Genomic DNA, 57106 nt, shown 5'->3' on the forward strand with positions numbered 1-57106 from the left:
AACCCTCAGCGCCGCCGCTGCGCCAGTTGCGCGTATTGGCGCCTTGCGCGCTTGTGGCCGTACCAGGAGGCCTCGCGAGCACCGACATCGACATGCACGAGTCCGCCCGGATAGGAGCCGACTCCGCCGGTGCTCTCCAGCGCCTTGGCGGCCGCGACTGCGGCCCGCGTCGAGGTTGCGAGCGGCCTGAAATCCACGGCCTTGCCGCTGTAGTGCTGGGAGTGGCGGGCATGACGACCGCCACAGGTCGAGGTGATCTGGATCGGGCCGATCTTGGCCACGAGTTCGCTGAGCATCGCCAGCGTTTCGGGCTTCAGACAGCCGAGCCCCTTGACCTGCGGCTGGAAGGAAATTTTCTCGACGGGAAGGTTGGCCCAGGCGGCCACAGGCATGCAAGCTGTGAGAGACACAGCCAAGATCAAACGACGCATAATCTACCAGGTACGATTGGGGATGATGGGAAGGCTCAAGCCACCAAATCCTGGTCTGGCAGAGCATGTGATTGCGGACCTATTCTATCGATAAGGCCAAATCATGGCTGAGCCGCCAAGGCTCTTCTTTGCAGATCGCTCGGGCGGATTTCCGACGCTCCGCAGATGGCCTTGCAATAGCCATGATGCCGCTAGGGTCAGCGGGATTTCGACTTCACCATCCGGGCGGCGGGACTACGGCAGGAGCTGGCATCCGGCTCGCGCACTCACCATGCCGCCACCTCCGCCCCCTCATGCCGCAAACGGCTTGGACGGGGCAGGCGAGCCGCGCTAGCTTGCGCGCCTGGGCCACCCGTTTCCTGCGAAGCGCCCCGCAACCCTTTCGAGGATATGATGCCGAAATCCGAACTCATCGCCGCGCTCACCCCCGAGATCAGTGCGATCCGTCGCGATTTCCACCGGCATCCCGAACTGCAATACGACGTCCACCGCACCGCCGGCATCGTCGCCGAAAAGCTCAAGGCCTGGGGCGCCGACGAGGTCGTGACCGGCGTCGGCCAGACCGGCGTCGTCGGCGTGATCAAGGGCAAGGGCCAGGGCTCCGGCAAGGTCATCGCGATGCGCGCCGACATGGACGCGCTGCCGATCCATGAGGAGACCAATCTCGAGCACCGCTCGACCGTGCCCGGCAAGATGCACGCCTGCGGCCATGACGGGCACACCGCCATGCTGCTCGGCGCCGCGAAATACCTCGCCGCCACCCGCGATTTCGACGGCACCGCCGTGCTGATCTTCCAGCCTGCCGAAGAGGGCGGCGCCGGCGCCAAGGCGATGATCGACGATGGCATGATGGACCGCTTCGGCATCCAGGAAGTCTACGGCATGCACAACAAGCCGGGGCTGGCGATCGGGCAGTTCGAGATCCGCAAGGGGCCGACCATGGCCGCGGCCGACCGCATCCACATCAAGATCGAGGGCAAGGGCGGACACGCTGCTGCGCCGCACCGCGTCAACGATCCGATCGTCGCCGCCTGCCAGTTGGTGACGGCGCTGCAGACGATCTCCTCGCGCAACGCCGACCCGCTCGACTCCGTCGTCGTCTCGGTGACGGCGGTGAATGCCGGCGAGGCCTTCAACGTCATCCCGCAGACAGTCGAGATCAAGGGGTCGATCCGGACACTGACGCGCGAGATGCGCGAACTGGCGCAGAAGCGCGTCACCGAGATCACCGATGGGCTGATGAAGGCCTTCGGCATGAAATACGACCTCGAATACCATCTCGGCTATCCCGTCACCGTCAACCATGCCGGCCAGACCGATTTCGTCACCAGCGTGACCAAGAACGTCTTCGGCAAGGATGCGATCGACACCGAAGTGCCGCCGACGATGGGGTCTGAGGATTTCTCCTACATGCTGGAGGAACGCCCGGGCGCCTTCATCAATATCGGCAACGGCGATTCCGCCGGCCTGCACCACCCCGCCTATGAGTTCAACGACACGGCGATCCCGGTCGGCGTCACCTATTGGGCGAGCCTGATCGAAATCTCGATGCCGCAGCGGGCCACCTGAGTCTGCGATGAGCGACATCGATTGCCTGGTGATCGGGGCCGGCGTCGTCGGCCTCGCCACCGCGCGGGCGCTTGCGCTCGCCGGCCGCGAGGTCGTGATCGCGGAGGCGACTGAGGGCATCGGCACCCAGACCTCGGCACGCAACAGCGAGGTCATCCATGCCGGGATCTATTATCCGCCGGGTTCGCTGAAGGCCAAGGTCTGCGTCGAGGGCCGCAAGCGCCTGTATGCCTATCTCGCGGAGCGCGGCCTGCCGCACAAGGCCTGCGGCAAGCTGATCGTCGCGACCTCGGCCAGCCAGCGCCCGGCGCTGGAGACGATCCTGGCGCGAGCCAAGGCCTCGGGCGTCGAGACCGTGCGCTGGGTCGATGCGAGCGAGGCCAGGGCGCTGGAGCCGGAGGTCGCCTGCGAGATCGCCCTGCTCTCACCCGAGACCGGCGTCGTCGACAGCCATGCCCTGATGCTGTCCTTGCTCGGAGAATGCGAGGCCGCCGGCGGCTCGCTGGCGCTCAACACGCCGATCCTGGGCTGGCGACGCGAGGCGGAAGGCTTCAGCGTCGATTTCGGCGGCGACGATCCCGCCACCTATACGGCCCGCACCATCGTCAATTCGGCCGGGCACGGCGCGCCGCGCCTGCTTGGCAAGCTCGAAGGCTTTCCCGCCGAGCATGTGCCGGTCCAGCACTTCGCCAAGGGCAATTATTTCTCGCTGCTGGGAAAGCAGCCCTTCTCGCATCTGGTCTATCCGGTGCCGGAGGCGGCGGGCCTCGGCATCCACGCCACGATCGACATGGCCGGACGGGTCAAGTTCGGGCCCGATGTCGAATGGGTCGCGGATGATCAGGATCTGGTGGTCGACCCAGTGCGTGCCGAAAAATTCTATGCCGCGATCCGGACCTATTGGCCGGGCCTGGCGGACGGCGCGCTCGTCGCCGACTATGCCGGCATCCGGCCCAAGCTGCACTCGGCGAGCGAACCGATGCCGGATTTCCGCATCGACGGGCCGCAGATCCATGGCGTCAACAATCTGGTCAACCTGCTTGGCATCGAGAGCCCGGGGCTGACGAGTTCGCTGGCGATCGCGGAGATGGTGGTGGAGACGCTGGTGTGAGGTGTCATCCCGCACGCGCCGCGGCACGCAGTGCTGCTGCGCAGATGCGGGACCGTCCTCAGCAAGGGGACGCCTATTTCCGGAGCGCTCGCAGATAGGCGCCTTCTCGTCATGCGGTCCCGTGTCTGCGCAGCGTCACTTCGTGCCGCAGCGCGCACGGGATGACACGCTTTATCCCCGCAGCGCCTTGACGCGCTCGCGCGCCTCTTTCGCGAGCTGCGTCACCCGCGCCCAGTCGCGATTGGCGATCGCGTCCGCCGGCACGAGCCAGGAGCCGCCAACGCAGATGACCTGCTTCAGCGCCAGATAATCGGCGAGGTTGTTGAGGCCGACACCGCCGGTCGGGCAGAATTTCATCTGCGGGAACGGCCCCGACAGCGCCTTGAGCACCGAGGTGCCGCCGGCCTGCTCGGCCGGAAAGAACTTGCAGGTCAACCGCCCGGCTGCAACCGCGCGCATGCAGTCAGACGCGGTTGCGACACCAGGCAGCCAGGGCAGGCCGGCGGCGCGCATGGCGTCGTCCACCGCTTCGCTGAAGCCGGGGCTGACCACGGCCTGGGCGCCGGCCTCCTTGACGTCGGTGACCTGGGCGGGCGTCACCACCGTGCCGGCGACGCTCAGGATTTCGGGCACCTCGCGCGCGATCGTCTCCAGCGCAGCCAGAGCGGCGGGGCGGCGCAAGGTGACCTCGATCACGTCGATGCCGCCCGCCAGCAGCGCGCGCGCCAATGGCACGGCGAGATGCACGTCCTCGATCACCACGACCGGCACGACGCCGCAGGCGGCGAGCCGCGCGATTTCGGGTTCATTCGACATGGGTGACACTCCGTGAAGCTCCGGCTCGCTTAGGGGGCTCTAAGCCTTCGCCCAGTAGACGTCGAGCCCCTGCGGCCGGCCAAGCAGCAATCCGACCGGATAAGCGCCGGGCAAAGCCTGCGCCGTGGTCAGGACCTCTGCCTTCTCCGCACCGGAGACGAGAAGCGACGCCCAGGCGGCGCCAGTGAGTCGCGCCGGCGAGAGCGAGATACGCGCCGGCAGGCCGGCGGGATGGGCCGGGACCGCATGGAGACCGCGCCCGGTCATCGCGGCCGCCGGCTCGCCTGGAAAGAGCGAGGCAACATGGCCGTCCGCCCCCATGCCGCTGACCAGGATATCGAGCGCCGGCAGGCCTGCAAGCTCGGCTGAGACCGCGCCCGCAGCGGCGTCGAGATCGGCGGCGGCGCGATGAAAGGAAAGGAAGCGCGCCCTGCCCTCACCCAGCGGCGCGAAGGCCTGGCGGATCATGCGCTCGTTCGAGGCGGGATCGTCGGCTGAAACGAAGCGCTCATCGGTCGGCAGCAGCGTGACCTTGTCCCAGGCGAGATCATGTGCGCCGAGCGCGGCCAGGAAACGCGCCGGCGTGGTGCCGCCCGGCACGGCCAGGAGTGCGGAACCTCGTGTGACAAGGACGGCGCGCAGCCTCACCGCGACCGCCTCGGCCAGCGCCTCGGAGGCGTCGGCCAGCGTCTCGAAACGATGCCAGATCAATGGCCCGGAGGTGACCATCAGATCAGGTCCGGATCGGCCCAGGAGCGGCCTTCGCGCTCGATCAGGCCGATCGCCTGCGAGGGGCCCCAGGAGCCGGCGGTATAGCGATGCGGGTGCAGGCTGTAGTCCTGCCAGCCGGCGATGATCGGATCGACCCAGGCCCAGGCCTGCTCGACCTCGTCGCGATGCATGAACAGGGTCTGGTCGCCGCGGATGACATCGGTCAGCAGGCGCTCATAGGCATCGGGCGTGCGCTCGTCGAAGGCGGTGGAATAGCGCAGGTCGAGCTGGCGCGGCACGACCTTGAGGCGGCCCGAGCCCGGCACCTTCATCATCAGCTGAAGCTGCACGCCGTCATTGGGCTGAAGCCTGATGACGAGCCGGTTGGCATCGAGCCGGTCGCAGCTGCCGCCGCCGAAGATGGAATGCGGCACGGGCTTGAAGGTGACGGCAATCTCGGAATAGCGCTGCGCCATGCGCTTGCCCGTGCGCAGATAGATCGGCACGCCGGCCCAGCGCCAATTGTCGATCTCGCAGCGGATCGCCACGAAGGTCTCGGTGTTGCTGGCGTAGCCGAGTTCATCGGTATAGCCGCGCACGCGCTGGCCATCCATCTGGCCCGGGCCGTACTGGCCGCGCACGGTGTAGCGCTGGACATCGGGGCCGACGATCGGGCGTAGCGCCTTCAGCACCTTGATCTTCTCGTCGCGGACCGCACCGGCCTCCAGCATGTTGGGCGGCTCGATGGCGAAGAGGGTGAGCAGCTGCATGAGATGGTTCTGGACCATGTCGCGCATATGCCCGGCCTTGTCGTAATAGCCGGCACGGCTTTCGAGCCCGACGGTCTCGGCCACCGTGATCTGGACGTTGTCGATGTCGCGGCTCGACCAGGAGCGCTCGAACAGCGTGTTGGCGAAGCGCAGCACCAGGAGGTTCTGCACCGTCTCCTTGCCGAGGTAATGGTCGATCCGGTAGGTCCGGCTTTCCGGCAGGATCGCCGCCACGGCGTCGTTGATCTCGCGGGCCGAGGCGAGATTGTGCCCCAGCGGCTTCTCCAGGATGACGCGCGAGGTCGGGGTGAGGATATCGGCCTTGGCGAGGTTCTGGCAGATCGGGATGAAGAGTTCCGGCGGCGTCGAGAGATAGAAGGAGCGCACGCGATCGGTATCGCCGAGCGCCGTCTTCAGCGCGCCGAAGGTCTCGGGCTTGAGCGCATCGGCCTGGACCACCGTCAGACGGCGCAGGAAGGCCGCGACCTGCTCGGCTGCGAGGCCTTCCTCATTGAGGCGATTGGCGACCTGCTTGGGCAGCCCCTCGAGGTCCTCCGGCTTGCGGACGATGGCGAGGATACGGCTCTCTTCCGGCAGCACGCCCTCCCGATTGCGCTGCGCCAGCGCGGGAAAGAGCTTGCGCAAAGCGAGATCGCCGCCGGCTCCGAAGATCACCAGATCGAAGGGCGGCACCGGGGTGCGCTCGGGCGCGGCTTCGGGCCGCAGCGCGCGATCGGCAATGGCATCCATAGGGGTCGACTCCGTCTTGGCCTGTGATCCGGCTCCGCTGATAGCTTAGAGCATGATGGTTGCGACAAGAATGCGGCGTCGGCGTCGCTTTGCCAAACGCGATCAGCGCGCAGCCGCCCCGCCCGAACCGCTGGAGTCCTCAGGCCGGCAGGGCCGCGGCCTGGCGCTTGAAGCCTTCGCTGGCGGTGAGGAGCTGCTGGGCATAGGCGGTCTGGGGCGCGCGCGCGGCGAGCGTCCCAGCCGTCATCTCCTCGACGCCCCGGCCGAACTGCATGACGAGCAGGCGCTCGCACATATGGGCGACGACGGCGAGGTCGTGGCTGACCAGGATATAGGTGAGCTTGCGCTCCTGCCGCAGCGCCTGGAGCAGGTTCAAAACCTCGGCCTGGATCGAGACGTCGAGCGCCGAGGTCGGCTCGTCGAGCAGCAGGATCGTCGGCTCCAGCACGAGCGCGCGCGCGATCGCGACACGCTGGCGCTGCCCGCCGGAAAGCTGGTGCGGATAGCGGAAGCGGAAGGAGGGCGGCAGGCCGACATCGGCCATGGCGCGGCCGATCCTGGCCTCGGCGTCACGGATGCCGTGAATGGTCAGCGGCTCGGCCAGCGCATCGTCGACCGTCTTCTTGGGGTGCAGCGAGCCGTAAGGATCCTGGAAGACCATCTGGACCTGGCGGTGGAAGGCCTTGTCGCGGATCTTCGGCTGCGCCTTGCCGAGGATGGCGATCTCGCCGCTCCAATCGCGGTTCAGGCCGGCGAGAACGCGCAGCACGGTCGATTTGCCGGAGCCGGATTCGCCGACGATGCCGTAGCTCTCACCGGGCTGGACGGTGAAGCTGAGGTCCTTCACGACATGGGCGTCGCCGAAGGAGACGTTGAGCTTGTCGAGGACAATGGCGGGTTGTGTGGTCATGCCAGCCATGCCGGGTCGCGGGTGAGGGTTGCGAGCTTTGCCTTGGGATGGTCGAGGTCCGGCAGGCAGCCGAGCAGGCCGAGCGTATAGGGATGGCGCTGCGACCTTGCGGCTTCGTCGGCGAGTTCGGCGGCCGGCAGCGTCTCCATCGCCTTGCCACCATACATCACGATGACGCGGTCGCAGAAGGACTGCACCAGATGCAGATCATGGCTGATGAAGATCAGCCCCATGCCGCGCTCGGTCACGAGATCGTCGAGGATCTTGAGGATCTGGAGCTGGACGGTGACGTCGAGCGCCGAGGTCGGTTCGTCGGCGATCAGGATGTCGGGCTCGGCGATCAGCATCATCGCAATCATCACGCGCTGGCCCATGCCGCCCGAGACCTCGTGCGGATAGAGCTCATAGACCCGTCCCGGCTCGCGGATCTGCACGGCCTCCAGCATGGCAAGGCTGCGCTCCCTGGCCTCACGCGCGCTCGCCTTGTGGTGGACGCGATAGGCCTCGGCGATCTGCTCGCCGACGGTCTGGACCGGATTGAGCGAGAATTTCGGATCCTGCATCACCATCGAGATATGACGGCCGCGCAGCTTGCGCCGCGTGCGCTTGTCCATGGTGAGCAGGTCCTGGCCGCGATAGACCAAGCGGTCGGCCAGGACCTCGCCGGGATAGGGGATGAGGTCGAGAATGGCGCGCCCGGTCATCGACTTGCCGGAGCCGGATTCGCCGACGATGCCGAGCCGCTCGCGGCCGAGCGTGAAGGAGAGCCCACGCACGGCGCGCACGATCCCGGTCGGCGTGTGGAAATTGACCCGGAGATTGTCGAGTTCGAGCAGCGGCTGTTCGGTGGGCGTGGTCAAGGCGCGCATCATCTCACCTCTGATCCATGACGTCGCGCAGGCCGTCGCCGAGCAGGTTGAAGCCGAGCGCGACGACGCAGATGGCAAGGCCCGGGAAGGTCGCGACCCACCATTGGTCGAAGATCTGCTCGCGGCCAGCCGAGATCATGGCGCCCCATTCCGGGATCGGCGGCTGCGCGCCCAATCCGAGGAAGCCGAGGCCCGCCGCGGTCAGGATGATACCGGCCATGTCGAGCGTGGTGCGCACGATCAGCGAGGGCAGGCAGAGCGGCACGACATGCTTCCAGACGATGCGCCATTGCGAGGCACCCTGCAGGCGCACGGCGGCGATATAATCCTGCTGGCGAATGATCAGCGTCTCGGCGCGGGCGACGCGGGCATAGGGCGGCCAGGCCGTGATCGCGATAGCGATGACGGCGTTCTCCAGTCCCGGCCCGAGCGCGGCGACGAAGGCGAGCGCCAGCACGAGGCGCGGAAACGCCAGGAAGACGTCAGTGATGCGCATCAGCAGGCGGTCGACCCAGCCGCCGAGATAGCCCGAGGTCGCGCCGATCAAGAGGCCGACCGGCCCGACCGTGATGACGACCAGAAGCACGATCACCAGCGTGACGCGCGCGCCGTAGACGATGCGGCTGAAGATGTCGCGGCCGAGCGAATCCGTACCGAAAAAATTGACGGCCGAGGGCGGCAGCAGGCGCTTGTCGAGATTTTGCGCGAGCGGGTTATGCGGCGCGATCAGCGGCGCGAAGGCGGCGATCAGCAGCAGGGCCACGACGATGACCAGGCCGGCCACCGCGAGCGGGTTGCGCTTGAAGGCGAGCCATTGCCGGTAGAGCTGGCCGAGCCTGGCCTGGCGGCGGGAGGTCGGGGAATCGGTGGTGAGATAGTCGGTCCAGGTCGTCATGGCTCGCCCTCACCGCGTCCTGGGATCGACCAGCCGGCCGAGGATGTCGGACAGCAGGTTGACGCCGATGAAGACCGCACCGACCACCAATGTGCCGCCGAGCACGGCGTTCATGTCGGCGTTCAGCAGGGAATTGGTGATGTAGCGGCCGAGCCCCGGCCAGGCGAAGATGGTCTCGGTCAGCACCGAGCCTTCGAGCAGATGCGCATAGGAGAGCGCGATCACGGTGATCAGCGGCACGAAGGCGTTGCGCAGTGCATGGCGCCAGATCACCCGGAATTCCGACATGCCCTTCACCCGGGCGGCGATGACATATTGCTGCTGCAGCTCGGTGATCATGAAGCTGCGCGCCATGCGGCTGATATAGGCCAGGCTGAACAGGCCAAGCACCGCCGAAGGCAGGATGAGATGCGACCAGGCATCCCAGAACGCCTCCCATTCGCCCTGGATCGCCGCGTCGATCATCAGCACACCCGTCATCGGCGTGACGAAATCCTGATAGGCGACGCCGATGCGGCCGGGTCCGCCGACCCAGCCGAGCTTGGCGTAGAACAGCAGGAGCCCCATCAGGCCGATCCAGAAGACCGGGATGGAATAGCCGAACAGCCCGACGACGCGCGCGATCTGATCGGGCCAGCGGCCCTGATAGACTGCCGCGAGCACACCCAGCGGAATGCCGAGCGCCACGCCGATCAGCGTGCCCAGCGTGGCGAGTTCGAGCGTGGCGGGGAAGACGCGCTTGATGTCGTCGACGACGAGATTCGAGGTCAGCACCGACTTGCCGAGATCGCCGCTGAAGACCTTGCCGACATAGACGGCGAATTGCTGCCAGAGCGGCTTGTCGAGGCCGAGCGCGGCGCGCGCGGCGTCGTAGACATCAGCCTTTGCATTGTCGCCGACGACAGCCAGCACCGGGTCGATCGGGATCACGCGGGCGATGACGAAGGTCACCAGCAGCAGGCCGAAGATCGTGATCGCCACGGTCGACAACTCGCGCCAGGCGACCTTGCCCCAGCGGATGGATCGCCCTGTCATGCTTGCCGCCATATCGACCGACCGCTTCTTGTTGCTCGCGTGTATGTCACCCTGCTTGGCCTAGACCCAAGGCTTGTAACCTCAAGGCTTGGCCTAAACCCAAGCAAGAACCCCGCCGCGGCCTTTTGAGCCGCGGCGGTTCGATCGGAGGTCCGATCTCAGTTCTTGCTGAGCGTCGAGTAGAGGTTGCTGGCCGAGCCCGGCCCCAGGATCAGCCCATCGACATTCTTGCGGTGGGCGGCGACCTCGACCTGCTGGAACATGATGACGAAGGGCGAGACCTTCTGGTGCTCGCGCTCCATCCCCTCATAGCCGGTCTTGCGCTTGTCGCTGTCGGTCTCGAAGACCAGCGCGCCGGTCTTCTTGCTCATCTCCGGGATGTCCCAGGCGTTGCGCCAGGCGAGCGTCTTGGAGCGGGCATCCTCGGCATTGTTCTCGTTGATGGCGAAGGTCTCGGCGTTGGTGTGCGGGTCCTGATAGTCCGGCCCCCACTGGCCGATATAGATGTCGTGCGTGCGTGCACGATATTTGGTCAGCGTCTGCTTGCCGTCGCCGGGGATCAGTTCGAGCTTGATGCCGGCCTGGCCCCAGTTCGCCTGGATCGCCTGGGCGATGTCGGTGATCGGGTTGACCGAGCGGGTGTCCATGGTGACGGAGAAGCCGTTCGGCAGGCCGGCCTTGGCGAGCAGCTCCTTGGCCTTGGCCGGGTCGAACTTGTAGGGCCGGTCGTCGATGGCGCCGAGGAAGCCCTTGGGCAGGAAGGCCTGGTGCGGCTTGTAGGTGCCGGCCACGATGTTGCGCTCGATCGAGTCGTAGTCGACCAGGTATTTCAGCGCCTCACGCACCTCGGGCTTGGCGAGGTTGGGGTTCTTCTGGTTGAGGCCGAGATAGAGGATGTAGCCCTTGTCGCCGACCTGCTGGACGATGTCGGCGTTGCTCTTGATCGAATCGAGCTGGTCCTTCGACAGGTTACGGGCGTAGTCCACGTCGCCCTTCTCCAGCAGCAGCCGCTGCGAGGCGGGCTCGGCGACATGGCGTACGACGACGCGCTTCACCTTCGGCGCGCCCATGAACCAGTCGGGATTGGCCTCGAGCGTGTATTGCTCGTTGGCGCGCCAGGCGCGCAGCTTGTAGGCGCCCGAGCCGGCCGAATTCTGCTTGAGCCATTCATAGCCGAAATCGCCGGCCTTCTCGTTCGCCTTGACCAGCTTGGAATCGACGATCACCGCGACGTTGGCGGTCAGGCAGTTCAGGAAGAAGCTCGGCGCATAGGGCTTGTCGACCGTGATGGTGACGGTCTTGTCGTCGACCGCCTTCACCATCTCGGTGACGTTGTCCTTGGTCAGGCCGAATTGGGTCAGGATGAAGCCCGGCGACTTGTTGAGCACGACAGCACGCTGGAAGGAGTAGACCACGTCGGCGGCCGTCAGCGGGTTGCCCGAGTGGAACTTGACGTTGGGCTTGAGCTTGAAGGTGTAGGTCTTGCTGTCGGGGCTGATGGTCCAGCCCTCGGCGAGGTCGCCATAGAGCTTGGAGGGATCGGCCAGATCGAACCGAACCAGCTTGTCGTAGACATTGCCGACGACCTCGCCGCCGGAAAATTCGAACACTTCGGCCGGATCGAGCGAGATGATATCGTCGATCTGCTTGGCCATCACGACCGTGTCCTTCGGCGTCTGGGCCATGGCGGTGGTCGCCATCAACGCAGTAAAGGCCGACACCGTCAGCAATTTCGCAACATGACGCATGGAAATCCCCATCGTTTGATTTCGCCGGCCTTTCGGTGGCCGTTCAGTCCAATGTGGAACCAGTTGCCCGGTGATGTCCAGCGGCGCCGCTAAGAGCCCAGAGGCAAGCGTTGTGGAGAACTGCCTAATTCTTGCGCAGTCGCCGCGATTGCCGGCGTGCCCTTGCGCAAGTTGCGCCTTTGCGGGTTTTGCCGGCATCGCTAACGTGTCATGGCCCGGCGCCCCGCCGGACGACGACAAGCAGGTGCCAAGCCTTGGCCATCATCGCCGCGCTGAACCACGTCACCCATTACAGCTATGACCGGCCGGTCACGCTGGGGCCGCAGATCATCCGCCTGAGGCCGGCACCGCACTGCCGGGCAGCGATCAACAGCTATTCGCTGAAGGTCACGCCGGCCGAGCATTTCGTGAACTGGCAGCAGGATCCCAGCGGCAACTGGCTGGCCCGCTTCGTCTTTCCCGAGCCGGTGAAGGAATTCCGCATCGAGGTCGACCTCGTCACCGAGCTCTCGATCATCAATCCGTTCGACTTCTTCGTCGAGACCGACGCCGAGATCTTCCCCTTCGCCTACCCGGAAGAATTGCGCGCGGAGCTTGCGCCCTATCTCGTCACCGAGCCGGCAGGCCCGCTGCTGGCGGCCTATCTCGCGACGATCCCGCGCGAGCCGACCAACACCGTCAACTTCATCGTCGATCTCAACGCCCGCCTGGCGCAGGGCATCGCCTATGGCATCCGCATGGAGCCCGGCGTCCAGGAGCCCGAGCACACGCTCGACATCAAATCCGGCTCCTGCCGCGATACGAGCTGGCTGCTCGTCCAGATCATGCGCCATCTCGGCTTCGCGGCGCGCTTCGTCTCCGGCTACCTGATCCAGATGAAGGCGGATATCGACCCGCTGGAAGGCCCGCGCGGCACCGACAAGGATTTTACCGACCTCCACGCCTGGGCGGAGATCTACATCCCCGGCGCCGGCTGGATCGGGCTCGACCCGACCTCGGGCCTGCTCACCGGCGAAGGGCATCTGCCGCTGGCGGCGACGCCGCATTACCGCTCGGCCGCGCCGGTCTCGGGTGTCGCGAGCTTCGCCGAGACGACCTTCGATTTCTCGATGAGCGTAGCGCGCGTGCATGAGGTACCGCGCATCACCCTGCCCTTCTCGGACACATCCTGGGGCGAGCTCGACGCACTCGGCGAAAAGGTCGAGGCCGATCTCAAGGCCGGCGACGTCCGCCTGACCATGGGCGGCGAGCCGACCTTCGTCTCGATCGACGACCAGACCGGCGAGGAATGGAATATCGCCGCCGTCGGCCCGACCAAGCGCCAGCGCGCCGATGTGATGATCCGCCGCCTGCGCGAGCGCTTCGCGCCGGGCGGCATGCTGCATTACGGCCAGGGCAAATGGTATCCGGGCGAGAGCCTGCCGCGCTGGGCCTTCGCGCTCTATTGGCGCACTGACGGCGAGCCGATCTGGCGCGACGCCGCGCTGATCGCACGCGAGCCTGGCGCGCCGACCGGCGGCGACCGCGAATTGGAGGCCGCCGCCTCGATCCGCGACGCCGAGGCGCTGGCGGCCGGCCTCTCGGAGAAACTCGGGCTGGGCGCCGATTATGTGCTGCCGGCCTATGAGGACACCGGCCACTGGCTGCTGAAGGAGGCGCAGCTTCCCGACAATGTCGACCCGCTCGACCCGCGCCTTGCCGACCCGGAAGAGCGCGCACGCATGGCGCAGGTCTTCCAGCTCGGACTGGGCAAACCGCGCGGCTACGTCATTCCGGTGCAGCGCTGGCAGTCCCAGGCCGGCGACCGGCGCTGGCGCTCGGAGAAATGGAAGCTCCGGCGCGGCAAGCTGTTCCTGGTGCCCGGCGACTCGCCCGTGGGCTACCGCCTGCCGCTGGGCTCACTGCCGGTCGTGCCGAAGGACGAGTTTCCCCATATCCATCCGCAGGATCCGATGGAGCCGCGCGGAACCCTGCCGCCGGCCGCCAGCCTGGGCGGCGGTGGGACGGCGCCTGCAACTGTGAACGGCGCGCAAGCCGCGCCTCCGGTCGCCGCACCGCCGGCGCATCACCAGATGTCGCGCTCGGTCGAGACACAGGGCGAAGGCAGCGCGCAGGATCGCACCGAGCAGGAGATCGGCGGCGAGCATGTCCGCACGGCGCTGAGCCTCGAGGTCCGCGACAACATCCTGTGCGTCTTCCTGCCGCCGGTCGAGAAGCTGGAGGATTATCTGGAGCTGATCGCCAGCGTCGAGGCGGTGGCGCGGGAGCTGAACCTGCCCGTCCATATCGAGGGCTATTCGCCGCCCAACGATCCGCGCCTCAACGTCATCAAGGTCACGCCCGACCCCGGCGTGATCGAGGTCAACATCCACCCGGCCAAGAGCTGGCGCGAGGCGGTGGACATCACGCGCGGCGTCTATGAGGAGGCGCGGCAGTCGCGGCTCTGCGCCGAGAAGTTCATGGTCGATGGCCGCCATACCGGCACCGGCGGCGGCAATCATGTCGTGCTCGGCGGCTCGACGCCGCCCGATAGCCCGTTCCTGCGCCGGCCGGATCTGCTCAAGAGCATCATCCTGTACTGGAACAGGCACCCGTCCCTGTCCTTCCTGTTCTCGGGGCTCTTCATCGGCCCAACGAGCCAGGCGCCGCGCATCGACGAGGCGCGTTTCGACCAGCTCTACGAGCTGGAGATCGCACTGGCGCAAGTGCCGGGACCGGGCGCGCCGAGCATTCCGCTCTGGCTGGTCGACCGGCTGTTCCGCAACCTCCTGGTCGACGTCTCCGGCAACACCCACCGCACCGAGATCTGCATCGACAAGCTCTATTCGCCGGACGGGCCGACCGGCCGTCTCGGGCTGATCGAGTTCCGTTCCTTCGAGATGCCGCCCGATGCGCGCATGTCTCTGGCGCAGCAACTGCTGATCCGGGCGCTGGTCGCCTGGTTCTGGCGCGAGCCGCAGAGCGGCAGCCTGGTGCGCTGGGGCACGACGCTGCATGACCGCTTCATGCTGCCCGAACTGGTCTGGCAGGATTTCAAGGACGTGCTCGCCGATCTTGGCCGCGCCGGCTACGCCTTCGATCCGGTCTGGTTCGAGGCGCAGGCCGAGTTCCGCTTCCCGTTCTACGGCAAGGTCGAGCATGGCGGGGTCGAGCTCGAACTGCGCCAGGCGCTCGAACCCTGGCATGTCATGGGCGAGGAGGGCGCGATCGGCGGCACGGTGCGCTATGTCGACAGCTCGGTGGAGCGGCTGCAGGTCAAGGTCAAGGGGCTCGTGCCCGGCCGCCATCTCATCACCTGCAATGGCCGCCGCATGCCGATGACGCCGAGCGGGAGCGCCGGTGAGGCGATTGCCGCCGTGCGCTTCAAGGCCTGGCAGCCGAGCTCGGGCCTGCATCCGACGATTCCGGTGCATGCCCCGCTGACCTTCGACATCGTCGACACCTGGGTCGGGCGCTCGCTCGGAGGTTGCGTCTACCATGTCGCCCATCCCGGAGGGCGCAATTATGAAACTCCTCCCGTGAATTCCTACGAAGCGGAGGCGCGCCGGCTCGCGCGTTTCGAAGCGATCGGGCATAGTCCTGGCGCGCTGGCGATTCCGCCGGAAGAGCGCAGCGTCGAATTCCCGCTCACCCTGGATTTGCGACGCTCTGGAGCATGATGCCGAAAAGTGGAAACCGGTTTTCGGACCACATCATGCTCCGTCTCTAGAGGAGTGTAGACGCAAACGATGGCGTTGCAGGGCCGATCACCGTCGACGCGCGTGAAAGCGGAGCGGCGCAACGCTCTGCTGGCCGGTTATCGCCCGCTGGCGGGCGCCTATGACGAGTTCATGGCGCAGGATGGCAGCATCCGCCCGCATTGGGAGCCGTTCCTGACGGAATGGAGCGCGCTCTCGCAGGACGAGCTCAACCAGCGCTTCGGCCTCGCCGACCGCCATGTCCACGACACCGGCGTCTCCTACCGCGTCCATGGCGATATCGACGAGCGCGATCCGCAGGCCGGCGAGCGCGCGTGGCCGTTGAGCCATGTGCCGCTGGTGATGACGGGCGCGGAATGGCAGACCATCGCGGCCGGCGTCGCGCAGCGCGCGCAATTGCTGGCCTCATTGCTCGACGACATCTACGGCCCCGGCGAGATGGTCGCGAAGGGGCTGCTGCCTGCGGCGGTCGTCACGGGGAGCCCGGACTATCTGCGCCCGCTCCATGGCGCACCGGATGGTGGCTCCCTGCAGCTCTACGCCGCCGATCTCGGCCGCGGGCCGGATGGGCGCTGGTGGGTGCTGGGCGACCGTGCCCAGGCGCCCTCGGGCGCCGGCTACGCGCTGGAGAACCGGCTGGCGCTGGCGCGCGCCTTTCCCGATCTGTTCCGGACGATGAACATCGAGCGGCTCGCCACCTTCTTCCAGGGCTTCCGCGCCGGGCTCGTCGCCAAGTCCAGGCGCGTCGAGCCGCGCATCTGCCTGCTGACGCCCGGGCCGCTGAACGAGAGTTATTTCGAGCAGGCCTATCTCGCGCGCTATCTCGGTTTCCTGCTCGTCGAGGGTGGCGACCTGATGATGCGCGACGGCCGCATCCATGTCCGCACCATCGCCGGCCCCAAGCGCGCCGATGTGATCTGGCGGCGCATCGACGGCGATTTCTCCGACCCGCTCGAACTGAATGCACGCTCGGCGCTGGGCGTGGCCGGGCTCGTGCAGGCGGTACGCCAGGGCCATGTCCATGTCGCCAACGGGCTCGGTTCCGGCGTCGTCGAGGCGCGCGCGCTGATGGGCTTCCTGCCCAAATTGGGCAAGCAGCTTCTCGGCGAGGAGATGATTCTGCCCAATGTCGCGACCTGGTGGTGCGGCCAGCCGCGCGAGCGCGCCGCCGTGCTCGACCGGCTGGACGAGATGAGCATCGCGCCGGCCTTCCGCTCCGCCGGGAGCGGTCTCGACAGCGATCCGATCCTGGCGGGAGAACTGCCGGCGGCCGAGCGCGCCGCCTTGCGGGCGCGGATCGAGGCGCGCGGGATGGATTATGTCGGCCAGGAGGTGGTGCGGCTCTCGACCATGCCTGTCTTCCAGAACGGCCGTTTGCAGCCGCACCCTGTCACCTTGCGCGTCTTCGCCGCCGCCACGCCCGATGGCTGGAAGGTCATGCCCGGCGGCTTCTGCCGCATCTCCGACGAGCCCGATGCCCGCGCCGTCAGCATGCGCAGCGGCGTGCGCTCCAGCGATGTCTGGGTCACCTCGGATACGCCGGTCGAGCAGGTCAGCCTGTTGCCCACCGGCGACCGCATTGCGATCCGCCGCGTCGTCGGAACCTTGCCGAGCCGCGCCGCCGACAATCTGTTCTGGCTCGGGCGCTATCTCGAGCGGACGGAGGCGACGCTCCGGCTCGTGCGCGCCTTGCTCGGCCGCCTGATCGACGCCGACACGACTAATCCCGCCCGGCCCGACACGGTGCGCCGCCTCGCCAATCTCCTGGTCGCCTGGGGCGCGGCGCCTGCGGCCAAAGCCGCCACGGCAAAGGGCTCGGCAGCCCGCAATCTCGCTGCTGCCAAGGGCTCGCCGGTTCTGGCACAGGCAACCTCCGCGCTCTACGACGCAGCCGAATACGGCTCGGCCCGCGCCAATGTCGGCGAGGCGCGGCGCACCGCCTCAGTCATCCGCGAGCGGCTTTCGATCGACGCCTGGCGGTTGTTCGGCGATTTGCAGCGTCAATTGACGCTTGAGCCCGGACGGCAGCCCAGCGAGGGCGAAGTCTACGAGGTTGCCGATCGCGCCTTGAAGACGCTCGCCGCCTTCTCCGGCCTGAGCCAGGAGAACATGGTGCGCGGCGCGGGCTGGCGCTTTCTCGACATCGGCCGGCGCCTGGAGCGCGGCATCGCAACCTGCCGCTTCGCCCGCCATTTCGCCGAGACGACGGCCCAGAGCGACGGCCTCGACGCCCTGCTCGACCTGACCGATTCGCAGATCACCTACCGCTCGCGCTACATGCTCGGCGCGAGCCTGCAGCCGGTGCTCGATCTGGTCATGCTCGACCCCTATAATCCCCGCTCCGTCGCCTTCCAGGTCGATCGTCTCGACATCGAGATCGCGCATCTTCCGTCGCTGATGGAGGACGGCATGCTGGAAGCGCCGCGCCGACTCGTGCTGAAGCTCGCGGCCGAATGCCGGACATCGGAGGCTAGCCGGCTCGACCGCACCAGCATCCTGCTGTTCGAGCAATTGCTGATGGGGCTGTCGAGTGCGATCGCCGACCGCTACTTCCTCCAGAACAGCGGGCCGGAAGGCTCGAGGCTGACAGGCATCGCGTGATCTACGACGTTCGTCACCTGACCACCTACGGCTATAGCCGTCCGGTGCCTTTCGCTCGCTGCATCCTGCGTTTGCTGCCGCGCGACGATGGCGGCCAGACGGTGAGGAAGAGCGAGCTCGTCGTGACGCCGCGCCCGGCCGAGCGCATCGACGGGATCTGCTTCTTCGGCAACCACATGACGACGCTGACGATCTCCAAGGCGCATCGCGAATTGAAGGTCGAGATGCGCGCCCGCGTCGAGGTCAACCGGCCCGCACCGCCCTTTCCGGGCCTGACCCGGCATTGGGAGGAGGTCGGCGCGCTGGCCCTGGCCTCGACGAGTCTGGAGCCCGATTCCCCGACGCATCACCTCTATCCGAGCCGGCTGGTGCCTGCGGTCAGCGAGGTCGTCGACTATGCCCGCAGGAGCTTTTCGCCGCTGCGGCCGGTGCTGGAGGCGGCTTGCGAGCTGATGGCGCGCATCCGTGCCGACTTCACCTACGACCCTGATGCAACCGAGGTTACGACGCCGCTGGCCGAGGCCTTCAGCCAGCGCCACGGCGTCTGCCAGGATTTTGCGCATATCATGATCGCCGGCCTGCGCGGGCTCGGCCTGCCCGCCGCCTATGTCAGCGGCTATATCCGCACGATCCCGCCGCCGGGCCAGAAGCGTCTCGAGGGCTCGGATGCGAGCCATGCCTGGGTCATGCTCTGGTGCGGGCCGGAGACCGGCTGGATCGGGCTCGACCCGACCAATGACCTGATCGTCGCCGACGACCATATCGTCACCGCTTTCGGCCGTGACTATGCCGATGTCTCGCCGCTCGACGGCGTGCTGATCGGCCCCGGCTCGCAAAAGGTCGGCGTCGCTGTCGACGTCATCCCGATCGGCTGACCCAGCCCGCCGCTATACACGGCCTGGAGGGGGCTCTTCCCAGAAGTTAGTTGCTATGGCAACTTATATGTCGCCGCGCCGCCGGCCATTCGCAATGCGCCTCGCTCCAGAGGGCGCTCGCGCCGGGCGGCGCCATGGGGAGACGCTGGCTTGCACACACAGGTCGCCATCATCGGTTCGGGCCCGGCCGGGCTGCTGCTCGGCCAATTGCTGCATCTGGCCGGCATCGACAGCGTTATCCTCGAGCGCAGGGACCGCGCCTATGTGCTCGCCCGCATCCGCGCCGGGGTGCTGGAGCAAGGCACGGTCGGGCTGATCAACATGGTCGGCGCAGGCGCGCGCCTCCAGGCGGAAGGGCTGAAGCATGACGGCTTCGACCTGCTCTTCGGCGGCCAGCGCCACCGCATCGCGCTCGACCGCGCGACGGGGGGCGGGCATGTCACCGTCTACGGCCAGACCGAGGTGACGCGCGATCTGATGGACCAGCGCGCCGCCCAGAACGGGCTGACCGTCTTCGAGGCCGAGAACGTCGCGCTGCATGATTTCGACCGCGACAGGCCCTTCGTCAGCTATGTCGAGAACGGCGTCGCCAAGCGCCTCGATTGCGATGTCATCGCCGGGTGCGACGGCTATCACGGCGTCTCGCGCGCCAGCGTGCCGGAGAGCGCGATCACGAGCTTCGAGCGCATTTATCCGTTCGGCTGGCTCGGCATCCTCGCCGATGTGCCGCCGGTTTCGCATGAACTGATCTATGCCGGCGGAGAGCGCGGCTTCGCGCTCTGCTCGATGCGCTCGGCCACACGCAGCCGCTATTACGTGCAATGCGCGCTCGATCAGCGGGTCGAGGACTGGTCGGACGAGCGCTTCTGGGACGAGTTGCGCCGACGGCTCGACCCGGCCTCGGCGGAGGCGCTGGTGACGGGCCCTTCGATCGAGAAATCGATCGCGCCATTGCGCTCCTTCGTGGCGGAGCCGATGCGGTTCGGACGCTTGTTCCTGGCCGGCGACGCGGCCCATATCGTACCACCGACCGGGGCCAAGGGGCTGAACCTCGCCGCCAGCGACGTGCATTACCTGTCGCAGGCGCTGATCGAGTTCTTCGTCGAGCGCTCCAGCGCCGGCATCGACGCCTATTCGGCCAAGGCGCTGGCGCGCATCTGGAAGGCCGAGCGCTTCTCCTGGTGGCTGACCTCGCTGATGCACAATTTCCCGGAGAACGGCGCCTTCGCCCAGCGCATGCAGCGCGCCGAACTCGACTATCTCGTCTCCTCCGACCACGCCATGGCGGCGCTGGCGGAGAACTATGTCGGTCTCCCCTATTGAGCCTCAGGCCGCCTGCTGAGCCTCAGGCCGCAGCCTCCGCATCATCCGACGGCATCACATGCTCCTCGCCCCAGGCCCTGAGCGCCATGATGACCGGCTCCAGCGTCCGGCCCTTGGCCGACAGGCTGTATTCGACGCGCGGCGGCACCTCGGCGAAGACGACGCGGATGATGAGACCATCCGCCTCCAGCTCGCGCAGCTGGGCGGTCAGCATGCGCTGCGTCACGCCGGGAATGTAGCGGCGGATGACGTTGAAGCGCAGCGTGCCGCCGAGCAGATGGTAGAGCACGATTCCCTTCCACTTGCCGCCGATCAGGCCCAGGGCGGCCTCCACAGGGCAGGCCGGTGAGTTGAACGGCTTCTGGAAACGAGGCGGCATGACAGTATCCTTTTCGATACTATATGCGAAAATTGTGCGTTCTTGCACAGCCTGTTTGTAAGGCGCATCTCGCCTGCATCGTAACGCAGGAGACAAAAGTTATGCGCGCTATCGGCTTTCGTGAACCGCAGCCCATCAGCTCGGAAACCAGCCTGATCGATCTCGACCTGCCCGTGCCCGTCGCGGCCGGGTGCGACCTGCTGGTCGAAGTGAAGGCCGTGTCGGTCAACCCGGTCGACACCAAGGTCCGCAGGAATGCGCGCCCGGCCGAGGGCGAGGTGCGCGTGCTGGGCTGGGACGCCGCCGGCGTCGTCAAGGCGGTAGGCCCCGATGTGAAGGCGTTCAAGCCGGGCGACACCGTGTTCTATGCTGGCGCGATCGACCGTCCGGGCTCCAATGCGGAATTCCAGCTGGTGGACGAGCGCATCGTCGGCAGCAAGCCCGCCAGCCTGAGCTTTGCGGAAGCCGCCGCCTTGCCGCTGACCGCGATCACGGCCTGGGAGGCCCTGTTCGACCGGATCAAGATCCGGGATGCGGTTCCAGGCGCGGCGAAGGCCCTGCTGATCGTCGGCGGGGCCGGTGGCGTCGGCTCGATCGCGATCCAGCTGGCGCGGCAATTGACGGACCTCGCCGTGATCGCCACCGCCTCGCGGCCGGAGACGCAGGCCTGGGCTCGCGAGCTCGGCGCCCACCACGTCATCGACCATGGCCAGCCGCTTGCCGCCGAAGTCGAGGCGCTACGGATCGGCGCGCCCGGCCTCGTCTTCGTCACCACCCATACGCTGGACCACCTGCCGGAGATCATCAAGCTGATCGCGCCGCAGGGCCGGATCGCAGTGATCGACGATGCTCCGGCGCTGGATGTCATGTCGCTGAAGGGCAAGAGCCTGTCACTGCACTGGGAGATGATGTTCGCCCGCTCGCTGCACCAAACCGCCGACATGCAGGCGCAGGGCGATCTCCTCAACGAGGTCTCCCGGCTCGTCGATGCGGGCAAGATCCGCACCACGCTGACCGAAACCTTCGGGGCGATCAACGCGAGCAATCTCAAGCGAGCCCATGCGCTGATCGAGACCAACCGCGCCAAGGGCAAGATCGTGCTGGAGGGGTTCTGACGCCTAAAAGCTGGAGCATTGCTCCTGCGCCGCTCAGACGCCGGTGAGGTCGCGGCTCTGCCGGTCGAGCTCGGCGTTGTAGCGGCGCAGGGCGAATTGTTCGGTGAGCAGGCCGAGGACCCGCAGGGATTCGCGGCCGTCGACGACGACGAGCTCTTCGGTCTGCGAGGTCGCAAACAGGCTGGCGGCCTCGCGGATGTTCATATGGGGCAGCAGCACGTCCTTGCGATTGCGGGCGAGCTCCGCAATCGCCTCGACCGCGACATCGGCGCCAAAAGCTTGGGCGCCGTGAGCGTCGGCGACGAGGACGATGCCGGCATAGCGACCGAGTTCATCGACGAGCACGGCGCGCTGATTGGCGCCGAGCGGGAAATCGCGCCGGAACTGCTCCAGGGTCAGGGTCGCGGGCACGGTGCGCACATCCCGGCGCATCATCCGGCCGACGCTCAATTCCCGCATCCAGCCGATATCGGCGGCGCTGCGGATGGTCTCGCCGCGCAGATGAAAGCGCCAGGTGGCGAAGGAGTAGCCGAAGGTCCGGCGCACCGTCATCGAGGACAGGACGGACGCCGCCAGCACCGCGACCGTGAGCGGCAGGCTGCCCGTCGTCTCCAGCGCCAGGAACGACATCGTCAATGGCCCCCCGACGACCGCGGTGGCCATCGCGCTCATGCCGATGACGGCGATGACCACAGACGGCGTCTGCAGGCCGAAGCCGGTGATCCAGATTACGGCGACGAGCTTGCCGAACATCGCGCCGATGAACAGCGAGGCGAAGAAGAGACCACCGCGAAAGCCGGAGCCGATCGAGATCGCCGATGCCAGCGATTTCAGCACGATCAGCAGGACGAGAAAGCCCGCCGGATAATAGGCATCGAAGCCGACATGCAGCGCCGAATGGCCCGAGGAGAGAACCGCCGGCGTCACCAGCGCCATCAGGCCGACAAGCAGGCCGCCGACCGCAGGCCGCAGCGCCAGAGGAATCCGGCTGCGGCGGAACAGGCTCTCGGCGAGCGCGACGCCGCGCATCAGCACGATGCCGAGACCGGCGCAGAGGATGCCCATGATCATCACCAGCACGTAGTCGGAGCTTGAGAGCGGGCCGGAAAAGCCGAATTGCAAGGTCACAGGGGTGAGGAACAGTCGCGTGACGCCGACCGCGCAGATCGAGGCGACGACGACAGGCGCCAATGAGCCGACCGTATAGGTCACGATGATCAGCTCGAAAGCATAGAAGGCCCCGGTCAAGGGCGCGTCGAAGGCGGCTGCGATGGCGCCCGCCGTTCCGCAACCGACCAGCATGCGCAGATCAGCCCGCCGGACACGGAGAAGCCGCCCGAGGCCCGACGCGAATGCCGCGCCGCCCTGGGTGTAGCCCGCCTCCATGCCGACAGAGGCGCCAAAGCCGTTCGAGACCATGGTCTGGACCACCAGGATCAAGCTGTCCTTCAGCGACAGGCGCCCGCCATGGAGCGCATTCGCCTCGACCGGATCGACCACCGTGCCGCGGCCGCGGCGGGCCAGGAGGATGCCGATTGCCCCCATCACCAGACCGCCCAGAACCGGCATGCCGACGGCCCGCAGCGGATCGACAAAGACCGCCCCGCTGACCTCGCCATGGCGTGTCGCAAAGAAGGCGGCATGCAGCACCTTCGAGACACCGACCATCGCCGTGACGAGCACCCCTGCCCCGACTCCGATCAGCGCAGCCAGGAGCACGAGCGAGATGTCGTCACTGCGCAGCAGGCGCGGTAGATTGCGCCGGAATCGAAGATAGGCGGCGCGGCCATTGCGGCGGAGACGCTGCGACCGGGTCCGGCTGGCCGTCCTGGCGCTCGAGATATCAGCAACGCTCGTCATGAAAGCACGGCCCGCAGTCGAAGGGCGAGACTTCACGGACGGACAGACCGGCGATCCTCAGCCTCGCCGCGCTGTAGGTTTGGCGTCAGGCCAAGTCAACCCAGCTGAGACAACCCAGCCAACACGATCAAGCCGACAGCAAAAAGGCCGCGCCCGGAAGGCGCGGCCCCATCGCAATGATATGCCTCCGAAGGCTCAGGCCAGCGTGTAGGCCGTCTTGACCGTCGTATACATTTCCTTGGCGTAGGCGCCCTGCTCGCGCGGGCCGTAGCTCGAACCCTTCCGGCCGCCGAAGGGCACGTGGTAGTCGACGCCGGCCGTCGCCAGATTGACCATCACCATGCCGGCCTCGCTGTTGCGCTTGAAATGCGTCGCAGCTTTAAGCGAGGTGGTGCAGATGCCGGCGGAGAGACCGAATTCGGTGTCATTGGCCAGCGTCAGCGCCTCCTCGTAATCCTTGACGCGGATGACGTTGGCGACGGGGCCGAAGACCTCCTCGCGCGAGATGCGCATGGCGTTGGTCGTTTCGGTGAAGAGGGCCGGCTGGAGATAGAAGCCGGGCGTCTCGCGCTTGAGCACTTCGCCGCCCCAGGCGAGCTTGCCGCCCTCATCCTTGGCGATCTGGATGTATTTCAGATCCTGGTCTAGCTGGCTCTGGTCGACGACCGGGCCGATATGGGTGCCGCTTTTAAGCGCATCGTCGACCACGACGCCCTTCAGGCGCTCGATGCAGGCTTCGACGAAGCGGTCATGAATGCCGGCCTGGACGATCAGGCGCGAAGAGGCCGTGCAGCGTTGGCCGGTGGAGAAATAGGCGCCGGTGACGGCGGCCTCGACCGCGATCTTGAGGTCGGCATCGTCCAGCACCACGAGCGGGTTCTTGCCGCCCATTTCGAGCTGGACCTTCTTCATCGGCGAGGAGGAGATGCAGGCCTCGGCGACCTTGCGGCCGGTCGAAACCGAGCCGGTGAAGGAGATCGCATGCACGTCCTTGTGCTGCAGCAGCGCCTGGCCGACGACCGAACCGCGCCCCATGACGAGGTTGAGCACGCCCTTGGGCAGGCCGGCACGCTGGATGATGTCGACCAAGGCCCAGGCCGAGCCCGGCACGAGATCGGCCGGCTTGATGACGACGCAATTGCCATAGGCCAGCGCCGGCGCGATCTTCCAGGCCGGGATCGCGATCGGGAAATTCCAGGGCGTGATCATGCCGATGATGCCGACCGGCTCGCGGGTGATCTCGACGCCGACGCCAGGGCGCACGGAGGGGATCGCCTCACCCGACAAGCGCAGGCACTCGCCGGCGAAGAAGGCGAAGATCTGGCCGGCACGGCCGGCCTCGCCGATCCCCTCGGCGAGCGTCTTGCCCTCCTCGCGCGAGAGCAGGCGGCCGAGCTCTTCCTTGCGGGCGAGGATCTCGTCGGAGGCCTTCTTCAGGATCTCGTAGCGTTCCTGCGGACCCGAGCGGCTCCAGGCCGGGAAAGCGGCCTTGGCGGCCGCGACCGCATCGTTCATCTGCTCGACGGAGCCCTGCGCATACTCGCCGACGACATCATTGGTGTTGGACGGATTGATGTTGCGCGAGGCGTTGCCGGCACTGGCCCATTCGCCAGCGATCAGGTTCTTGAACATCTCGGTCATCTCAGGCCTCCCACGGCGATTATGGATTTCGTGGGTGGTGGTAACGCCTTTGAGCCGCGAAGGCCAATGCAGCAGTCGCTATCGCTTCAGTCCTTTTGCGCATCATGGACGATTCCGCTCAGAACTCGGCGTCGAGTTCCTCCAGTTCCTCCGGCTCGGATTTCGCCGCCTCGATCCAGTTTTTCAGCGCCGGCCATTGCGCGATCGTCTGGCAATAGGCCCGGCTGACGGAATCGAGCGGCACGTCATAGGTCAGGAAGCGCAGGCAGACGGGGGCGTACATCGCATCCGCCATGGTCAGCCTGTCCCCGAAGAGATAGGGACCGCCATAGGTCTCCAGGCAATCGCGCCAGATCTCGGTGACGCGGTCGATATCGGCCTGCGCCCCGGCCCAGACCTTGAAGCCGGGATAATGCGCCTTCAGGTTCATCGGCAGGGCCGAGCGCAGATTGGCGAAGCCCGAATGCATCTCGCCGCAGATGGCGCGGCAATGCGCGCGCGCCTTGGCATCCCCGGGCAGCAGGCCGGCCTGCGGGCTGATCTCGTCGAGATAGGCGGCGATTGCGAGCGTGTCCCAGACCTTGATCTCGTCATGCGTCAGGCACGGCACCAGGAAGGATGGCGACAACAGCAGCAGTTCAGCCCGGGCGGAGGGATCATCGACCGAGAGCATGCGCTCCTCGACCGCTAGCCCGGCCATCTGGCAGAGCAGCCAGCCGCGAAGCGACCATGACGAGTAGTTCTTGCTGCTGATGGTCAGGGTCGCGGCGGTCATGGCAGGCATCCTCTTCGGAAGAGGTGATGATCGTAGCAAGAGATGTTCCAAAGTGTGATTGCTTTAGAACAATCTTGCGAAAGATCGCTTTTGCAGTGCAACATAGGGGCGCAGGGACAGGCTGTGGACGGCATCTCCGCCAGCCGCAGCCCGGGTTCCGCTCTTTTCGAGGTCGCACGCTGATGCTCTATGCCGCCTACCAGGCCCAGTCCGACCTCATCAATCCCGCCCGCATGATGGCCCAGGCCGCCCTGACTGCCATCGGCGCCAAGGCGATGATGGGCCAGCCGGTCGACATCCGCGCCGCGGCGGCGGCCTATGAGATGATCGCGCGGGCCGGGCTGACGCATGAGCGGCCGTCCTATGAGATCGACAGCGTGCGCACCGGCAATCACGATGCGGCCGTGACCGAGGAGATCGTGCTGTCGCTACCCTTCGGCAGCCTGCTGCGCTTCCGCAAGGACACCAACGCCGTTCAGGCCAAGGTCCTGGTCGTCGCGCCGATGTCGGGGCATTTCGCCACCCTGCTGCGCAACACGGTGGCGACGCTGCTGCGCGACCACGACGTCTATATCACCGACTGGCACAATGCCCGCGACGTCAGTCTCGAGGCCGGCGCCTTCGGCTATGACGACTATGTCGACACGCTGATCAGCTTCATCGAAAAGCTGGGACCCGACACCCATGTCGTCGCGGTGTGCCAACCTTGCGTGCAGGTGCTCACCGCGGCTGCCGTGATGGCGCAGGCAGGCAGCCCCGTCCAGCCACGCAGCATGACGCTGATGGCCGGGCCAGTCGACACCCGCATCAACCCGACTGCGGTCAACAAGCTCGCAAACGACAAGCCGATCGAGTGGTTCCGCAAGAACCTGATTGCGACCGTCCCGTCTCGCTATCCTGGCGCGGGACGGAAGGTCTATCCGGGCTTCATCCAGCTCGGCGCATTCCTGGCGATGAACATGCAGCGCCACGTCAACGCCCATATCGACCTCTTCACCCATCTCGCCACGGGCGAGACCGAAAGCGCCGCGACGATCAAGAAATTCTACGACGAGTATTTCGCCGTGCTCGACCTGCCGGCCGAGTTCTATCTGGAGACCGTGCAATGGATCTTCCAGGAGGCGCGGCTGGCGGCGGGAACGCTGACCTATCGCGGCGAGAAGGTCGATTGCAGCGCCATCCGCAAGACCGCGCTCCTGACCGTCGAGGGCGAGCGCGACGACATCTGCGCGCTCGGCCAGACCTCGGCAGCCCATGATCTCTGCAGCGGCCTGAAGCCCTTCCGCAAGCGCCATCACATGCAGGCCGGCGTCGGCCATTACGGGGTTTTCTCGGGCCGGAAATGGGACGGGCAGATCTACCCGATCGTCCGCAACATGATCCTCGCCAATAGCTGAGCGAGCCGGCCGCATGCAACGGCCTTCGCTACCAGTCGGGCCCTGACTGCGGCTGCGCGACCAGGGCGCCATGCGCGGCGTGGAAGCCCAGGGCGCGGTAGCACTCGAATTGTTCCTCGGAAAACATCTGGTCGCCGGTGGTTTCGTGCGGAAAATCAGGATAGCGCGACTTGTAGTCGAGGATGTAGTCGTTCTCGTCGCCCGTGAGCGATGATTTGATGTAGATGATCTCGCCGTGGTCCTCCGGCCCGTATTCGATCGTGCCCCTCGCCACATGGGTGCGCTGCCCGATCTTTGCCGGATCGGGCCCTTGGCCCTTTGCGTATTCCTGGTTGACCGCGAGCGAACTGGCCTGAATGTCGCGCCAGGGCAAGGTGATGCGGATACCGAGATCGATCCGGGCGTAGCGCTCCGCCTCGACGAGCGAGCGGAACGAGAGTTGCGGATCGGCCTCGGCATCGAGGACGATGATCCGCGCGCAGCGCCGGCGTAGCAATTCGTAGAGACCGAGATTTTCGATGTGGCCACCATCGGTTAAATAGACTTGGGAGCTCTTCTCGGAGAGCAGGCTCAGCATCTCCTGGAGGAGGTAGGGTTTGAACCAGTCGTTCGCATCGCTGCCGGCGCCGGCCTGCAGCACGAAAGCCGGGTTTGTCATCCAGTAGCCCAAACGGATGTTGAGCAAGGCGAGCGTCGGGGAGAAGCCGCGCATCGTGTTCGCCCCCATATTGGAGGACGCCGCCGCGCCCGAAATCGCCATCGCAGTCGCGAGGTCGATCCCGGCGCAGTGGTCGACGAGCTTGTCGGTGCGGATGTAGCCGGTGCTGGCGCTGCCGCAATACACCGGCGAGAACTGAAAGAAATCGGCGTTGCGGCCGCGCTGATTGACGTATTTCGAGCTTTGAATGTTCAAGGCCGCATTGACCAGATGCAATGGTCCATAGGCCGGGTGCAGCCCGGTGAAACCGGCATTGTCGAGCCAGGGCGGATCGGTCGAAACGTTCCGGCCGGACTTCAGCTTGCGTATCCTGCGAGGGTCGAACAGGAATGCCTTGCTCAGGCGATCGCGGTAGAGCCGATGCAGCGAGTTTCCGTTGGGCGTCAGGAACAGCCAGGTGCCGGCTGTCAGGATGAGGCCGGTCGCCGTGTAGAGCCAGGGGAAGAAATAGGTCGCGGCACAGGCATCCCTCGTATCCCCGCCCGACAGCGTACCGACATCTGGCTTGCCGCAAAGCTCGCCGACGAGCCATTGCATCCAGGCCGGGCGGTACGAGAAGCCAATATCCCCGGCGATGGTGGTGTAGAGATAGGCCACCCATAGCGTCATCGGCAGCGCCAGCGCGATCAGGAACAGGATGATCTTCGACATCAGCCGGCTGAGCAGCGGCCTAAGGCCGCTCTCTCCCTCCTTCGTCTTCAGAATGCTCCCGAAGACATTGCTCGCGAAGGCCGAGACGGCAGCGACAGGCGCGAGATAAGGCGTGACGATCGCCACGATCTGCGAAATCCAGCCGAGCCAACTGTCGGGCCCCTCCTGAACGTAGAGCAGGAACAGGCCGCGCAGGGCGAAGGGCTGCAGCTCGAACAGCGCCGCCAGCGCCGTCAACGCCATCAGCGCCTGTGAGATGCGCGCCGCCGCGCCGACGAATTCGGGCGCCGAATCGCCGCGTCCGCTCCGTAGCAGCGCCCAGCCGACATGGAAGCAGACAGCCAACAGCAGAAACCATTTGGTGAAGAAGAAATCGGCCGGTTCGGCTTTCTTGCGAAGATTGGCAAAATCCTTCGTTTTCGATTGCAGCTGCGTGTGGAGGTCGGCTTTCCGCTCCAACTCCGTCAGCGTCGCATTCTTCGGGTTGAGCTCCTCGAACGGCGCGAGCTGGGATTTCAGGGTTGCGATCTCCTGCCCATTCCTCGCCAGGCTCGCCTTTTCGGGCTCCGTCAGCGCAACGGGATGGCCGGGAAATTGCTCCCAGCCGAGGAAGTCCGGACGGGTCAGCGCGTCCTGGTTGGGATTGAGCGCCAGCGTGAGACCGGCGCAGACCAGCAGGACACCAGCAACGATGGCGAGGTTGGCGCCCAGCCCCCGCAGGATCACGGAGCAGGACGCCAGGATATCGCGCCAGCCGCCGGGAATGAGGTAGTTGGAATAATTGCGCAGATGCGCGACGGCGAGATTGTCGCTTTTATCCCCGTCATCGGTCGTGAACGGGAATTCGCCCTCGCCGGTATCGAGACCCAATGTCAGGGATGTCCCGATATAGCCGCCGCCGGAAACGGTCGAGAGATAGTCGATTTCGGCCAGAACGCCATTCTGGTGCAGAGCCTGCAGGGCGCCCAGACTGAACGCGGCGCTTCTGATGCCGCCGCCAGAGATTGCCAAGCCGCTGCAATCCCGGCTGATCCGCGTCCCGCCGGGCAATTTCAGTCTGGAGCGCTTCTGGTGCCGCCGCCTGATATTGATGCATCGCGTTTCGAGCGCGATGACATCGTCGATCGATGTCGCGAGCTCCTTGGCGTCGGGAGCAACGATGACGTCGCGATAGGTCTTTCTCGTCTCCGATGGCGTTGCGGACGCTGGCTTTGCCATCTCACGTCAATCCCGGAACCGGTCTTTCCAGTCGAATGCGAGATGACGTTACGATAACTCAACGAAAAGCTGCAAGTCTGGAATGGCACCAGCGGGAGATGCAGCCCCCCGGCCGGCGCTGTCACTTCTCCTTGATGGAGAGGCCGTCCTTGCCGATGGAAATCTGCACGCCATCGGGCTGCTTCTTCTCCTGATAGAGCGCGTATCCCGTGACGGCGAGGCCCGCGAGGAGCAGCACGACGAGGGCGACCAGAAGATTGCGCGAAGCGAGCATGATGGATCCAAAATGAGCGTCGCGGATAGCGGCGACGACCAGACAACCCTGTTTTCCTCGCAAAGTTCCTCGCAGCGCCTTGCCGTGCTGCGTCAGCGCGCCAGTCGCGCCCCGCCGGCGGCCGGCGCATCGACGGCCATGCCGCGCCCGAGCAGGGCGACGGCCACGCTCGACCAGGCAACGCCGAGGCACCAGCCGGCGAGGACGTCGGTCGGCCAATGCACGCCGAGATAGACCCGGCTGAAGCCGATCAGGATGATCATCGTCCAGGCGAGGCCGAGACAGACCCGCGTGATGTCGTCGCGTCGCGCCGCCAGGCCGACGAAGCCCGCAATGCTGAGCAGCGTCACCGCCGAGAGGAAGGCGTGGCCGCTCGGAAAGCTCGCGGTGAAGGTCAGGGCCGTATGCGCGACGATATCGGGCCGCTCCCGCCCGATCAGGATCTTCAGGCCGGTGCTGACGAGCGTCGCCAGGACCACGCTGACGGCCAGCGCCACCGCCAGGCGACGATAGCCGCACAGCCAGAGCGTCAGGCTCGCCGTGATCGTCATGAAGCCGAGGCCGACGAAGCTGCCGAGCCCGCTCATGTCACGCATCGCCTCACCCAGCCAAGGCGGGCCGAGCGGTGTCGAGGGATCGCCGGCCTGGCGCAGCAGCAGCACGAGGCGGCTGTCGAAGGCGAAGCTGTGGCCGGAGACGATGAGCAGCGCCAGGCCGATGAAGGCGAAGCCCGCTGCGAGCGGAACCAGGAAGCGGGGATGAAGGAAGGACATCGGGCTCCGGCTGTTGACGGCTTGCCCTGATGTAGGGTCGCCCCCGCCGTTCAGACAAGGCCTGGGCGCGCACCGATGAGCCGGATCGCCTTGGGCAGCAGCCGATAGACCAAGGCGCCAGCTTTGCGCTCGACCTCGCCGTCGAAGGTGATATGCCCGCGCTTCTTGTCGCGCCGCGTCAGCGTGACCTCCTCGGCGGTGAAGGAGGTCAGGTTGTGCGAGCGGCGCCAGCCGCCGGTCACGACAGACAGCGCGGCCTTGCAGCGCGAGTAGAGCCCGCCGGCGTTGAGGATGTGGACCTCGAAGACGCCGCCATCGAGCCTGGCGCGCCGCCATTCGGCTCCGTCGAAGCGATTGATGGTCACCAGCACCGCGTCGGCCTCGACATGGCGGTGGCCGTCGGCAGTGAGGATCTCGACCGAGATCGAGCGCGTGAACAGGATCGAGCGCGTCGCCGCGACGGCGAAGGCGACATGGCGGCTGAAGGGAAAGCGCCTTCGCGCATATTCGCGCTCGCGCGCCATCAGGCTGAAGAAGCCCATGCCGGAAATGGAATGGAACAGTCTGTCGTTGACCTGGCCGATGTCGAGCGCGACCGGTTCGCCCTTGCAGAGCGCCTCGATCTGATGCTCGAGCGTGCCGTAGAGGCCGAGATCGCGACCGAGCACGTTGACGGTGCCCAGCGGCAGCACGCCGACCGGCCGGCCAGCCTCGAGCAGGACCGGCAGCACGCCATTAATCGTGCCGTCTCCGCCGGCGACGACGGGAATGCAGCTCTCGTCCCTGATCGCCAGGGCAAGCGCGTCGCCGAGATCGCGCGGATGCACGAGCTTGACCGCGACCGAACAGTCATGGGCGGCGAAGGCCGAACGGAGCCGCTGTGCGAAGGCGTCCGGACCTGCAGCCAGAACTGTGCCTGCCTTGGCGTTGACCACGACGGTATGGTGCATCGACGGTCCCCCCGGGAGCCGTTGCGGTTCGGTCGGGGACAGCGGATCCGCCAGGTTCATGACAAGGCGGGCTGGTGCCAATGACGATTGCCGAATCGTGGCGGCGCCTGTTCCGGTCGAATCTCCTCGACCTCTTCGGTCACAACCTCAAAGCGCTGCAGGATGTGCGGGCCGAAGGAGTTGAGCATCGCGACATCGGTCGCGTCCCGGCCGCGCGCGATCACGATGCGTCCGATCCGGGGCATGTTGTGACGGGCATCAAACGTGTACCAGCGACCGCTGAGGAACACCTCGAACCAGGCGTTGAAATCCATCGGGGCCGGGTCCTTCGGCACGCCGATATCGCCGAGATAGCCATTGCAGTAGCGCGCCGGGATGTTGAGGCAACGGCACAGGGCGATCGCCAGATGCGCGAAGTCGCGGCAGACGCCGATGCGCTCCTCGAAAGCCTCTGAGGCAGTGCGGGTGTTGCGGGCGAAATGGTAGCCGAAGGTGAGATGGTTGTGGACGAAATCGACCACCGCCTGAACGCGCTGCCAGCCGGGCTCGACCTGGCCGAACAGGCTCCAGGCCTGGGCTGCGAGCTTGTCGGTTTCGCAATAGCGGCTGCCCATCAAAAAGACGAGCGCCTCGTCGGGAAGCCTGGAGGGCGCAACTTCGCGAGCCGCGAGGTTGACTGGATCAGGCTCGCCGGAATCATGCGCGACGCCTTCGGAGCGAAGCAGGACGCCGCCGGCCGGGGCGACGATGCGGCGGCAGATATTGCCGAACTGATCGAGATATTGCGAAACCGGCACCGGCCGGTGCGGATCGCTGAGCGCAGTCACCATCATCTCGTCGGGCCGCATCAGGTCATGGCGACGCGAGGGATGAATGTCGAGCAGGGTGATCAACGGCAAATCCTGCTGGCAGACGAGTTCGATACGATAGCCGTAGCGAATCTGCATGGCGCGCTCCTGGGTTCACAGTGAGGGCAATCGTCGCTCGATCATGAGGCGTTCGCATGTGTCGCATTCAGGACGCGCCACGCCCTGATGCGCTCCCAAAAAATGGGCGGGATGCGGGCCAAAAGACCCGCATCCCGCCGCCACGGCGATTCGGCTGGGGGGATAGCAACCGCCGCGACCTGCTTCAGGCCGGCCCTACATCATCCAGTAGGGCATCGTACCGTAATAATCGTGGACGCGCTTGCCATAGGCTTTGTCGTCCCAATCGGGCTCGCCCTCGCTGTCATACATGGGCGCCGCCTCGAGCTTGTCCTTGGTGAGCGGAACGACGTAGCCACCGCGATTGGTGTCGTAGTCGAGCACGCTCCAGGGGATCGGGTGATATTTCTCGCCGAGTCCGAGGAACCCGCCGAAGGACATGATGGCGTAGGCGACCTTGCCGGTCTGCTTGTCCAGCATGACGTCGTAGATCTCGCCGAGATGGTCCCCGGTCGCATTGTAGACATCAGTACCGGCGACGCGTGCTCCCGCGATCAGCGGATTCTTCGATGAGACGGCCATGGTTTGAGCTGTCATCAGCTGCTCCTCCGGTTCGAGCGGCTTGTCTCGCCGCAGGCTGACTGGAGAACGTCGCTTCCCGGGAAAAGGTTCCGGCCAAAATTCATCTGCCGTTCAAATCGAAGGAGCCAATGATGCTGCCTGCGCACCGCGTGGGCACTCATGTGGGGGAACTTTCCCCGCCAGCCCTCGTTATGGGCGCAAGGCATCGGCCGATGCCCGGACGCCAAGGAGAAATCTGATGAAGAAGCTCGTAATCCTCGCCGCATTGGCCGCCTCCCTCGGAGCCTGCACGCAGCGCGAGCAGAATACCGGGGCTGGCGCCCTGATCGGCGCAGGCACAGGCGCTGTCATCGGTGGGCTCGCGACAGGACGCGCCGGCGGCGCGCTGGCGGGCGCCGCGATCGGCGGCGCAGGCGGCGCGATCATCGGCAACGCATCGACGCCTGACACCTGCTATGGCCGCGACGAATACGGCCGGCGCTACCGCTACGCCTGCTGATCGACCTCGGCTTTTAGAGCGTTTTCAAGCGAAGTGGACACCGGTTCGCGTGAAGAAAACGCGACAAAACAAAGAGCTAGAGCGATACCCGATCCGATCGGATCGGGTATCGCTCTAGCGACAGGGCCCGCCTTCCCAAGGGGGAAGGTGGGCCTTTTTTGTTTCGCATCGCCGACGGTTTGCTCAGGCCGCCCATTTGCTCAAACTTACCCGTTCAGACTTACCCGTTCAGACTTGCCCGATCAGACTTGCCCATAAGGTCCGAAGCGGCCGACGAAGCGGTGGCGCGTGCCGGGATAGAGCAATCGTACCGCCGTGACCGGGGCGCCCTGGTTCCAGGTCCGGCGCTCGACCAGCAGGCAGGCCGTGCCGGCCTCGATAGCGAGCAGGCGGGCCTCCTCCGCCTCGGCGGCGATGGCGCTGATCGCGTGCTCGGCCTGCGACCACAGGCTGTGCTGCAAGAGCCAGTCGCCCGGTGGCGTCTCCTTGAAATCCTCCTCAGCGGCGGCGGGCACCGTGGCGAGATGGATCACGCGCTCTTCCAGCACATGGGGCTGGCCGCTGCTGAAATGCAGCGTGACGAGATGCGCCACCCTCTCGCTGCGCTTCAGTCCGAAATGTGAGGCGAGTTCGGCCGAGGGGCGGCCATCGCGCCGCGACAGGATCTCATAGGCATAAGTCTGGCCGAGCCCCCTGACCTCATCGGGAATCGAGAGAATGTCGAGCATGGCATGGCTTGCCGGCGGGCTCGCGACGATCGTCCCCGACCGCCGCCGCCGCGTGATCAGGCCCTCGCGCGCGAGCTGGACGAGGGCACGGTGCACGGTCATGCGCGAGGCGCCGAGCTGCTCCATCAGCGCGTGTTCGGGCGGGACCGAAGTGCCCGGCGACCAGACGCCATTCAGGATCAGATCGCGGATCGCCCGCCTGATCTGGTCGTAGACCGGGCCGGCTCCATCGAGCTTCACCGCCTCCAGCCTGGTTTCCGCCATCGTCATGATCGTCACGCCGCCTTCAGCCGAGCAGTTTGCGCATCGTCGCGGCGAAGCGCGCCTTGACCGGCTCGCGCCCGAGATGGCGCCCCTCCGCGACGACCCTGCGCCCGCCGACGAAGACATCGCGCAACGGCAGCGCGTTGGCGGCGAAGATCGCGCTGTCGAGCGCGATCTCTCCGGCCTTGCCGAGCAGCGCCGGATGGTCCGCAGCAAGCGTCACGAGATCGGCGCGGCAGCCCGGCGCGAGCCGCCCGATGGCACGACCGCAGGCTTGCGCGCCGCCCACGCAAGCCGCCTGCCAGAGCGCGACCCCGGTCGAGGCGCCGGCATCCGCCATCAAGGCGCGGCCGCGGTCGCGCAGGCGCTGGGAGTATTCGAGCTGGCGCAGCTCCGCCCCGGCATCGATCTGGATGTTGGAGTCGCTGCCGATGCCGAAGGCTCCGCCGGCTGCGCGATAGCGCACGCCGTCGAAGATGCCGTCGCCCAGACTAGACTCGGTGATGGGGCAGAGGCCGGCGATCGCACCGCTGCGGGCGATACCATCGCGCTCGGCCTCGGTCAGATGCGTCGCGTGGATCAGACACCAGCGCCGATCGAGCGTCGTATTCTCCATCAGCAATTCGACCGGGCGGCGGCCAGTGATCCTAAGGCTGTCCTCGACCTCGCGCATCTGCTCGGCGACATGGATATGCAGCGGCCCGTCCGGCCGCAAATCCGCCAGCCAGTCGAGATCGTCGAGCGCGACCGCGCGCAGCGAATGCGGGGCGAGGCCGAGCCGTGCATCGGGCAGCGGGCGGATCGCCGCCGCGCTCGCCTCGATCAGGCGCAGATAGGCGTCGCGCTCATTGACGAAGCGGCGCTGGCCATGGACGGAGGGCGCGCCGCCGAAATTGCCGAAACGGTAGAGCACCGGCAGCAAGGTCAGCCCGAGCCCCGTCTCCTCAGCCGCCGCAGCGATCGCACCCGCCATGGCGGCGATATCGGCATAGGCGCGCCCGTCCTTGTCGTGATGCAGATAGTGGAATTCGGCGAGCGCCGTGAAGCCGCCCTCCAGCATCTCGACGAAGGCCTGGGCGGCGACGGCCTGGACGTCATCGGGATCGAGCCTGTCGAGGAAACGGTACATCACCTCGCGCCAGGTCCAGAAGGAATCATCGCTCGCGCCACGCCGCTCCGACAGACCGGCCATGCCACGCTGGAAGGCATGGCTGTGCAGGTTCGGCATGCCGGGCAAGGCGAGGCCGGGCAAACGCTCCGCATCCGCTGCGGGCGCAACGCCGGCTTCGACGCGCGTGATGACGCCATCCGCGATCGTCAGCGTCACGTCATCGGCAAATCCGTCCGGCAGGAGAGCCTGCGCGAGATGCAGGGTCTGGTTCACGCGATCGCTCCAGCAGTCATTTGCGGCCCGCTTGCCAATTGCATATGCAATTAGCTAGCATAGCCTTGGGATGAGGATTGTCGAGAGGAAACGCGGGTGGCGCAACGGCCGGATGAGTTTCTGATCTGCGACCGGGTTTGGACGAATGCCCGGCTCGCCACGATGGCGGCAGGCTCCGGCACGCCCTATGGCGCGATCGCAGATGGCGTCATCGCCGCACGCGACGGGCGCATCGTCTTCGCCGGGGCGAAAGGCGACGCGCCTGCCTTCGATGCGGTGGAAACGATCGACTGCGGCGGCCGCTGGATCACGCCCGGCCTGATCGATTGCCACACCCATCTCGTTTATGGCGGCGACCGCGCCCATGAATTCGAGCTGCGCCTGCAAGGCGCGAGCTATGAGGAGATCGCGCGCGCAGGCGGCGGCATCCTCTCCACCGTGAAGGCGACGCGGGCCGCAAGCGAGGCCGAACTCTTCGCCAGCGCCGACAGGCGGCTCGCCGCATTGATCGCGGAAGGCGTCACCACCATCGAGATCAAATCCGGCTATGGGCTGGAGACGGAAACCGAGCTGAAGCAGCTTTCGGTCGCGCGCCGGCTCGGGCGCGAGCGGCCGGTCGGCGTGCGCACCACTTTTCTGGGCGCGCATGCGGTGCCGCCCGAATATAAGGGCCGCGCCAGTGACTATGCCGAGTTCGTCATTGGGCCGATGCTGGACGCCGTCGCGGCACGGGGACTGGCGGATGCGGTCGATGTCTTCTGCGAGGGCATAGCCTTCTCGCCCGAGGAAACGGCGCGCATCTTCACTGCGGCCAAGGCCAAGGGCCTCGCGATCAAGATCCACGCCGAGCAACTCTCCAATCTCGGCGGAGCCGCATTGGCCGCCGAACATGGCGCGCTCTCGGCCGACCATCTCGAATATCTCGACGAGGCCGGTGTCATCGCCATGGCGAAGGCCGGCACGGTTGCGGTGATCCTGCCGGGCGCCTTCTATTTCCTGCGCGAGACACAGAAGCCGCCGATCGCGCTGCTGCGCCAGCACGGCGTGCCGATCGCGCTCGCGACCGACGCCAATCCCGGTTCCTCGCCACTGACCTCGCCGCTCCTGGTGCTGAACATGGCCTGCACGCTGTTCCGATTGACGCCGGAGGAGGCGCTGGCCGGCCTGACCCGCAACGCCGCTCAGGCACTCGGCTTAGGCCGCGAGATCGGCACGCTCGAGGCCGGCAAGCGCTGCGACCTCGCGATCTGGGAGATCGAGCGCCCGGCCGAGCTCGCCTATCGCATCGGCTTCAACCCGCTTCACGCCCGCATCTGGAACGGACAATGACCCTGCCTGTCTCGCTCACGCCCGGCCACGCCCCCCTGACGCATTGGCGCGACGTGCTCGCCGGCGCGTCGCTCACGCTCGATGCGGCAAGCGCGGGCGCCATCGCCGCGGCCCAGGCGATCGTCGACGACATCGTCGCGGCCGGCACCGTGACCTATGGCGTCAATACCGGCTTCGGCAAGCTCGCCAGCGTGCGTATCGCCGATGCGGACCTCGCGACGCTGCAACGCAACCTCATCCTGTCGCATGCGGTCGGAACCGGCCCGGCCCTGCCCGACAGCGTGGTGCGCCTGATCCTCGCGATGAAGGCTGCAAGCCTGGCGCGCGGCGCTTCGGGCGTGCGCCCCGTGGTGGTCGAAGCACTGCTCGGCGCGCTCGCGGCCGATGCCTTACCGGTGGTTCCGGCGAAGGGCTCGGTCGGCGCGTCGGGCGACCTTGCCCCGCTGGCGCATCTGACAGCCGCCCTGATGGGGGTCGGTGAAATCAGGCTGAAAGGCATGGCCCTGCCGGCGGCGGAAGCGCTGTCGCGCATCGGCCAGGCCCCGCTCGCGCTCGGCGCCAAGGAAGGGCTCGCGCTGATCAACGGCACGCAGGTCTCGACCGCGATCGCGATCACGGCGCTTTCCGAGATCGCGCGCGTCTTCGACGCCGCGCTCGTTGCCGGTGCGCTCTCCGTCGATGCGCTGAAGGGCTCGGATACGCCGTTCGATCCCCGCATCCAGGCGCTGCGCGGCCAGCCCGGCCAGATCAACGTCGCCGCCACCTTGCTGACGCTGATCGCGGGCAGCGAGATCCGCGACAGCCACCGCTTCGGCGATACCAAGGTGCAGGACCCTTATTCGCTGCGCTGCCAGCCGCAGGTGATGGGCGCAGTGCGCGACCTCCTCGGCAACGCCGCCGCGACGCTCGGCATCGAGGCCAATGCCGTCACCGACAACCCCTTGGTGCTGGGGCCGGGCGAGATCGTCTCGGGCGGCAATTTCCACGCCGAGCCGGTCGCTTTCGCGGCCGACATCCTCGCCATGGGGCTGTGCGAGATCGGCAATCTCTCGGAGCGGCGCATGGCGCTGCTGGTCGACCCGGTGATGAGCGGGCTGCCGCCCTTCCTGGCGCGCGACGCCGGGCTCAACTCCGGTTTCATGATCGCACAGGTGACGGCCGCCGCGCTCGCTTCTGAGAACAAGCAGAAGGCCTATCCGGCCTCCGTCGACACCATCCCGACCTCCGCCAACCAGGAGGACCATGTCTCGATGGCGACGCATGGCGCCTATCGCCTGCTCGACATGGCCAAGAACGCCGCCAGCATCATCGGCATCGAATTGATGGCGGCGGCGGAGGCGATCGAGCATCACCGGCCGATGAAGACGAGCCCGCGACTGGAACCGGTGCTCGCCCTGCTGCGCGGTCGCATCGCGCCGCTGACGGCCGACCGCTATCTCGCCCCGGATCTCGCGGCTGCAACGGATCTCGTGCTCAGCGGCGCGGTCGGTCAGGCGGCGGGGTTGGACAGTTTTGCGGAGTTTGCGGCGTGACATGTGAGAACCACAACGCGCCCCCTCTCCCCTTGCGGGAGAGGGTTGGGGTGAGGGGTCGCGCGACCGTCCTCATTGGCTTGCAGCCGCCGTCCGCTGCCGATTCCGACCTGAGCGTCCCCTCATCCGGCGCTGCGCGCCACCTTCTCCCGCGAGGGGAGAAGGGAATGCGCTCCCGGCGACACAGCTAGGATGACAACCATGACCGACATCGTCACCGTCACCCCGGGCCCCTCGCCTTTCATCCTCTCGATGCCACATCCCGGCACCGGGCTGCCGCACGAGGTCCGCGCCGCTCTCAACGAGACCGGCCGCAGCGTGCCCGACACCGACTGGCACATGCGCCAGCTCTACGGCTTCACCGAGCGCTTCCAGCCGACGATCGTCGAGGCGGGGCTGTCGCGCTATGTCATCGACGTCAATCGCGACCCCTCCGGCGTCTCGCTCTATCCCGGCCAGGCGACGACCGAACTCGTCCCGACCACGAGTTTCGACGGCGAGCCGATCTGGGCGACAGCGCCAGATGCGGCCGAGATCGAGCGGCGACGCCAAGCCTATTTCCAGCCCTATCATGAGGCGCTGGCCGCCGAGGTCGCACGCGTGAAGGCGCTTCACGGTTGGTGCCTGCTCTGGGACTGCCACTCGATCAAATCGGTGATCCCGCGGCTGTTTCCCGGCACGCTGCCAAGCTTGAACCTCGGCACGAATTCGGGCGCGAGCTGCGCGGCGCCCATTGAGGCGGCGACTATCGCCGCGATGGCGGGCCAGCCCTTCAGCCAGATCGTCAATGGCCGCTTCAAGGGTGGCTGGATCACGCGCCATTACGGCAAGCCGGCCGAGCATGTGCATGCGATCCAGATGGAGATCGCGCTTAGCGCCTATCTCACCGACGAGACGCCGCCCTGGACCTTCGACGAGGCCAAGGCCGCCAAGCTCCAAGCCGCCCTCTCCAGCATCATCGCCGCCGCGCTGGACGCGGCCGCCAGCTTCGAAAAGGCTCAAGCATGACCCGTATCGACAACAGCCGCGTCATCCGCAGCCCGCGCGGCAGCGAGCTCTCGGCCAAGAGCTGGCTGACCGAGGCGCCTTTGCGCATGCTGATGAACAATCTCGACCCCGATGTCGCGGAGAAGCCGGGCGAGCTCGTGGTCTATGGCGGCATCGGCCGCGCCGCCCGCACCTGGGAGGATTTCGACCGCATTTGCGCCTCGCTGCGCTCGCTCGAGGCCGACGAGACCTTGCTTGTGCAATCGGGCAAGCCGGTCGGCATCTTCAGGACGCATGCGGACGCGCCGCGCGTGCTGATCGCCAATTCGAACCTCGTCCCGGCCTATGCCAACTGGGAGCATTTCCACGAGCTCGATAAGCTCGGGTTGATGATGTACGGTCAGATGACGGCCGGTTCCTGGATCTATATCGGCACGCAAGGCATCGTCCAGGGCACCTACGAGACCTTCGTCGAGGTCGGTCGCCAGCATTATGGTGGCTCGCTCAAGGGCAAGTGGATCCTGACCGGAGGCCTGGGTGGCATGGGCGGGGCGCAGCCGCTCGCCGCCACCATGGCCGGCGCCTCGATGATCGCCATCGAATGCAAGCCCTCCTCGATCGATTTCCGCCTGCGCACCCGCTATCTCGACGAGAAGGCTGCCAGCATCGACGAGGCGCTGGAGATCGTCGAGCGCGCCCATAAGCAGGGCAAGGCCGTCTCGGTCGGCGTGCTCGGCAACGCGGCCGATGTGTTTCCCGACATGGTCCGCCGCGGCATCCGCCCCGATGTCGTCACCGACCAGACCTCGGCACATGACCCGCTCAACGGCTATCTGCCGGCCGGCTGGACGCTGCAGGAATGGGAGGAACGTCGGGAGCGCGACCCCGCCGGGACGATTCTGGCAGCCAAGGAATCGATGGCGACGCATGTGCGCGCCATGCTCGATTTTCAGAAGATGGGCGTGCCGACGCTCGATTACGGCAACAATATCCGCCAGATGGCGAAGGATATGGGCGTTGCCGACGCCTTCGATTTCCCCGGCTTCGTGCCGGCCTATATCCGGCCGCTGTTCTGCCGCGGCATCGGGCCGTTCCGCTGGGCCGCGCTCTCGGGCGACCCCGAGGACATCTACCGCACCGACCAGCGCGTGAAGGAATTGCTGCCGGACGACACCCATCTGCACAACTGGCTCGACATGGCGCGCGAGCGCATCCAGTTCCAGGGCCTGCCCGCCCGCATCTGCTGGGTCGGGCTGGGCGACCGGCACCGGCTCGGCCTCGCCTTCAACGAGATGGTGGCGAAGGGCGAACTCAAGGCCCCGGTCGTGATCGGCCGCGACCATCTCGATTCAGGCTCGGTCGCCTCGCCCAACCGCGAGACGGAAGCGATGAAGGACGGTTCAGATGCGGTCTCCGACTGGCCGCTGCTGAATGCGCTGCTCAACACGGCGGGCGGCGCGACCTGGGTCTCACTGCATCATGGCGGCGGCGTCGGCATGGGCTATTCGCAGCATTCGGGCGTGGTCATCGTTGCCGACGGCACACCGGAAGCCGCGAAAAGGCTGGAGCGCGTACTCTGGAACGACCCGGCGACCGGCGTGATGCGCCATGCCGATGCGGGCTATGAGATCGCGATTGACTGCGCCAAGGAGAAGGGGCTGAAACTGCCGGGCATTCTCGGTTGAACAGGCAATCTCGGCTGACCATGCGCCTGATCCGAGCCCGCGAGTGCCGCGCCATGCCGTGGAAGAATGGCGGCGGCACCACGACCGAAATCGCCGTGCATCCGCAGGGAGCCTCGCTCGATGCCTTCGACTGGCGCATCTCCATGGCGCATGTCGGCAGCGACGGGCCGTTCTCCAGCTTCCCCGGCATCGACCGGACCCTTGCGGTGCTGCGCGGTAACGGCATCCGCCTCGCCTTCAGCGATGGCGAGACGATCACGCTCGACCGGCAGACGGAGCCCTTCGCCTTCGCGGCCGACCGCGCTGTCGCGGGGCAGCTCGTCGCCGGGCCGATCGACGACCTCAACGTGATGAGCCGGCGTGGCCGCTGGGCTCATGCGATGCAGCGGCTGACGGGGCCGGAGCCGCATGTGCTTGAAGCCGATGCGGGGCTGCTTGTCCTCGTGGCGCGCACGGGCGGCTGGACGGCAAGGGTCGGGGCCGCCATCGAAACACTCGTGCCCGGCGACAGCGCCGTTCTGGACGACCCTGCGAGGGTTGAACTCAGCGCCAACGATCCCGAAAGCGAGATGTTCGCGATCACGCTGCGGCCGATGAGCTGACACGCGAGGCTCATGCGCGCATCGGGCGGCATCTCGAAGGAGCGGAACTCGATCAGCCCGAGCCGTCCGTCGGCGGCGCCGCGACTATGGCAGCAGTGCTGCTGGTGCGGCGGGGATAGGGCCGCAACGCAGAACCCTCTCCTTACAGGAGAGGGGTTCCCCGCGCCTTTTCGCCACTGCCGCGCGCCCTCTTCCCTTCTCCCCATCAAAGTCGACTGTTGCCGACTTTGACACTTAGGGTTGCCCATCTCGGGCAAGCCCGAGATGGCTGGGAGAAGGGTTTCCAGCACCCTTCCACTAGCCGCAGCCGCTATTGCGGCTGCTCCATGTAGCCGCGCGTCATCGGCAGCGTATCGAGGCGCTTGGTGAGCTGGAACTGGAAGACGACGAGGTCGTCATGCCGGAAGCTCGCCTCCGAGGCTGCGAGATAGAACTCCCACATCCGGGCGAAGCGCTCGTCATACATCGCGACCGCCTCGGCGCGGCGCGCGAGGAAACGCTCGCGCCAGGCCTTCAGCGTCTCGGCATAATGCAGCCGGAGCACCTCGACATCGGAGATGATCAGGCCCTCATGCTCGACCGCCGCCGTCACCTCCGACATCGCCGGGATGTAGCCGCCCGGGAAGATGTATTTGGCGATGAAGGGGTTGGTCGCGCCAGGCGGCGAGCTGCGGCCGATCGTGTGGATCAGCGCGACGCCGTCATCCTTCAAGAGTTCCGCGACCTTGCGGAAGAAGGTGCGGTAATAGCCGACGCCGACATGCTCGAACATGCCGACCGAGACGATCCGGTCGAAGCGCTCCGGGACGTCGCGATAGTCCTGCAGGCGGAAATCGACCGGCAGGCCTGCGGCCGTCGCGCGCTCCCTGGCGACGGCGAGCTGCTCCTGCGAGAGCGTGACGCCAGTCACGTTCGCGCCCGTCTCGCCTGCGATCGTCAGGCCGAGCCCACCCCAGCCCGAGCCGATATCGAGCACATCATGGCCCGGCCCGATCGCGAGCTTGGCCAGGATGTGCCGCTTCTTGGCGATCTGGGCCTCGGCGAGCGAGGTCTGCGGCGTCAGAAAATAGGCGCAGGAATACTGCATGTCCTCATCGAGGAAGAGCCGGAAAAACTCCGCTTTGAGATCATAGTGATGGGCGACATTGCGCCGCGCCCAGCCAAGCGTGTTGTGCTGGTGGAAGCGCCTGACGCTGGTCCTGAGCTTCGCCAGCGCCCTGGCCCAGGCCGTCGGAGGGTTGCGGTGAACACCTGCGACCAGCACGTCCAGCAGATCATAGAGGCTGCCGCGCTCGACCACGACGCGCCCTTCCATCACCGCCTCGCCCAGGGCCAGCTCCGGGTCCAGCGCGAGCTGGAGCTCGGTCGGCCGGTCGGCGATGCGCATCCTGAATGCGGGCGTACTCCCCTTTCCGACGGATTGCAGTGATCCATCGGCGAACACAACATCGATCCGCGGCTCCTTCACCAGCCGGGACAACATCCTTGCGATAAGCGCGTGCATCGGCCCCACCTCATGGCAGCACCCCTTTGGAGATAAGATGGCAAGCGACTATTGCAACAAAATAGCCCTTTTTCTGCAATTCCGACCATCACTTGCCGCATATCGGGCGAGCTGCGGGGTGATGGTTGCGCGGGCAGGTTCTAGTGGACCTCCGCCGCCAGAACGGCCTCGACGCGGATCTCCTCGACCAGCCGCTCCTTCAGCGCCACGAACTCCGGGCTCGTCTTGATGGTGTAGGGTCGCGGATGGGGCAGATCGACCGCGATATCGGCCTTGATCCGGCCGGGCCGGGCGCTCATCACCACGACGCGCGAACCGACGAAGATCGCCTCCTCGATATCGTGGGTGACGAAGAGCACGGTCTTCTGCTCGCGCTCCCAGATGCCGAGCAGCATCTCCTGCATCAAGGCGCGGGTCTGGTTGTCGAGCGCCCCGAAGGGCTCGTCGAGCAGCAGGATCTTGGGGTCGTTGGCGAGCGCGCGGGCAATCGCGGTACGCTGCTGCATGCCGCCCGAAAGCTGTTTTGGGAAATGATCGACGAAACCCGAAAGCCCGACGCGGCCGGCCCAGTCGCGGGCGAGATCGAGCCGCTCGCGCTCGGGCACGCCCTTCTCGCGCAGGCCGAAGGCGATGTTCTCGATCACTGTCAACCAGGGAAACAGCGTGTAGCTCTGGAAGACGAAGCCGCGATCGGCGCCCGGTCCGGAGACAGGCGCACCGTCGAGCAGGATGCGGCCCTCGCTTGCCGTCTCGAGCCCGCCGATGATGCGCAGCAGCGTGGATTTTCCGCAGCCCGACGGGCCAAGAATCGTGATGAAGTCGTTATCGGCGACGCTGAGCGTCGTCGGCGTCAGGGCCCGCGTCGATTGACCGCCGCGCTGGGCCGGAAAGACCTTGCCGACATTCTCAATGATCAGCTTGCTCATCGAGCCGCCCATGGAAACAGGCGCTGATTGACCGCCTTGAACAGGAAATCCGAGACCAGGCCGATCAGCCCGATGACGATGATGCCGAAGATGATCTGGCCGGTGTTCAGCAGCGCTTGGCTGTCGGTGATCATATGGCCGATGCCCGATGACGAGCCGATCAATTCGGCGACGATGACATAGGTCCAGGCCCAGCCGAGCACGAGGCGGAAGATCTCGGCGATCTCGGGGGCGGCATTGGGCAGGAGCACGCGCCTGACCACCGAGCTGTCGCTGGCGCCCAGCGTATAGGCTGCGTCGACGAGATCACGCCGGACGCCGCCGACCGCGACCGCAATCATCAAGATGAGCTGGAAGACCGAGCCGATGAAGATGACGAGCAGCTTCTGCGCCTCGCCGATGCCGGCCCAGAGGATCAGGAGCGGAATGAAGGCCGAGGCCGGCAGATAGCGCGCGAAGGAGACGAAGGGTTCGAGGAACGCCTCGACCGGCTTGTAGGCGCCCATCAGGATGCCGAGCGGCAGCGCCACGGCCACGGCCAGCACGAAGCCGCCGATGACGCGCCAGATCGTCATGCCGATATCGAAGGCGAAGCCGTACTGGACCAGCAGGCTATAGCCTTCCCGCAGCATGGTGAGCGGGTCGGCCAGGAACAGCCGCTGCACATAGCCGCCGAAGGTCGCGACGGACCAGAGCACGACGAACAGCGCGAAGAAGGCGACGCCGTAGCCGATCCTTGCGCCGCCGGAGACCGGCTGAAGCGGTTTCATGCGGCGGCTCCGATCGCGCCCGCGACCGAGGCCAGTTCCCGCCAGGGCTCGATCGACCAGAAGCCGGCAGCCGCGCCCGAGGTCGAAGGCAGGATAAAGGCCGCGGATTCCGCAACCTTCACCGCTTGCAGGCCATAGGACATCGCCGGGCCGGGGAGGCCGAGCGCCGCTTGCGCCGCCCGCTTGCCGTTGAAGGCGACGATGGCTGGGGCATGCGCCCTGATCTTGCTCATAAAGCCCTCGACATCGAAATGGGATCGCAGCAAGGCGGCGTCCGGCCCCGAAGTCGCCTTGGCGACGTCGGTGAGGCCGATGCCGTATCGCGGCAGATCGCGGAAATCCATCGGGCCGAGCCGCTCGGTGATCAGCCCGACCTCATGCAGGGTTTTCCAGAACTTGTTGCCCGGCCCGGCATAATAGGCCCCGCGACGTGCCGAGGCCGCCCCGGCTTGCGTGCCGCAAAACACGATACGCAAGCCGGGGAGCAAGACATCGGGCAGGATCACCCGGTTCAGCCGCCGATGACGTATTTTGTCTCGACCAGCGTGCCGAGGTCCGGCTTCGCCTTGATCAGGCCGATCTCGAGCAGGAGGTCGGCAGCCTTGGCGGAGAAAGCCTGCCATTCCCCGGAGAAGAACGTCTTGTTCCCCGCCGCATCCGACCAGCGCAGGTAGGCCGCCGACTTGCCGAACTGCTCGCCGCTCTGCTTCACATCCGCGCCCATGATGCCATAGGCCTTGTCCTTCTCGGCCTTGATCAGGTCGAGAGCCTCGAAATAGCTCTTGGTCAGCGCCTTGGCCGCAGCGTCATTGGCGGCAAGGAAGGCAGGCGTGCAGCCCAGCGTGTCCATCACCATCGGGTAGTCGAGCGTGGTGGCGATGATCTTGCCGGCCTCGGGCTTCTCGCGCACAGCGGAGAGATAAGGCTCATAGGTCAGGGCCGCGTCGTTCTGGCCGGCGATGAAGGCCTGCGCCGCCGGGCCCGGCTCCATATTGACCACCGTCACGTCCTTGATGGACATGCCGTTCTCCTTGAGGAACCAGGCCAGCGCGAAATAGGGCGAGGTGCCCGGAGCCGAGGCCGCCACCGTCTTGCCCTTGAGATCCTTGATCGAGCCGATGGCGCTGCGCGTCACCATGCCGTCAGCGCCATAGCTCTTGTCGAGCTGGAAGATCTGCTTGCTCTTCACGCCCGCGCCGTCCCAGACGATCCAGGTCTCGACGGTCGTCGCGGCGCATTGGATGTCGCCCGAGGCCATGGCGAGATGTCGGTCCTTCTGCGGGATCTTCTTGATCGTCACGTCGAGGCCGTTCTTGGCGAAGATCCCGGCTTCCTTGGCGAGCACCAGCGGGGCGAAGCCGGTCCAGCCCGAAATGCCGATGGCGACCTTGGTCTGCGCCTGCGCGGCGCCCGCCGCAATGAGGCCGGCGAGACCGATGCCGGCCAATGCCGCGATACGCTTCAAACCTGTCATGACGTGAGCCTTCCCCTGTTGTCGTCGGATGATCCGGGCGGCGAGACGCCACCGCAACCTGAAGCGAGCCCAGATGCAACCTTCGTTCCAGGGAAGGTTAAATGCATATGCAAATCCGTCAAGCCGCGCCCTCAAGCCGCGCCCCTGGCACCCATCACGCGATCTCGACCCCGCCATGAATTTCTCGCGTTTGACAGTGCGCCAAACATCTTTTCCCCTGAGGCCTCCTTTCGCGCTCAGCGCGTTCTCCACCAACCCTGTCCGGGATGATCCGAATGAACGGCGCCGACCGCCTCTGCGACACGCTCCTCGTCAACGACGTGGATGTCTGCTTCGCCAATCCCGGCACGTCCGAGATGCATTTCGTCGCGGCGCTCGACCGCAAGCCGCAGATGCGCTGCGTGCTCGGCCTGTTCGAGGGCGTGGTGACGGGCGCTGCCGACGGCTATGCCCGCATGGCCGACAAGCCGGCCGCGACCCTGCTGCATTGCGGGCCCGGCATGGCGAACGCACTCGCCAACATGCACAATGCAAGGCGCGCCTGGACGCCGATGATCAACGTCGTCGGCGACCACGCGACCTATCATCTCCAGCACGACGCGCCGCTGACCAGCGACATCGAGAGCATGGCCAAGCCGATGTCGCATTTCGTCCGCCGCATCGCCTCGGCCGAGGATGTCGGCCCGGCGATCGAAGAAGCCTATGTCGCCTCGCTGACGCTGCCGGGCGTCACCACCGTCATCCTGCCGGCCGATTGCGCCTGGAACGGCGTCGAGCCGGCCGAGCTGAAGCCGGTGAAGCTGCCTGCGCTGAAGAGCGTCGAGGCCGCCACGATCCGCGACATCGCCGCCGGGCTGCGCAAGCATGGCGCGCGGGCCGCGATCATGCTGACCGGTCTCGCGCTGCGCGAGGCGCCGATGGAGATGGCGGCGCGCGCCTGCGCCGCGACCGGGGCGAAGATCTTCAGCCAGATGTCGAACGGGCGCGTCCAGCGCGGCGCCGGCCGCGTCGCGATGCCCAAGATCCACTATCCCGTCGACAAGGCGCTCGATCAGCTCAAGGACGTCGACTATCTCGTGCTGGTCGGCGCGCAGATCCCGGTCGGCTTCTTTGCCTATCCCGGCAAGCCCGGCCGGCTGGTCCATGAGGGCTGCGAGATCGTGACCTTGGCCCGGCCCGGCGACGATCTGCCCGGGACGATCGCTGCCCTCACCGACGAGCTCGGCGCGACGAAGACGGCGCCTGCCTTCATCGCACCGCCGCGCCGGGAACAGCCGGCGCTGCCGACGGGAACGCTCGACGCCGACAAGGTCTGCAGCATCGTCTCGACCCTGCTGCCGGAGAACTGCATCGTCTGCGATGAATCCGTCTCCTCCGGCCGGATGTTCTATTTCGACTGCTACAGCGCGCCGCAGCACGACTACATCCAGCTCACCGGCGGTGCGATCGGCGAAGGTATCCCGCTCGCGGTGGGCGCTGCGGTCGCCTGCCCCGACCGCAAGGTCATCGGCATGCAGGCTGACGGCTCGGGCATGTACACGGTGCAGGGGCTGTGGACGCAGGCGCGCGAGAATCTCGATGTCGTCACGGTGATCTTCGCCAACCGGACCTATGCGATCCTGCATGGCGAGATGCGCGCCGTCGGCGTCAATGATTTCGGCCGCAACGCCAAGCTGATGCTGAACCTCGACGAGCCGGCGCTGGACTGGGTCTCGATGGCGCGCGGCATGGGCGTCGAAGCCGCCCGCGCCACGACGGCGGAGGAATTCACCAAGCTGTTCAAGGGCGCGCTCGGCAGGAAGGGGCCGTTCCTGATCGAGGCGGTGATCTGAGGGTGTCATCCCGTGCGCGCTGCGGCATGTAAATGCCGCTGCGCAGACACGGGATCGCATGACAGGTAGAGCGCCTTGTTCTGACGACGATCCCGCATCTGCGCAGCGGCACTGCGCGCCGCAGCGCGTGCGGGATGACAGGCGCTACTTGAACCCACCCAGGAACGCATCCAGACAGCCGCCGATCGCCTCGATCGCGTAGCCGCCCTCCTGCACCACCAGCGTCGGCAGGCCGAACGCCTTCACCTTCGCGCCGATCGTGCCGAAATCCGCCGCGTCGAGCTTGAGCACGCCGATCGGGTCGTCCTTGTGCGCGTCGTAGCCGAGCGCGATCACCAGCGCCTCGGCCCCAAAAGCCTTGATCGCCGCGCCGGCCTTGTCGACCGCCGCCGCCATCGCGTCTCCACCCGCGCCATGGGCCAGCGGCAGGTTGAGGTTGAAGCCCTCGCCCGGGCCGTTGCCGGTCTCGTCGGCATAGCCGGTGAAGAAGGGGTAGTAGTTCACCGGGTCGGCATGGACCGAGATCGTCAGCACATCGTCGCGACGATAGAAGATCTGCTGCGTGCCGTCGCCGTGATGGGCGTCGACATCGAGGATCGCGACCTTGCCGAATTTCGAGCGCAGGCGCTGCGCCGCGACAGCCGTGTTGTTGATGTAGCAGAAGCCGGTGGCGCGGTCGGCGCGGGCATGGTGGCCCGAGGGGCGGCAGAGCGAATAGACCGCGCGCTCGCCGGACAGGATGGCGTCGGCGCCGGCGACCGCCGTCTCGGCCGAGCGCAAGGTCGAGGTCCAACAATGCTCGCCGACCGGAACCGAAAGATCGCCGAGATACCAGCCGAGCTGGCCCATGATCCCCGTCGGCCGGCAAGGCGGCCGGACGGATTCGTCGGTGCGCCCGCTCCAATAGGGGAAGGTGTTGGGCCAGGCTTCCGGACCGCGCTCGGGCAATTCCAGCCAGCGCGGCCAGAGCGTCTCGAGGAAGCGCACGAAGCCCTCGCTGTGGACGGCGAGAATCGGATCGGTGCCGCTGGCGGCCGGCTGCTCAGGCGTGACGCCGTGCTGCTTCAGCGCGCCGAGCAATTGCGCCGTGCGCTCGGGCAGGTCCTTGGGCGCGACGATCTTGCCGAAGCGCATATATTGCTGCGGGTCATGGAGCGACTGGTCGGGGTGATAGAAGGCGCGCATGCGTGAGACGGTCCCTGGAACGAGCGAAGGCGGTAAAGTTGAGCAGAGGGGAGGATGCTAGCAAAGCCCGCGCCGCGCCGTCAGGCCGCAACGACGCTGCCCCGCCCTGCATCAGCCGAGGGTTTGGCCGGCATGAGGCTTAGCCGATGGACGAGCCAGGGCACACCGCAGCCATGGCACCGCAGGAAAGCCCTGCTCCCGCCGAATGCCTCGAGAAGCAGCGCGCGGAGCACGGCCAAGCCATCAGGGCGTCGTTTTCGGCGCGATCAGTGCGGCGAATTCGGCGGCCAATTCGGAGACCTCGTAGCGGCCGGGGCGATACCAGTCGGTCGAGCCGTTCAGCGCGCCGAGCAGGAAATTGCGCAACGCCTCGGGCGCGCGCTCGGCCGGCAGCACATCCGCCGCCTGCATCTCGGCGACAAGGTCGCGCCAGACCTCCTCATAGGCGCGGCGCACCCGGCGCACACTGTCGGGCGCGGGCGATGCCCCGAAGGTGAAGGTCTTGATGCTGGCCGAGGTGTAATCGCCATGGCCGTGGAGCGCGGTGAGATGCGCGCCGATCGCCGCCTCGAGCCGCTCGCGCGGCGTGGCCTTGGCATGCCCGGCCAGAGCCGCGACGACCGCCTCATGGACGAAGCGGACACCGTCATTGACCACCGCCTCGACGATCTCCTCCTTCGAGGCGAAATGGTAGTAGAGGCTCGCCTTGCGGATGCCGACGGCCTCGGCGATCTCGCGCAACGTCGTCTGGTGATAGCCGCCCGAGCGCAGCAGGCGCGCGGCGGTGTCGAGGATGAGCCGGCGCGAACCGCCTTCGACGGCCACCCGCGCGGATTGGGCTTCGCTCATAGGGTGTCATCCCGTGCGCGCTGCGGCGCGAAGTGCCGCTGCGCAGATACGGGACCGCGAGCAGAACGAGGCACCCCTTCCGGAAATCGGTCCCGCATCTGCGCAGCAGCATTGCATACTGCTGCGCGTGCGGGATGACAGTGCTGCCTGCTCACAGCCGCTTCGCGACCTCTTCCAGCATCACCTCGGTGGCGCCGCCACCGATCGACTGGACGCGGGCGTCGCGGGTCATGCGCTCGATCGTGCTTTCGCGCATGAAACCCATGCCGCCATGGAACTGCAGGCAGGCATACATCACCTCGTTGACCAATTCGCCGCAATAGGCCTTGACCATCGAGACCTCCCTGGTCGCCTCGAACCCCTGCGCGTCGAGCCAGGCTGCGTGATAGACGAGCTGGCGGCCGGCCTCGACCTTGCCGGCCAGCGTCGCCAGCTTCTGGCGGATCGCCTGCTTGTCCCAGAGCGGCGCGCCGAAGGCCTTGCGGGTCTTGACGTAGTCGAGGGTGAGATCGATCGCGGCCTGGGCCTCGCCGATCGCCATCGCGCCGATCACCGTGCGCTCGTTCTGGAAGTTGCTCATGATCGCATAGAAGCCGCGCCCTTCCTGGCCGAGCAGGTTCTCGGCCGGGATGCGGCAGTCCTCGAAGACCAGCTCGGCGGTGTCGGAGGAGCGCCAGCCATGCTTGTCGAGCGCGCGCGAAACGCGGAAGCCCGGCGTGCCTTTCTCGACCAGGAAGATCGAGACCGATTGCGACGGCTTGGCCGCGAGGTCGGTCTTGGCGGCGACGCAGTAGAGATCGGCATGGACGCCGTTGGTGATGAACATCTTTGCGCCGTTGAGCACGTAATGCTCGCCCTCGCGCCGCGCCGTGGTGCGGATGCCCTTCACGTCGGAGCCGGCATCGGGCTCGGTGACGGCGACCGCGACGATCTTCTCGCCGGCGATGATGTCGGGCATGAATGTGTCGCGCTGGGCCTGGCTGCCGGCATTGAAGATATGGACCGAGGCCATGTCGGTGTGGACCAGCGCCGTGATGGCGGCGCCCGAGAAGGTCGAGCGGCCGAGCTCCTCGGCCAGCACCACCGTCGCCAGCGTATCCATCTCCGAGCCGCCATATTCGCTGGGGTAGCGGATGCCGAAGAAACCGAGCGCGCCCATGCGCTTCAGCACCTCGCGCGGCACGAAGCCGGCTTCCTCCCAGGCCAGCCCATGCGGCTTGATCTCGGTCTCGACGAAGCGGCGGACCTGGTCGCGCAGCGCCTCATGCTCCTCGGTGAAATAGGGCGAGCGGCGCGGGGCTTCGCTGCCCGCTTTGATAATCCCGGCTGCCGTCATGGTTTGTTCTCCCGCGCTTGACCTGTGCGCTTCAATCCGCCTACCTAACGGACGGTAGGTGAATGAGATGGCGAGATCAAGCCATTCCCACCATCAGCCCTCATCCTGAGGAGCCGCGGCACGCGGCGTCTCGAAGGATGTTCCAGGAGGCTCTGGTGCGCGCTGGAGCATCCTTCGAGACGCAGCCTTCGGCTGCTCCTCAGGATGAGGGCTGAGGGAGGCAATCGCCCGCAATGGCAGGGGGAAACATGACCGAGACCAACAAAGCGAGCAGCACGCCCCCTCCCCCGCTCGCCGCGATGCTCGCCACGCTGCGCGAGCGCCATGCGCTGGTCGCCGCTGGCGGCGGCGACAAGATGCGCGCCCGCCACGAGCAACGCGGAAAAATCATGGTGCGCGAGCGCATCGATCTCCTGCTCGATCCGCAGACGCCCTTCCTCGAACTCTCGCCGCTCGCCGCCTGGGGGCTCTATGGCAACGAGGTGCCGGGGGCCGGCATCGTCACCGGCATCGGCATGGTGCAGGGCCGCGCCTGCATGCTGATCGCCAATGACGCGACGGTGAAGGGCGGATCCTTCTTCGCCGAAACCGTGCGCAAGCATCTGCGGGCGCAGGAGATCGCCGGGGAGCATCGCCTGCCTTGCCTCTACCTCGTCGATTGCGGCGGCGCCTATCTTCCCGAGCAAGACCGCGTCTTCCCCGATCGCGATCATTTCGGCGGCGCCTTCTACAACCAGTGCCGGATGTCGGCGGCAGGAATCCCGCAGATCTCGCTGGTCTTCGGCGGCGCGACGGCGGGCGGGGCCTATATCCCGGCGCTGTCGGACGAAGTCATCATGGTCAAGGGCACCGGCCGCATCCATCTCGGCGGCCCGCCGATCGTGAAGGCCGCCATTCACGAGATCGTCGATGGCGAGACCCTGGGCGGGGCCGAGATGCACACGCAGGTCTCGGGCGTCGCCGACCATCTCGTGCTGACGGAAATGGAAGGCCTGGCCAAGCTGCGCGAGATCGTCGGCGCGCTCGGCGATGCAGGCAGGCTGGTCGAGCCACCGCATCAGCCTGCCCCACCCAAGCTCGACCCGGTGGATCTCGCCGATCTCGTCCCGACCGACCTGCGCCGCCCTTACGACGTGCGCGAGGTCATTGCCCGTCTCATCGACGACAGCGTCTTCAACGCGTTCAAGCCCGATTATGGCGCGACGCTGGTGACGGGCTTCGCCCGCATCCACGGCCACCCTGTCGGCATCATCGCCAATAACGGCGTGCTGTTTTCCGAAAGCGCAGTGAAGGGCGCGCATTTCATCGAGCTCTGCGACCAGCGCCAGATTCCGCTCATCTTCCTGCAGAACATCACCGGCTTCATGGTCGGCACCGAGGCTGAGCGCGGCGGCATCGCCAAGCATTCGGCCAAGCTGGTCTATGCCGTCTCGAATGCGCGCGTGCCGAAATACACCGTGCTGATCGGCGGCTCCTATGGCGCCGGCAATTACGGCATGTGCGGGCGCGGTTTCCGGCCGCGCTTCCTGTTCTCCTGGCCCAATGCCCGCATCGCCACGATGAGCCCGGAGGTCGCGGCCAATGTCGTGACCGAGCTGCGCCGGCAATCGCTCAAGGGCGCCACTGACGAGGCCGCCATCGCGGACCTCGACGCCAGGACCCGCGCCCAGTTCGAGGAGCAGAGCGACCCCTATTACGCCACCGCCCGGCTCTGGGACGACGGCATCATCGAACCGGGACAGACGCGCGACGTGCTCGGCCTGTGCCTCTCGCTGGCGGCGGGCGAGCCGCGCGATACCTCGCCCCGCCCCGTGTACCGGATGTGATGGCGATGCAGTCGACCCCCCATTGTCATTCCGGGGCTTCGCCCTCGGGTCCGACCTTCGGTCGGCCCAAGGATAAACTCCGCGAAGAACCCGGAACCCACGACCGGGCGAGCCCTTGTCGCTGCAATTGCAAGACTCTCACCCGGTCGTGGGTTCCGGGTTCGGCCCTGGCGGGCCGCACCGGAATGACGAGGTTGCACTGATGTTCGACACCATCCTGATCGCCAATCGCGGCGAGATCGCCTGCCGCATCATCAAGACCTGCCGGCAGATGGGGATCCGCACCGTCGCGGTGCATTCGCAGGCCGACCGCGAGGCGCTGCATGTGCGCCTTGCCGACCAGGCCGTGGATATCGGCCCCGCACCGGCCCGCGAGAGCTATCTGCGCGCGGACAAGATCATCGCGGCGGCGCTTGCCACCGGCGCACAGGCGATCCATCCAGGCTACGGCTTCTTGTCCGAGCGGCTCGACCTGATTGCCGCCTGCGAGGCCAACGGCATCAGCTTCATCGGGCCCTCCAGCGCGGCGATCGACGCGATGGGCGACAAGATCCGCTCCAAGCAGATCGCACGTGACGCCGGCGTGCCGGGCGTGCCGGGCTATGACGGCGCCGATCAGTCGCCGGAGGTTTTGCGCAGGGAGGCGCTGCACATCGGCCTGCCGGTGATGGTCAAGGCCTCGGCCGGCGGCGGCGGCAAGGGCATCCGCAAGGTCGAGCGTGAGGACGAGCTCGACGGCGCCATTGCCGCGGCCGCGCGCGAGGCGCAAGCAGCCTTCGGCGACGGTCGTCTGCTGATCGAGAAATTCGTGACGCGGCCGCGCCATGTCGAGGTGCAGGTCGCCGGCGACAGGCACGGCAGCATCGTCCACCTGTTCGAGCGCGACTGCTCCGTGCAGCGCGCGAACCAGAAGCTCCTGGAGGAGGCGCCTGCGCCCAATCTGCGGCCGGAGACGCGCGCGGCCCTGCACGAGCATGCGCTCAGGCTCGCGCGCGCGATTTCCTACGATAATCTCGGCACGGTCGAGTTCCTGGTCGATGCGGCGACGCAGGCCGTGTTCTTCCTGGAGATGAACACCCGCCTCCAGGTCGAGCATCCCGTCACCGAGGCGATCACCGGGCTCGACCTGGTGGAATGGCAGATCCGGATCGCGGCCGGCGAGACGCTGCCGCGCAAGCAAAGCGAGATCACCTGCACCGGCCATGCGATCGAGGCGCGATTGACGGCCGAGCGCGCGGATGAAGGCTTCCGGCCCGATACGGGCACGATCCGGCTCTGGCGCGAGCCCACGGGCCTGCGCATCGACAGCGGCGTTGCGGCAGGCAGCGAGGTCTCGACGCATTACGATTCCCTGCTCGCCAAGCTGATCGCGCATGCGCCCGATCGCCCGGCCGCCATTCGCAAGCTCACTGACGGCCTCGACCGCCTGAGCGTGCTTGGACCCGGCACGATCCGGCCCTTCCTCGTGGATGCTTTGCGCCAGCCCGCCTTCGTCATGGGCCAGGCGACGACCCTGTTCATATCCGAGACCTGGCCCGGCGGCTGGACGCCCCGGCCTGTCGACGAGACCGTGCGCAACGCCGTCGCCGCGGCGATCTGGCTCACCGCCAACAGGCCGGCGCAAGGCAGCGGGCCCTGGAATAGGCTCGGCGGCTTCAGGCTGCTCGCGCCGGCGGGACGGCCCGCCACGGCGCATCTGTCAGTCCAGGTAGGAGGAGATGCGGCGCGGCTTGCTGTCGAAGCGCATGACGGCTTCCTGCGCGTGACCAGCCCCGGCAGCCTGCATGACGTCGCCATCAGCAAGGCCGGGCCGGATCGCTGGAGCGTCACCGTCGATGGCGTGAACATGGCCGTGGATGCGGCCTGCTACGCGGAGGAAGTGTTCCTTCGCCATGGCGGGTTCGAAGGCCGGATCGGGATCGCGTTGGCCGCGGTCGCCGCAGCAGCGGAACGCGCTGCGAGCGGCGAGACCGGCGACACGCTGCGCGCCAGCATGCCGGGCACCGTCGTCTCGCTTCATGTGGCGGAGGGCGACAGCGTCGAGGCCGGGCAGATCGTCGCCGTGCTGGAATCGATGAAGTTGTTCATGGAGCTGAAGAGCCCGGCTTCAGGCACGGTCAGGCGGCTGGGCACGCGGGCCGGCGCCACCGTCGCGGCCGGCGACATGCTGATCGCAGTGGAGAGCACCTGATCGGCACCGAGGTCAAACAGGGCCGCCCAAAAGCAGCGCCGCGTTTTCTTCACGCGAACCGACGTCCACTTCGCTCGAAAACGCTCACATAAAAGAGGGGCCGGTTTGCACCGCCCCCCTCCCGCCCGACCCGGCCGAAGCCGAGGCCGGGGCCGTTCAGGATCGTTTGGCTGGATCAGTTGCAGCCGCAGCCATGGCCACGTCCGACGCCGCCGAGCAGGCCGCCGACGACCGCCTTGACCGGGGCAGCAACGTTCACCTTGTTGCCGTTGCCGACATTGTTGGCGATGTTGTTGCCGCTGAGGACGCTGACATTGTTGAGCACGCTCACCTTGGAGATGCTGGTCGTCACCGGGGCGATGATGCCGCCGATCAGCGAGCCTCCGATGAGCGAGCCGCCCTTGCCGCCAGCCATGGCAGGAGACACGGCGAAAGCTGCAACCGTAGCGAGAACATAAGCGTATTTCATTGTACTCTCCCTGGGTCCGCCTCGGGGTTCGAAGCGATGACAAACGTATAGGTTGCAACAACCTAGAGATGCAATCTTAGACGAACATTAACCATACTTGATAATCTTAACCCAGATGTCAGTAAGCATATGTTCTGCGTCATCCAAATCTATTCAATTCTTCTTTCAATATAACTCTAGTAGCCAAACGTAATACCTTCGTTCATTTAGGAAATTTTAAGTACGATCACCTGATTATCAGCGCCTCGACAGCGCGAGCAGCGATGAAACAGAGCCTGTTCACCCTCTATCTCCTGCCGCTTCTCATGGCGGGAACCGCTTATGCGGCGGATAAGGACGTGCAGCCGGCGGAGAGTTCGGTCG

General features: G+C 66.5%; 48 protein-coding genes and 1 pseudogene (1 of these 49 cut by a window edge). 18 read left to right on the top strand and 31 right to left on the bottom strand.

Annotation, left to right across the window (positions count from 1 at the left end; genetic code table 11):
* Positions 1-5 precede the first annotated feature (5 nt).
* Positions 6-392, bottom strand: coding sequence for a DUF882 domain-containing protein (locus tag ACSQ3P_RS08575; RefSeq protein ID WP_436165190.1), 387 nt, complete (start codon positions 390-392; stop codon positions 6-8).
* A gap of 432 nt (positions 393-824) precedes the next feature.
* Between ACSQ3P_RS08575 and ACSQ3P_RS08580 the strand changes: the two genes are divergently transcribed.
* Positions 825-2000, top strand: coding sequence for a M20 aminoacylase family protein (locus tag ACSQ3P_RS08580; protein WP_436165191.1), 1176 nt, complete (start codon positions 825-827; stop codon positions 1998-2000).
* Between the two features lie 7 nt (positions 2001-2007).
* Positions 2008-3111, top strand: a complete 1104-nt coding sequence (locus ACSQ3P_RS08585; protein ID WP_436165192.1) for an NAD(P)/FAD-dependent oxidoreductase — start codon at positions 2008-2010, stop codon at positions 3109-3111.
* Positions 3112-3282: 171 nt separating this feature from the next.
* Here the strand turns inward: ACSQ3P_RS08585 and eda are convergent, their stop codons facing one another.
* The 8 genes from eda to ACSQ3P_RS08625 all read right to left on the bottom strand — a co-directional run bounded on the left by eda (position 3283) and on the right by ACSQ3P_RS08625 (position 11615).
* Positions 3283-3927 (bottom strand): bifunctional 4-hydroxy-2-oxoglutarate aldolase/2-dehydro-3-deoxy-phosphogluconate aldolase, encoded by a 645-nt coding sequence (eda, locus tag ACSQ3P_RS08590; protein WP_436165193.1) that lies wholly within the window; start codon positions 3925-3927, stop codon positions 3283-3285.
* 39 nt (positions 3928-3966) lie between these two features.
* On the bottom strand, positions 3967-4656 hold the full coding sequence (locus ACSQ3P_RS08595) for a 6-phosphogluconolactonase (RefSeq protein WP_436165194.1): 690 nt from the start codon (positions 4654-4656) through the stop codon (positions 3967-3969).
* Entirely contained in the window at positions 4656-6158 is a 1503-nt protein-coding gene (gene zwf / locus ACSQ3P_RS08600; protein ID WP_436165195.1) for a glucose-6-phosphate dehydrogenase, read from the bottom strand. Before zwf ends, ACSQ3P_RS08595 begins: the two co-directional genes overlap by 1 nt.
* A 139-nt stretch (positions 6159-6297) precedes the next feature.
* Positions 6298-7068 carry an ABC transporter ATP-binding protein gene (locus tag ACSQ3P_RS08605; protein WP_436165196.1) on the bottom strand — a complete coding sequence of 257 codons (771 nt, stop codon included), beginning with the start codon at positions 7066-7068 and terminating at the stop codon, positions 6298-6300.
* Positions 7065-7928: an ABC transporter ATP-binding protein gene (locus ACSQ3P_RS08610; protein ID WP_436165197.1), complete on the bottom strand. Its 864-nt coding sequence runs from the start codon at positions 7926-7928 to the stop codon at positions 7065-7067. Before ACSQ3P_RS08610 ends, ACSQ3P_RS08605 begins: the two co-directional genes overlap by 4 nt.
* Positions 7929-7941: 13 nt before the next feature.
* Entirely contained in the window at positions 7942-8832 is an 891-nt protein-coding gene (gene nikC / locus ACSQ3P_RS08615; protein ID WP_310160478.1) for a nickel transporter permease, read from the bottom strand.
* Positions 8833-8841: 9 nt separating this feature from the next.
* Complete coding sequence (locus ACSQ3P_RS08620; RefSeq protein ID WP_436165198.1) at positions 8842-9867, bottom strand: ABC transporter permease; 1026 nt, start codon at positions 9865-9867, stop codon at positions 8842-8844.
* Positions 9868-10025: 158 nt separating this feature from the next.
* Positions 10026-11615 carry an ABC transporter substrate-binding protein gene (locus tag ACSQ3P_RS08625; protein ID WP_436165199.1) on the bottom strand — a complete coding sequence of 530 codons (1590 nt, stop codon included), beginning with the start codon at positions 11613-11615 and terminating at the stop codon, positions 10026-10028.
* 254 nt (positions 11616-11869) lie between these two features.
* Between ACSQ3P_RS08625 and ACSQ3P_RS08630 the strand changes: the two genes are divergently transcribed.
* From ACSQ3P_RS08630 to pobA, 4 genes are all read left to right on the top strand, one after another.
* The gene (locus ACSQ3P_RS08630; protein ID WP_436165200.1) at positions 11870-15274 is read left to right on the top strand and encodes a DUF2126 domain-containing protein; all 3405 of its coding nucleotides are present in this window, start codon (positions 11870-11872) and stop codon (positions 15272-15274) included.
* A 69-nt stretch (positions 15275-15343) separates the two neighbouring features.
* A complete protein-coding gene (locus ACSQ3P_RS08635; RefSeq protein WP_436165201.1) occupies positions 15344-17914 on the top strand; it encodes a circularly permuted type 2 ATP-grasp protein in 2571 nt (856 codons plus the stop codon).
* Complete coding sequence (locus ACSQ3P_RS08640; RefSeq protein WP_436165202.1) at positions 17911-18789, top strand: transglutaminase family protein; 879 nt, start codon at positions 17911-17913, stop codon at positions 18787-18789. Before ACSQ3P_RS08635 ends, ACSQ3P_RS08640 begins: the two co-directional genes overlap by 4 nt.
* A 150-nt stretch (positions 18790-18939) precedes the next feature.
* The gene (gene pobA / locus ACSQ3P_RS08645; protein ID WP_436165203.1) at positions 18940-20112 is read left to right on the top strand and encodes a 4-hydroxybenzoate 3-monooxygenase; all 1173 of its coding nucleotides are present in this window, start codon (positions 18940-18942) and stop codon (positions 20110-20112) included.
* Positions 20113-20134: 22 nt separating this feature from the next.
* Here pobA and ACSQ3P_RS08650 read toward each other — a convergent pair whose 3' ends face one another.
* A complete protein-coding gene (locus ACSQ3P_RS08650; RefSeq protein ID WP_069690033.1) occupies positions 20135-20491 on the bottom strand; it encodes a winged helix-turn-helix transcriptional regulator in 357 nt (118 codons plus the stop codon).
* A gap of 101 nt (positions 20492-20592) precedes the next feature.
* Here ACSQ3P_RS08650 and ACSQ3P_RS08655 point away from each other — a divergent pair, with 101 nt between their 5' ends.
* On the top strand, positions 20593-21606 hold the full coding sequence (locus ACSQ3P_RS08655; RefSeq protein ID WP_436165204.1) for a zinc-binding alcohol dehydrogenase family protein: 1014 nt from the start codon (positions 20593-20595) through the stop codon (positions 21604-21606).
* Positions 21607-21639: 33 nt separating this feature from the next.
* On the opposite strand, the gene ACSQ3P_RS08660 is transcribed toward ACSQ3P_RS08655, so the two are convergent.
* The 3 genes from ACSQ3P_RS08660 to ACSQ3P_RS08670 all read right to left on the bottom strand — a co-directional run bounded on the left by ACSQ3P_RS08660 (position 21640) and on the right by ACSQ3P_RS08670 (position 25882).
* Entirely contained in the window at positions 21640-23466 is a 1827-nt protein-coding gene (locus ACSQ3P_RS08660) for a chloride channel protein (RefSeq protein WP_436165205.1), read from the bottom strand.
* Positions 23467-23661: 195 nt separating this feature from the next.
* Positions 23662-25107: an aldehyde dehydrogenase family protein gene (locus tag ACSQ3P_RS08665; RefSeq protein ID WP_436165206.1), complete on the bottom strand. Its 1446-nt coding sequence runs from the start codon at positions 25105-25107 to the stop codon at positions 23662-23664.
* Between the two features lie 118 nt (positions 25108-25225).
* Positions 25226-25882 (bottom strand): glutathione S-transferase family protein, encoded by a 657-nt coding sequence (locus ACSQ3P_RS08670; protein WP_436165207.1) that lies wholly within the window; start codon positions 25880-25882, stop codon positions 25226-25228.
* Positions 25883-26064: 182 nt separating this feature from the next.
* Here ACSQ3P_RS08670 and ACSQ3P_RS08675 point away from each other — a divergent pair, with 182 nt between their 5' ends.
* A complete protein-coding gene (locus ACSQ3P_RS08675; RefSeq protein WP_436165208.1) occupies positions 26065-27279 on the top strand; it encodes a polyhydroxyalkanoate depolymerase in 1215 nt (404 codons plus the stop codon).
* A gap of 28 nt (positions 27280-27307) precedes the next feature.
* On the opposite strand, the gene ACSQ3P_RS08680 is transcribed toward ACSQ3P_RS08675, so the two are convergent.
* The 6 genes from ACSQ3P_RS08680 to ACSQ3P_RS08705 form a co-directional block, all read right to left on the bottom strand.
* Entirely contained in the window at positions 27308-29866 is a 2559-nt protein-coding gene (locus ACSQ3P_RS08680; RefSeq protein ID WP_436165209.1) for a patatin-like phospholipase family protein, read from the bottom strand.
* A gap of 121 nt (positions 29867-29987) precedes the next feature.
* Positions 29988-30140, bottom strand: a complete 153-nt coding sequence (locus tag ACSQ3P_RS08685) for a hypothetical protein (protein ID WP_199579085.1) — start codon at positions 30138-30140, stop codon at positions 29988-29990.
* Between the two features lie 92 nt (positions 30141-30232).
* A complete protein-coding gene (locus tag ACSQ3P_RS08690; RefSeq protein WP_436165210.1) occupies positions 30233-30913 on the bottom strand; it encodes a phosphatase PAP2 family protein in 681 nt (226 codons plus the stop codon).
* Between the two features lie 50 nt (positions 30914-30963).
* Complete coding sequence (locus tag ACSQ3P_RS08695) at positions 30964-31863, bottom strand: diacylglycerol/lipid kinase family protein (RefSeq protein WP_436165211.1); 900 nt, start codon at positions 31861-31863, stop codon at positions 30964-30966.
* 56 nt (positions 31864-31919) lie between these two features.
* Entirely contained in the window at positions 31920-32810 is an 891-nt protein-coding gene (locus ACSQ3P_RS08700) for a transglutaminase-like domain-containing protein (protein ID WP_436165212.1), read from the bottom strand.
* A gap of 195 nt (positions 32811-33005) precedes the next feature.
* Positions 33006-33386, bottom strand: coding sequence for a PRC-barrel domain-containing protein (locus tag ACSQ3P_RS08705; RefSeq protein WP_436165213.1), 381 nt, complete (start codon positions 33384-33386; stop codon positions 33006-33008).
* Positions 33387-33609: 223 nt separating this feature from the next.
* Here ACSQ3P_RS08705 and ACSQ3P_RS08710 point away from each other — a divergent pair, with 223 nt between their 5' ends.
* A complete protein-coding gene (locus tag ACSQ3P_RS08710; protein WP_069690024.1) occupies positions 33610-33870 on the top strand; it encodes a glycine zipper domain-containing protein in 261 nt (86 codons plus the stop codon).
* A gap of 242 nt (positions 33871-34112) precedes the next feature.
* On the opposite strand, the gene hutC is transcribed toward ACSQ3P_RS08710, so the two are convergent.
* Together hutC and ACSQ3P_RS08720 are read right to left on the bottom strand one after the other, a co-directional pair.
* Positions 34113-34868 carry a histidine utilization repressor gene (hutC, locus tag ACSQ3P_RS08715; protein WP_436166216.1) on the bottom strand — a complete coding sequence of 252 codons (756 nt, stop codon included), beginning with the start codon at positions 34866-34868 and terminating at the stop codon, positions 34113-34115.
* A gap of 16 nt (positions 34869-34884) precedes the next feature.
* Positions 34885-36246, bottom strand: a complete 1362-nt coding sequence (locus tag ACSQ3P_RS08720; protein ID WP_436165214.1) for a formimidoylglutamate deiminase — start codon at positions 36244-36246, stop codon at positions 34885-34887.
* Positions 36247-36408: 162 nt separating this feature from the next.
* Here ACSQ3P_RS08720 and hutI point away from each other — a divergent pair, with 162 nt between their 5' ends.
* The 5 genes from hutI to ACSQ3P_RS08745 all read left to right on the top strand — a co-directional run bounded on the left by hutI (position 36409) and on the right by ACSQ3P_RS08745 (position 42381).
* Positions 36409-37575, top strand: a complete 1167-nt coding sequence (gene hutI, locus ACSQ3P_RS08725) for an imidazolonepropionase (protein WP_436166217.1) — start codon at positions 36409-36411, stop codon at positions 37573-37575.
* Positions 37572-39107 carry a histidine ammonia-lyase gene (gene hutH, locus ACSQ3P_RS08730; RefSeq protein WP_436165215.1) on the top strand — a complete coding sequence of 512 codons (1536 nt, stop codon included), beginning with the start codon at positions 37572-37574 and terminating at the stop codon, positions 39105-39107. Before hutI ends, hutH begins: the two co-directional genes overlap by 4 nt.
* 201 nt (positions 39108-39308) lie before the next feature.
* A complete protein-coding gene (gene hutG / locus ACSQ3P_RS08735; protein WP_436165216.1) occupies positions 39309-40115 on the top strand; it encodes an N-formylglutamate deformylase in 807 nt (268 codons plus the stop codon).
* Positions 40112-41779, top strand: coding sequence for a urocanate hydratase (gene hutU / locus ACSQ3P_RS08740; RefSeq protein ID WP_436165217.1), 1668 nt, complete (start codon positions 40112-40114; stop codon positions 41777-41779). The genes hutG and hutU overlap by 4 nt, the downstream gene beginning before the upstream one ends.
* Positions 41780-41799: 20 nt before the next feature.
* Positions 41800-42381, top strand: a complete 582-nt coding sequence (locus ACSQ3P_RS08745; protein WP_436165218.1) for a HutD/Ves family protein — start codon at positions 41800-41802, stop codon at positions 42379-42381.
* On the opposite strand, the pseudogene ACSQ3P_RS08750 reads toward ACSQ3P_RS08745, so the two are convergent.
* From ACSQ3P_RS08750 to ACSQ3P_RS08775, 6 genes and pseudogenes are all read right to left on the bottom strand, one after another.
* Positions 42354-42452: pseudogene (locus ACSQ3P_RS08750) on the bottom strand (transglutaminase family protein); the annotation flags it as partial. The gene ACSQ3P_RS08745 and the pseudogene ACSQ3P_RS08750 overlap by 28 nt on opposite strands.
* A 239-nt stretch (positions 42453-42691) precedes the next feature.
* Entirely contained in the window at positions 42692-43885 is a 1194-nt protein-coding gene (locus ACSQ3P_RS08755; RefSeq protein ID WP_436165219.1) for a class I SAM-dependent methyltransferase, read from the bottom strand.
* Positions 43886-44025: 140 nt separating this feature from the next.
* Positions 44026-44811, bottom strand: coding sequence for an ABC transporter ATP-binding protein (locus ACSQ3P_RS08760; protein ID WP_436165220.1), 786 nt, complete (start codon positions 44809-44811; stop codon positions 44026-44028).
* Complete coding sequence (locus tag ACSQ3P_RS08765; protein WP_436165221.1) at positions 44808-45581, bottom strand: ABC transporter permease; 774 nt, start codon at positions 45579-45581, stop codon at positions 44808-44810. The genes ACSQ3P_RS08760 and ACSQ3P_RS08765 overlap by 4 nt, the downstream gene beginning before the upstream one ends.
* On the bottom strand, positions 45578-46087 hold the full coding sequence (locus tag ACSQ3P_RS08770) for a mismatch-specific DNA-glycosylase (RefSeq protein ID WP_436165222.1): 510 nt from the start codon (positions 46085-46087) through the stop codon (positions 45578-45580). The genes ACSQ3P_RS08765 and ACSQ3P_RS08770 overlap by 4 nt, the downstream gene beginning before the upstream one ends.
* 5 nt (positions 46088-46092) lie before the next feature.
* Positions 46093-47055 (bottom strand): ABC transporter substrate-binding protein, encoded by a 963-nt coding sequence (locus ACSQ3P_RS08775; protein ID WP_436165223.1) that lies wholly within the window; start codon positions 47053-47055, stop codon positions 46093-46095.
* A 275-nt stretch (positions 47056-47330) separates the two neighbouring features.
* On the opposite strand from ACSQ3P_RS08775, the gene ACSQ3P_RS08780 reads away from it, so the two are divergent.
* Positions 47331-48887, top strand: coding sequence for an acetolactate synthase large subunit (locus ACSQ3P_RS08780; protein WP_436165224.1), 1557 nt, complete (start codon positions 47331-47333; stop codon positions 48885-48887).
* Positions 48888-49031: 144 nt separating this feature from the next.
* On the opposite strand, the gene ACSQ3P_RS08785 is transcribed toward ACSQ3P_RS08780, so the two are convergent.
* The 3 genes from ACSQ3P_RS08785 to ACSQ3P_RS08795 form a co-directional block, all read right to left on the bottom strand.
* The gene (locus ACSQ3P_RS08785) at positions 49032-50072 is read right to left on the bottom strand and encodes a histone deacetylase family protein (RefSeq protein WP_436165225.1); all 1041 of its coding nucleotides are present in this window, start codon (positions 50070-50072) and stop codon (positions 49032-49034) included.
* Between the two features lie 243 nt (positions 50073-50315).
* A complete protein-coding gene (locus ACSQ3P_RS08790; protein WP_436165226.1) occupies positions 50316-50921 on the bottom strand; it encodes a TetR/AcrR family transcriptional regulator in 606 nt (201 codons plus the stop codon).
* 151 nt (positions 50922-51072) lie between these two features.
* Positions 51073-52257 (bottom strand): acyl-CoA dehydrogenase family protein, encoded by a 1185-nt coding sequence (locus ACSQ3P_RS08795; protein WP_436165227.1) that lies wholly within the window; start codon positions 52255-52257, stop codon positions 51073-51075.
* A 248-nt stretch (positions 52258-52505) separates the two neighbouring features.
* Between ACSQ3P_RS08795 and ACSQ3P_RS08800 the strand changes: the two genes are divergently transcribed.
* Positions 52506-54083 (top strand): acyl-CoA carboxylase subunit beta, encoded by a 1578-nt coding sequence (locus ACSQ3P_RS08800; RefSeq protein WP_436165228.1) that lies wholly within the window; start codon positions 52506-52508, stop codon positions 54081-54083.
* A 202-nt stretch (positions 54084-54285) separates the two neighbouring features.
* Positions 54286-56274, top strand: a complete 1989-nt coding sequence (locus ACSQ3P_RS08805) for a biotin carboxylase N-terminal domain-containing protein (RefSeq protein ID WP_436165229.1) — start codon at positions 54286-54288, stop codon at positions 56272-56274.
* Between the two features lie 175 nt (positions 56275-56449).
* Here the strand turns inward: ACSQ3P_RS08805 and ACSQ3P_RS08810 are convergent, their stop codons facing one another.
* Positions 56450-56743, bottom strand: coding sequence for a hypothetical protein (locus ACSQ3P_RS08810; protein ID WP_436165230.1), 294 nt, complete (start codon positions 56741-56743; stop codon positions 56450-56452).
* A 263-nt stretch (positions 56744-57006) separates the two neighbouring features.
* Between ACSQ3P_RS08810 and ACSQ3P_RS08815 the strand changes: the two genes are divergently transcribed.
* A protein-coding gene (locus tag ACSQ3P_RS08815; protein WP_436165231.1) for a hypothetical protein crosses the window boundary here: on the top strand, positions 57007-57106 show its 5' portion. The gene runs 1076 nt beyond the window's last position; only the first 100 of its 1176 coding nucleotides appear in the window; the start codon lies at positions 57007-57009; the stop codon falls past the right edge of the window.

The organism is Allobosea sp. LjRoot9, from assembly GCF_964252745.1.
In the GTDB taxonomy this organism is placed as follows: Bacteria; Pseudomonadota; Alphaproteobacteria; order Rhizobiales; family Beijerinckiaceae; genus Allobosea.

Excerpts from the sequence above, each read along its gene's own strand:
- ACSQ3P_RS08575 (WP_436165190.1), bottom strand. The coding sequence starts at position 392 with ATGCCTGTGGCCGCCTGGGCCAACCTTCCCGTCGAGAAAATTTCCTTC.
- ACSQ3P_RS08580 (WP_436165191.1), top strand. The coding sequence starts at position 825 with ATGCCGAAATCCGAACTCATCGCCGCGCTCACCCCCGAGATCAGTGCG.
- ACSQ3P_RS08585 (WP_436165192.1), top strand. The coding sequence starts at position 2,008 with ATGAGCGACATCGATTGCCTGGTGATCGGGGCCGGCGTCGTCGGCCTC.
- eda (WP_436165193.1), bottom strand. The coding sequence starts at position 3,927 with ATGTCGAATGAACCCGAAATCGCGCGGCTCGCCGCCTGCGGCGTCGTG.
- ACSQ3P_RS08595 (WP_436165194.1), bottom strand. The coding sequence starts at position 4,656 with ATGGTCACCTCCGGGCCATTGATCTGGCATCGTTTCGAGACGCTGGCC.
- zwf (WP_436165195.1), bottom strand. The coding sequence starts at position 6,158 with ATGGATGCCATTGCCGATCGCGCGCTGCGGCCCGAAGCCGCGCCCGAG.
- ACSQ3P_RS08605 (WP_436165196.1), bottom strand. The coding sequence starts at position 7,068 with ATGACCACACAACCCGCCATTGTCCTCGACAAGCTCAACGTCTCCTTC.
- nikC (WP_310160478.1), bottom strand. The coding sequence starts at position 8,832 with ATGACGACCTGGACCGACTATCTCACCACCGATTCCCCGACCTCCCGC.
- ACSQ3P_RS08620 (WP_436165198.1), bottom strand. The coding sequence starts at position 9,867 with ATGACAGGGCGATCCATCCGCTGGGGCAAGGTCGCCTGGCGCGAGTTG.
- ACSQ3P_RS08625 (WP_436165199.1), bottom strand. The coding sequence starts at position 11,615 with ATGCGTCATGTTGCGAAATTGCTGACGGTGTCGGCCTTTACTGCGTTG.
- ACSQ3P_RS08635 (WP_436165201.1), top strand. The coding sequence starts at position 15,344 with ATGGCGTTGCAGGGCCGATCACCGTCGACGCGCGTGAAAGCGGAGCGG.
- ACSQ3P_RS08650 (WP_069690033.1), bottom strand. The coding sequence starts at position 20,491 with ATGCCGCCTCGTTTCCAGAAGCCGTTCAACTCACCGGCCTGCCCTGTG.
- ACSQ3P_RS08655 (WP_436165204.1), top strand. The coding sequence starts at position 20,593 with ATGCGCGCTATCGGCTTTCGTGAACCGCAGCCCATCAGCTCGGAAACC.
- ACSQ3P_RS08660 (WP_436165205.1), bottom strand. The coding sequence starts at position 23,466 with ATGACGAGCGTTGCTGATATCTCGAGCGCCAGGACGGCCAGCCGGACC.
- ACSQ3P_RS08665 (WP_436165206.1), bottom strand. The coding sequence starts at position 25,107 with ATGACCGAGATGTTCAAGAACCTGATCGCTGGCGAATGGGCCAGTGCC.
- ACSQ3P_RS08670 (WP_436165207.1), bottom strand. The coding sequence starts at position 25,882 with ATGACCGCCGCGACCCTGACCATCAGCAGCAAGAACTACTCGTCATGG.
- ACSQ3P_RS08675 (WP_436165208.1), top strand. The coding sequence starts at position 26,065 with ATGCTCTATGCCGCCTACCAGGCCCAGTCCGACCTCATCAATCCCGCC.
- ACSQ3P_RS08680 (WP_436165209.1), bottom strand. The coding sequence starts at position 29,866 with ATGGCAAAGCCAGCGTCCGCAACGCCATCGGAGACGAGAAAGACCTAT.
- ACSQ3P_RS08685 (WP_199579085.1), bottom strand. The coding sequence starts at position 30,140 with ATGCTCGCTTCGCGCAATCTTCTGGTCGCCCTCGTCGTGCTGCTCCTC.
- ACSQ3P_RS08690 (WP_436165210.1), bottom strand. The coding sequence starts at position 30,913 with ATGTCCTTCCTTCATCCCCGCTTCCTGGTTCCGCTCGCAGCGGGCTTC.
- ACSQ3P_RS08695 (WP_436165211.1), bottom strand. The coding sequence starts at position 31,863 with ATGCACCATACCGTCGTGGTCAACGCCAAGGCAGGCACAGTTCTGGCT.
- ACSQ3P_RS08700 (WP_436165212.1), bottom strand. The coding sequence starts at position 32,810 with ATGCAGATTCGCTACGGCTATCGTATCGAACTCGTCTGCCAGCAGGAT.
- ACSQ3P_RS08705 (WP_436165213.1), bottom strand. The coding sequence starts at position 33,386 with ATGACAGCTCAAACCATGGCCGTCTCATCGAAGAATCCGCTGATCGCG.
- ACSQ3P_RS08710 (WP_069690024.1), top strand. The coding sequence starts at position 33,610 with ATGAAGAAGCTCGTAATCCTCGCCGCATTGGCCGCCTCCCTCGGAGCC.
- hutC (WP_436166216.1), bottom strand. The coding sequence starts at position 34,868 with ATGACGATGGCGGAAACCAGGCTGGAGGCGGTGAAGCTCGATGGAGCC.
- hutI (WP_436166217.1), top strand. The coding sequence starts at position 36,409 with ATGGCGGCAGGCTCCGGCACGCCCTATGGCGCGATCGCAGATGGCGTC.
- hutH (WP_436165215.1), top strand. The coding sequence starts at position 37,572 with ATGACCCTGCCTGTCTCGCTCACGCCCGGCCACGCCCCCCTGACGCAT.
- hutG (WP_436165216.1), top strand. The coding sequence starts at position 39,309 with ATGACCGACATCGTCACCGTCACCCCGGGCCCCTCGCCTTTCATCCTC.
- hutU (WP_436165217.1), top strand. The coding sequence starts at position 40,112 with ATGACCCGTATCGACAACAGCCGCGTCATCCGCAGCCCGCGCGGCAGC.
- ACSQ3P_RS08745 (WP_436165218.1), top strand. The coding sequence starts at position 41,800 with ATGCGCCTGATCCGAGCCCGCGAGTGCCGCGCCATGCCGTGGAAGAAT.
- ACSQ3P_RS08755 (WP_436165219.1), bottom strand. The coding sequence starts at position 43,885 with ATGCACGCGCTTATCGCAAGGATGTTGTCCCGGCTGGTGAAGGAGCCG.
- ACSQ3P_RS08760 (WP_436165220.1), bottom strand. The coding sequence starts at position 44,811 with ATGAGCAAGCTGATCATTGAGAATGTCGGCAAGGTCTTTCCGGCCCAG.
- ACSQ3P_RS08765 (WP_436165221.1), bottom strand. The coding sequence starts at position 45,581 with ATGAAACCGCTTCAGCCGGTCTCCGGCGGCGCAAGGATCGGCTACGGC.
- ACSQ3P_RS08775 (WP_436165223.1), bottom strand. The coding sequence starts at position 47,055 with ATGACAGGTTTGAAGCGTATCGCGGCATTGGCCGGCATCGGTCTCGCC.
- ACSQ3P_RS08780 (WP_436165224.1), top strand. The coding sequence starts at position 47,331 with ATGAACGGCGCCGACCGCCTCTGCGACACGCTCCTCGTCAACGACGTG.
- ACSQ3P_RS08785 (WP_436165225.1), bottom strand. The coding sequence starts at position 50,072 with ATGCGCGCCTTCTATCACCCCGACCAGTCGCTCCATGACCCGCAGCAA.
- ACSQ3P_RS08790 (WP_436165226.1), bottom strand. The coding sequence starts at position 50,921 with ATGAGCGAAGCCCAATCCGCGCGGGTGGCCGTCGAAGGCGGTTCGCGC.
- ACSQ3P_RS08795 (WP_436165227.1), bottom strand. The coding sequence starts at position 52,257 with ATGACGGCAGCCGGGATTATCAAAGCGGGCAGCGAAGCCCCGCGCCGC.
- ACSQ3P_RS08800 (WP_436165228.1), top strand. The coding sequence starts at position 52,506 with ATGACCGAGACCAACAAAGCGAGCAGCACGCCCCCTCCCCCGCTCGCC.
- ACSQ3P_RS08805 (WP_436165229.1), top strand. The coding sequence starts at position 54,286 with ATGTTCGACACCATCCTGATCGCCAATCGCGGCGAGATCGCCTGCCGC.
- ACSQ3P_RS08810 (WP_436165230.1), bottom strand. The coding sequence starts at position 56,743 with ATGAAATACGCTTATGTTCTCGCTACGGTTGCAGCTTTCGCCGTGTCT.